The organism is Rhizobium metallidurans (assembly GCF_014196505.1).
Lineage (GTDB): Bacteria > Pseudomonadota > Alphaproteobacteria > Rhizobiales > Rhizobiaceae > Rhizobium > Rhizobium metallidurans.
The window spans coordinates 56,213-111,696 of the sequence record NZ_JACIDW010000003.1 but is presented as its reverse complement, the minus strand read 5'-3'; the positions used below and the strand labels follow the sequence as shown (position 1 = coordinate 111,696).

The following is a 55,484-nucleotide window of genomic DNA, read 5'->3' as shown; positions in this document are numbered from 1 at the left end:
CCTCAACGACATCGACGACATGATCGTCCACGAAAAGATGCAGGCGGCGCTGGAGTACCATAACGAAGCCTGGGCCGACGGCATGGCCGACGGTATCGAACCCGAGATCATCGCCGACACGGCGATCATTCACGCGCTTCGCGAAACCATTCGGCTGCACGGCGAAAAGAACGCGGAAGCCTTGCTGGAATCGTTGCGAGAACGCATGTTGGCCGGAGAGTTTTCTCCGACCCGCATCCTGCAATAACACAGAGAGTTTCATGCGCACCGATATGAAGAATGCTTCGCGGCCTGCCATCGCGCCGTTTTTGCTTGCAATCAGCCTCGGTGCCAGCAGCCTTATGGGCGCCCCATCCGCCTTCGCGCTTTCGGAGCTGCAGAAGACGCCGGGCGTTTCCGACGGCACCTCCACCGACAAGCCGCCAAGCGCGCCGGACGCGTCATCAGGCGTCCCCTCGCCCGGACCCGTCATCAGCAAGCCCGCGGGCCAGAGCCCCGACACCACGCCGGGCGCGCAGGACGGCTCGAAGCCGGTCGACGTTCTCTACGATATCAGCAAGGTGCCCGAGCCGGTCCGCCGTATGCGCGAGCAGATCGTCGAAGCCGCGGCATCAGGTGACCTCGAGCGGTTGCGCCCGCTGTTCGGTACCGGCGCGACACAGACACAAGTCAGCGTCGGCGAAGCGACCGACGATCCGATCCGGACACTGAAGGACATCTCCGGCGACCCTGACGGCAATGAGATCCTGGCGATCATTCTCGACATCATCTCGACGGGATTCGTGCATTCTGGCCAGGGCACGGCCGACGAGATGTATGTCTGGCCGTATTTCGCCGACAAGGACCTGAAGAAGCTGACACCACCCGAGCGGGTCGAACTGTTGCGAATCGTCACCGCGGGTGATCTCGCCGACATGCAGGAATTCGGCGGCTATAATTTCTACCGTCTCGGCATCACTCCTGACGGAAAATGGAAGTTCTTCACCGCCGGCGACTGATGCTTGCGATCCCCGCTCCGACGACATACTTCTGAGCGATAACAACGCGACAGGTGCGCCCATGCCAGCCGTATTTCTGAACGATCGCGCGCTCATCAGGGTGAGCGGCGCCGAGGCTCAGTCCTTTCTGCATAACCTGATCACCACCGATATCGTCTCGCTCGACGCGACCGAAGCGCGCCCCGGCGCATTGCTGACGCCGCAGGGCAAGATCCTGTTCGACTTCATGATCTGGCGCGATGGCGACGACTTCATCATCGAGACCGACGAAGGGCAGCGCGAGGCGCTGACGAAGCGGCTGACGATGTACAAGCTTCGCGCCGCGGTGGCGCTTACCGCCGAAGGCAGCGGCGTCACCGTTTCCTGGGACGCGGCGCCCGCCGAAGGCTTCCGGGACAGCCGCTTCGCCAAGGCAGGCATCGACGTGTTTCGTCGCCCAGGCCAGCACGGCGGCGACGACATCACCCTCTACGACGCCTTGCGCGCCGCCCATGGCATCGCCGTTTCCGGCTCCGACTACGCCTTGCAGGATGCCTTTCCACATGACGTGCTGATGGACCTGAACGGCGGACTCTCCTTCAAGAAGGGCTGCTATGTCGGCCAGGAGGTCGTTTCGCGCATGCAGCACCGCGGCACGGCACGCCGGCGCGTCGTGACCGTCAGCAGCACAGAACCGCTCCCTGCTTCGGGCACGGAGATCACCGCCAATGGCAAGCCGATCGGCACGCTCGGCTCCGTTACGGGGCATAGCGGGCTCGCCATCGTCAGGATCGATCGCGCCGGTGACGCCATGTCATCGGACACGCCGCTCCTCGCCGGCGACGTCACCGTCACCGTGGCGCTGCCGGTGTGGTCGGCGCTCGTCTTTCCGGCCGGCTCCGACGAGGCCAGCGCTTGACGACGAAGGCTCCCCGCGCCTGGCAACGCATGCTTTCCGGACGAAGGCTCGATCTGCTCGACCCCTCGCCTCTCGATGTCGAGGTGAGCGATATCGCCCACGGCCTGGCGCGCGTCGCGCGCTGGAATGGGCAGACCTCGGGCGATCACGCCTTTTCGGTCGCGCAACACAGCCTGGTGGTCGAGGACATCTTTCGGCGGCTGAACGAGGCCACGCCGGAGCAATGCCTGATGGCGCTTTTGCACGATGCGCCCGAATATGTGATCGGCGACATGATCTCGCCGTTCAAGTCCGTGGTCGGCGGCGGCTACAAGACGGTGGAGAAGCGGCTGGAGGCGGCGATCAACCTGCGGTTCGGACTGCCGCCCCACCCGTCGCGCGAACTCAAGGACAACATCAAGAAGGCCGATACGATCGCGGCTTATTTCGAGGCCTCGCAGCTCGCGGGCTTCAGCGCCAGCGAGGCGCAGAAGCTCTTCGGCCAGCCGCGCGGCATCACCAGGGAGATGCTTCTCCTGACGCCCCTGCCGGCTACGGAAGCGCAGCGGCTGTTCTGCGAGCGCTTCGCCGCTATCGACGGCATGCGGGGGAAGCCATGACATCGATCGTCGTCGCCCCGCTCACCCGCATCGCCGAAATGGCCGTGCGGCACCGCGCTCGCGAAATGATCAGCCTGATGGCGAAGGAGCAAAGCTTCCATCGCCCGGCGGTCATCCAGGCGCACCGGCATCTGCTGCTCCACATGAACGACATCGCCTTCAAGGGTACGGGCGATCTCGTGGCCCCGGATGAAACGCATGTCCGGGATATCATCGACTTCGCGGCGCATTGGGATCAGAGGGCGCCGCTCATCGTTCATTGCTGGATGGGGGTATCGCGTTCGCCCGCCGCCGCCGTGGTCGTGGCCTTGTCACTGAAGCCGGATCAGAGCGAAGAGGCGCTGGCGCGGCGTCTGCGCGCGGCCTCGCCATACGCCACGCCGAACATGCGAATCATCGAGATCGGCGACGCGATGCTTGGCCGCGATGGGCGGCTGGTAAAGGCGATCAAGGGGATCGGCCGTGGTGCCGACGCGGATGGAAACGCACCCTTCGTGCTTGCGCTGGAAGAAGCTTGACGGTTTTAAACGGTTGACGCGCCTGCCTTCTGTCCCATCTACGCAGGTCAACCGATAATCATTTCAAATATTTGGCGAGATCATGGAACAACAAGCAACAGACGCAATCCTGGCAACCCGGACGGCCTTGAGCCAGGCAAGCGCTCTTGCGGTGCAATATTCTTTCTCCATACTTGGCGCGCTCATCCTGTTGATATTGGGTTGGGTGATGGCGAGCTTCGTCAGCCGCTGGGCATTCGAAGGCATTTCGCGGGTACGCGGCATCGACGAGACGCTGGCGCGGTTTTTCACCAATGTCCTGCACTATGCGTTGCTGATCCTTGTCTTCATCACCGTGCTCGGCCAGTTCGGCGTACAGACGGCCTCGATCATCGCAGCGCTCGGCGCGGCGGGTCTCGCCATCGGTCTTGCGTTGCAGGGCACGCTGCAGAATATCGCGGCGGGCATCATGCTTCTGGTGCTGCGGCCGTTCCGCGTCGGCGAGTATATCGCGACAGCCACTGTCGCCGGCACGGTGCGTGAAATCGGCCTCTTCGCCACTGAGCTTCGCACCGCCGACGGGCTCTATCTGCTGGCGCCGAATTCGACCCTCTGGAACACGCCGATCACCAATTACAGCCGCGAGAAGACGCGCAAGAACGACCTGATGATCAATGTTCGTGCCGGCGACGATGTGGATCTGGCGATCAAGATGCTGACGGATATCGCCCAGGCCGATTCGCGGGTGGAGAAGTCGCCGCAGCCGAAAACCTATATCGACGCCGTGACGTCGGACAAGATCACGCTGATGCTGCGCTATTGGGTAAAGACCGGCGAATGGGAAGACGTGCGCCGCGACATCATCAGCCGGATGAAGGCCAGCTTCGACGAGAAGGGGCTTCCCATTCTGTAAAGGCGGCCGCCAGACCGGCGACCGCCAGATATCAAAGCGACAGGGTAAAAGCTATTTGATGACGGCGCAGGCTAGCCGCGCGCCGGCATCGCCGGCCGGCTGACTGCGATAGTCGTCCGAGTTTTCGTGGATCATCAGGGCGCGGCCGCGGATGCCGTTGTCCTTGCCATCGAGCGTCACCATCCCGTCGAAGACCTGCGCCCTCAGCACTCCGTCCTGCCCGACATATTGGTTGGGCATATCGCCCGCATGCGGACCCTTGGCGGCGAGCAGACCATGCTCCGCCTTGGTGGGATTGAAGTGCTTGCCCGCGGATTCGTGATGGGTCGCGGCATCGCACTTGCCGGTTTCATGGACGTGGAAGCCCACCCACTTGTTTGCCGGCAGGCCAGACACTTCCAACTCTATCAGAACGCCGCCCGTGGCCGAGGCCGTCAGTGCGGCGCGACCATTGTCCTTGCCATCGGCGCCGGCGAAATTGGCCGAGGCCGTCTGCTTGTCTTGCGCGACGGCTGATGTCGTCAGCGCCGCGACGGTCGTCAGTGTTAAGAATAGAAGCCGTTTCATCCCGCTGCCCTCCTTTTAGCACTCTCTCACAAACGCATGCGCCGTGTCGGTGTTCCCGGCAGACCGTGTTTTGCGGGAAGGAGGACAAAGAAAAAGCCGACCAAACGGCCGGCTTCCTGTTTGATCGATCCAAGAGCAAGCGATCAGGACGCGATGTCGAGATCGTACTGGCCATAGGTGTTCTTGTAGAGAACATTGGCCATGTTGGCCTGGCCTTCATTGCCGGAATTGAGAGTGCCGGACTGGCGTGCTCCCATCATGAATGCAAGGACGCCATTCGACAGCTTTGGTGCTTCCTGGGTGCCCTGAGACTGGCTTACAACGGACAGGATCCCCGGCTTCTCATCAGCCGCACGCTCACTCCGGCTCAACACGCCGTCACTGTTGGAATCCAATCTCGAAAGAGTACCGAGATACGCGTAGGACGTATCAAGTGCAGACGAAATACGGCTCATACAAACCTCCGTTCACCGCATTACCGATGATGTTTGTACGCAATACGAATAGGGAAAAATCAGAACTAAGGCGGTGGATAAACTGATTTGGCGGGTCGGTCAATAACTTGTTAATGCCCCATTAACCATGATTGACAAAGTCTGACTTTTTTCGGCACTCGCGATTTTTGTGCGAAGCGGCACCGGCGCGCTTGTCGTTTAAAGCGCGAAAGGCATTGATTAATATAGCGCTATTTCTATATTTGTTTCGACGAGAACCAAATATTAATGCGACCAAAGGATTATGTTCGTTAGGTTTACGATACGATATCAACCTTAGATTGCATATTTTTCTTGTTTTAAAACGCTTCAGGAATGTCTTTGTATGTCGCGTGTATCGCACGGGATCCCAGCATCCAGAAAGTCAGTTTGTCCGGCATGCTCGTGCCCTCATCGGCGGCGGAGATGATTGGCCATGGAAGCTGAAGCGCTCTTCAGGCGCCAATGCGCGGCATCGCTCAACGACGACGGCACCGCCGACGGGCAGCGGCTGATCAAGCTTGTCCTCGACACGTACCGCGAGCAGGCTCGCAGTATCGGCGGCCTGGAACGCCACGCCAACCGGGCTATCGAGGAGAACGAAGCGCTTCAAGTCGTCCTCAGTCAGGCGAATCGAAACCTTGCCGAGCAGAGCCGCCTGCTCGAAATCGTCCTCAATCACCTGCCGCTCGGCCTGTGCATCTTCGATTCGGATCAGACGCTCGTCGTCTCCAATATTCGCTTTCAGGAGTTGTTTGGGCTGGACGCCGACGATACGCGGGCGGGGACGTCGATCGGCTCGCTGATCGCGAAGATCGACGGCCTGGAGACGCCGGGGTCGAGAGCAGCCACGCGCGAAAGCCGCTCCGATGGCGGACATATCCGTCGCCGTGAGTGGGTGATGAATGACGGACGCATCGTTCAGAGCGTCGTCACGGTCCTTCCTGACGGTAGCAACATCTCCATTCATGCCGACATCACCGACGACCGGAAGGCTGCCGAACGCATCGCGTTTCTGGCGCATCACGACCCCCTCACCGGCCTTCCCAATCGCCTCCGGTTCCGGGATCAGCTGGACGCCGCGCTTGCCGCGCGCAAGCCCACCGATCACATCGCGCTCGTTCACCTCAATCTCGATCGCTTCAAGTCGGTCAACAACACGCTCGGCGTTTCGGCCGGCGACGAGATCTTGCGGCAGGTGGCCGATCGGCTGCGGGCGCTTGCGGGCAAGAGCAATATTCTGGCACGCCTTGGCTCCGATGAATTCGCCATTCTCCAAAACGGACGCGAGCAGCCGTGGAACGTGATGGCACTCGCCGAACAAATCCGGCGGGAGCTCTCGGCACCCTTCTTTCGTGGCGAAAAGGCCGTCGAACTCAGCGTCTCCATGGGGATCGCCATCTGTCCCAAGGATGGCATCGAGACGGAGCTGCTTCTGAAACACGCCGGCGTGGCGCTGTCTCACGCCAAGAGCGGCGGCAGACGCGGCGAGCGCTTCTTCACCTCGGAGATGGAAGCACAGCTCGAATCGCGACGGGCGCTTGAGGCGGACCTGCGCAAGGCGATCCACAGCGAGGAATTCGAGCTCCACTATCAACCACTTTACGACATGGCCGAACGGCGCATCTGCGGTTTCGAAGCCCTGCTGCGCTGGAACCACCCGACCCGCGGGCGGATCGCGCCGATGGAGTTCATTCCGCTGGCCGAGGAGGTCGGCCTTATCGTCGAGATCGGCCGGTGGGTCCTGAGGCGCGCGTGCCTGGACGCAGCGACATGGCCTGACGGCATCAAGGTCGCCGTCAATGTTTCCGCCATCCAGTTCACGTCGGGCGACCTCATGGACGACGTGTCCAAGGCCCTTGCGCTTTCGCAGCTCTCTCCCGGCCGGCTGGAGATCGAGATCACCGAGAGCGTTCTGATGGAGAACCGCGACGAGGTGTTGCCGATCCTGCATGCGCTTCGCCAGCGTGGCATCCGCATCTCCATGGACGATTTCGGCACCGGCTATTCGTCGCTCAGCTATCTCAGCAGCTTTCCGTTCGACAAGATCAAGATCGACAAATCCTTCGTCAACGACATCGTCGACAACAAGGAAGCCTTCGCGATCATGCGCGCCATCATTCTGCTCGGCGACGCGCTCGGCATGCGCGTCACCGTTGAGGGGGTGGAATCGGAGCAACAGCACGATCTGCTGGCGCAGGAGGCCTGCGACGAAATCCAGGGCTATCATATCAGCTCGCCTCGCCCGGCATTCGATGTGCCGCAGTTGCTTGCGCGGTCGCGGCCGACCGGCAAGGTGCGGGCAATGTGACATCGCATTGCGACTCGTCGCCGCTCGATCTAAGAGAGGCGGTCTCTGTCTATTCCTGGTGCGCACATGAAAGAGGCTCAGGCCTTCCGCCCCTTTGAAACGCTTGCCGAAGCGCTGATACCGCACTCGCACGAGGGCGATGACGGTTCGCATGATCTCGCGCACATCCTCAGGGTCTTCAAGAACGCGATGCGCATCCAGGCAAGCGAAGGCGGAAACGGGCGGACGCTTGCCGCCGCCGTGTTGCTGCATGATTGCGTGGCCGTCGAAAAGAGCTCACCGCTGAGAGCCCGGGCATCCGCGCTTGCCGCCGAGAAGGCTTCCGGCGTGCTTGCGGACCTTGGATGGTCGAAGGAGGATATCGCCGCCGTCGCCCACGCGATCCTCACCCACAGCTTCTCGGTGAATATCGAGCCCGAAACGCTGGAAGCGAAGATCCTGCAGGATGCCGACCGGCTGGATGCAATCGGCATGGTCGGCGCGGGCCGCTGCTTTTATATCGGCGGGCGCATGGCGTCCTCGCTCTACGACCCGCTCGATCCTGCTGGAAACGACCGCCCGCTTGACGACCGGCGTTATGTGATCGACCATTTCCAGACGAAACTGTTCAAACTGGCCGACGGGTTCAAGACGGCCGCCGGGCGCGCGCTCGCGGCCGAGCGCGACAAGAGGCTGCGGGACTTTCTCGACGCCTTCATGGACGAAATCTAGGAGTATCACATATGCGCGTCCGCGATCTCTTCATCTATCCGCTCAAGAGCGCCCGTGGCATCGCGCTTCAAAGCACGGAGATCGATGCCTTCGGCCTTCCCGGCGACCGGCGCGCGATGCTGGTCAATCCGGATGGGAGCTTCATCACCCAGCGCGAACTGACGGATCTGGCGCGGCTCGACGTTCAGCGCGAGGCATCCGGCTTCCGGCTCGGCATGAGCGGGGAGAGCCTGTTCGTTCCCCTGCCCGATGGCAGCCGGCGCATCGATGTCTCGATCTGGCGGTCGATCGTCAATGCCGCGGTCGCCGACGACCAATCGAACGCGGTGTTGTCGCGCTGGCTCGGCCGGGAGCTCAAGTTCGTATTTTTCGACGAGGACGCCGACCGGACGGCGAACGCCGAATGGGCGGGCGACGGCACGCCGGTGACATTCGCGGACGGCTACCAGATCCTGGTGACCACGACCGGATCACTGAAGGCGCTCAATGCCGATATCGAGGCGCATGGCGAAGGCAGCGTCGGGATGGAGCGGTTCCGGCCGAATATCGTCATCGACACGGACGAAGCCTGGCCGGAGGACCGCTGGGCGGCAATCGAGATCGGCGGCATCCGCTTCGACCTGGTGAAGCCGTGCGCGCGTTGCATCATGACGACGCAGGACCAGCAGACAGGCTCTCGCGAGGTCGCGAACCCGATGCCGGCCATGGGTCGCATCCGCATGTCGGCCGACAGGCGCGTCCCCGGCCCCTTGTTCGGCTGGAACGTCACGCCGCGCGCGGACGGTGCTATCGCGATCGGCGATACGGTGAAGGTTCTCGACGAGCGGCCTGATGGATGGGCGTTCAAGGTGCGCAAGCGGGCGTGACGTTGGCTTATTAGAACCCTTGTCTTGCCGCATGCCGGTGCTGCAAAACCGCTGCACGATTTTGCGCGACGAGCTTTAGGCCTATACGTCACCCGATATGGCGGCGGCTGGTTTCAGCGCCTTCAACGCCGCATGCACGAAGCCTTCGCGCGCCGTCGACGGTTCCAGGCCGCGCGGCTCGTAGACATGGCGATGCAGGAAGAAGGCCGTCAGGCGAAATGCTTCGGACAGGCTGTCGAAATCGGCGGCCTGGCGCTTTTCCACGGAGAGAAACGACGGCAGGGCGAACATCCTGTCGGCCCAGGGCGCCCCTGCAGCGCGGCTCACCGCGCGACCCGACTTCGGCGAGACGTAGGCAAGATCGGCGCGGCTGCCCGTTGCGGCACATTCACCGAGATCGAGCCCGAAGCCTAGATCGTTGAGCACGGCGAGCTCGAAGCGAACGAACAATTCGCCTGCATCGGCCGGGTTGTCGAGATTGTCGAGAATGACTTCCAGCGCCTCGAAGAGATGCGGATGCGGATCGCGCTCCGGCAGAAGCCTGAGCAAGGCGCCCATCGCCTGAACGCCGTAGACCGCGGTCGCCGTTTCCATCAGGCGGGCGGCGCGCAAGGTGACGGGTTCGACCCGGAACTCGCCCATATGCTCGTCCAGACGGGCGCGCCAGGTGACCTCGACCTCATTGCCGGGCTGCAGCACTGGCTGCATGGCGCGCGAACGTCCGGATCGCACCATGCCCAGGTGTCGGCCACGATCCGGCGTCATCACCTCGGTGATGACGCTTGTCTCGCCATGGCGCCGAACGCCAAGAATGATTGCACGACCTTGCCACTGCATTACAAATCGACCTTCCGACCACGCGTTATCCTAGCGCATGGTGGGAGCCCTGTCATGAAAGCCTATCAGGTCTCGGAGGGGAAAAGCCGGCGCAGGAAGTCGCGCATCGCGTCCTCGTCGAACGGCTTGACGAGAAGCGGCCTGTCTTGAAGGTCTTCGGGAAAATCCAGCGTATCCGAGTAGCCACTGACGAAGCCGAAAGGAATTCCGGCGACGGCGACACGACGGGCGAAATCGAAGCTCATGACCTCGCCGAGATTGACGTCAAGCAAAGCGAAATCATAGCTGTCGACCAGGATCGCCTCATTTGCCTGCTCGACGCTGTTGCAAATGTCGATGGTCTCGACACCGACGGCGCGCAGAATGTCTTCCGCCTCCATCGCGATGATCAAGCTATCCTCGAGAACCAGAACACGTCTCGCGACCATGATCACAAAGCCCTTTTCCGTGCGCCGCCATAGACGCACCCTGTATCCCAAAACCGCATTTCCACCCCTGACAACCCACGGCCTTCAGCCGAAAAGTTCACGCCGCCTATGCTTGCATAGCCGCTTTTTCAGTCCCGGTCGATATTTGAGAATCTCGACACAAGAATGACTCGTGCTGGACATTATGAGCCGACCTGAAAATTTGCATTTAAAAAAGACATAGATAGAACCGCTAAAGAAATGGGCGAACCTTGTCGTCCAGTCCGTCCCAGCCGGCGATCTTCGCGAGCGTCTCGCCGTCCAGCACCTCGCAGGCGCGCTCCTGCCAGCGGATGAGTTTGCGTGCGGCGAGCTTTTTCAAGGTCTTGTTCGTGTGCACGATCGAAAGGCCGAGCGTATCGGCGATATGCTGCTGGGTGATCGGGATGGCGCTATGGCCATTGAAGAGATTGAGCTGCTTGCCGCGCTGATACAGGAAGGCGATCAGATAGGCGGCGCGCTCGAGCGCCGTCCGGCGGCCAATGCTCAAGAGGTGCTCATCGAGCATCCGCTCCTCCTGCGCCGCCATCCAGGTAATGTCGAAGGCGAGCGACGGGTGCTTGTTGTAGAGCGTCATCAGCTTGTCGCGCTCGAAGACGCAGAGCGAAACCGGCGACAAGGCCTCGATCGAGTGCTGCATCTCGCCCATGATGGTGCCCTGCAGGCCGATCAGATCACCGGGCATGATGTAGTTCAGGATCTGGCGCCGACCGTCCTCAAGCGCCTTGTAGCGGAACCCCCAGCCGGTCAGAACCGTGAACAGGTGGGCGCTGTGCGCCCCTTCCACAAGGATCGTCGCGCCGGCATCAGCCGCCAGTTCGCCCTTCTTGAACTTTGAAATGAAGCCCAGTTCGTCGCCGGTGAACTCACGAAAATGCGGCAGCGGCCGCAAGGGACACTGTTCGCAGGGTGTCTTGAACGAATGCGTCGGCCGTGATGTCGCCATGCGTGTCCCATAATCCAGAAAAAGCGGCGCCCCGAAATCGGGACGCCGCTTTTAAAGAACTCGTCACTTCGTATTTTGTTCCCTCGATCTCCAGATTTTTGCAAGGAAACGAGTAACTTGCGCGGTGGCTGGCCCACTTACTGGCGCGGGAATTCCAGGCCCATTTCGCGGAAGCGCTCGGGATCGTCGCCCCAGTTCTCGCGCACCTTCACGAAGAGGAAGAGATGCACGGTCTGCTCGAGGATTTCGGACAATTCCTTGCGCGATGCGGTGGAGATCGCCTTGATCGCCTCGCCGTTCTTGCCGAGCGCTATCTTCTTCTGGCTATCGCGCTCGACGTAGATCACCTGTTCGATGCGAACCGATCCATCCTTGCGCTCTTCCCATTTCTCCGTCTCGACATGCGAGGCATAGGGAAGCTCCTGATGCAGGCGCAGAAAAAGCTTCTCGCGGGTGATTTCCGCAGCCAGCTGGCGCATCGGCAGATCGGAAATCTGGTCTTCCGGATAATACCACGGCCCCTCGGGAAGCGTCTTGGCGAGATAGTCCATGACGTCGTCACAGCCCGAACCGTTTTCGGCCGAGATCATGAAGGTCTGGTCGAAAGCGACGTATTCGTTGGCGGCCGAGGCCAGCGCCAGCAGATCCTCGCGCTTGACGCGGTCGATCTTGTTGAGAGCGAGGATCTTGCGCTGCGGCACGTCCTTCAGGCTCTCGAGGATCTTCTCGGCATCGCCGCGCAACCCACGCTCGCTGTCGATCAGGAGCATGATGATATCCGCGTCCTTGGCGCCACCCCAGGCGGAGGTCACCATGGCGCGATCCAGCCGGCGGCGCGGCTTGAAGATACCAGGCGTGTCCATGAAGACGATCTGGGCGTTGTCATGGGTGGCGATGCCGCGGATGACGGCGCGGGTCGTCTGCACCTTGTGGCTGACGATCGATACCTTGGCGCCGACCAGGCGGTTCAGCAAGGTCGACTTGCCGGCATTGGTCGGCCCGATCAGGGCGACGAAGCCGGAATGCGTCGGGCCAGCGGGTTCGGCGGCGCTACCCGCGATGTCGTGTTCTTCGGTCATTGTTCCCGTCAATTTCCGGCAGACGATTTCTGCCAAATGCCTTCGCGTTCGAGCATCTTCGTCGCGGCCACCTGCTCGGCGGCACGCTTGGAGCGCTCGACGCCCGTTTCCGGCTTCACACCGGCGACTTCGACCGTCACCGTGAAGCGCGGATCATGATCCGGTCCGGTGCGTTCTTCAACCCGGTAGTTTGGCGTCACGCCGAATTTGGCATGCGACCATTCCTGCAATTCCGTCTTGGCGTCGCGTCGGGCGCCATCGGCGCGCACCGCGCGCTTTTCCCAATACTTCACGATGAAGCGGCGCGCGACCTCGAGGCCGGCGTCGAGATAGATCGCGGCGATCAGGCTTTCGACGACGTCGGCGCGGACGTTCATCATGCGCTTGCCGGTGAGCTTCTTCACGTCGGCGCCGGTGCGGATATAAAGATGCAGGCCGAGTTCGTCGGCCACTTCGGCGCAGGTGTCGGCGCTAACCAGCTGGTTCAGGCGTACGGAGAGTTCGCCTTCCGATGCCGCGCCGAAGGTCCTGAAAAGCATCTCGGCGACACACAGGCCGAGCACCCGGTCGCCAAGAAACTCAAGCCGCTCGTAGTTGCCGCCCTTCTGGGTACGGGCGCTGGCGTGGGTCAGCGCGCGATCCAGGCGCTCCTTCTCGGCGAAAACGTGACCGATCAGCGCCTCGAGCTTTGTTCGGTCGGCCGCCGAAAGCGTCGGCGACTTGCTCATTCAACGCCCTTGAACAACCGATCCCAACGCATGTTGGAAGGCCACTTCCAGATTTCGCGGAAAGAGGTGTCGTTACCGAGCGAGAAGAAGATGACGCTGGCGCGACCGACGAGATTCTCGGCCGGCACGAAGCCGACATCGAAGCGGCTGTCGAGCGAGTTGTCGCGATTGTCGCCCATCATGAAGTAGCTGCCTTCGGGGACGATGAACTCGCGCGTGTTGTCGCCGCGCGAAACCGGCGACTGGTCGAGCGTGTCGTAGGTCACGCCATTATCCAGGGTTTCGCGGAACACCGGAACGTCCTGGCCCGGATCCTGTGCGTAGTCTGAGTTGAACGTGCCGTCCTGCACCTTCGGAACAGCCTTGCCGTTCACGAAAAGCACGCCATCGGTCACCTGGATGCGGTCGCCGGGAAGGCCGACGAGACGCTTGATGTAATCGACTTCGGGGTTCGGCGGGAAGCGGAAGACGACGACGTCGCCGCGCTTGGGCTCGCTTGCGAAGATGCGGCCGCTGAACAGGTTCGGCGAGAACGGCAACGAGTATTTGGAATAGCCGTAAGCGAACTTGTTGACGAAGATATAGTCGCCAACCAGAAGCGTCGGCATCATCGAGCCGGAGGGAATGGTGAAGGGCTGGAACAGGACCGTGCGGATCACCATCGCCAAGACCAATGCCTGGACGATGACCTTGATGTTCTCCCAGAGGGCGTTAGGCTTGGCTTGAACTTTTTCGGACACGCAGTTCTATTCCTTCAGAGCGCCAAAACGGCGCAAGTCTTTAATCTGTTCTGTGTAGCGGCTTCGGCTGATTGCGGCAATGCCACGAACATTAAAAGCCCGAGATGTAACGATCAGTTGCTCAGCGGCAGTGCCTCGATGATCACGAAGGCCTGTGCCAAGGGATAATCATCGGTAATTGTCAAATGGATGGCGGCGCGGTGCCCCTCGGGCAACATCTTCTGCAAAATCTCGCCGGCGCCGCCGGTCAGCTTCATCGTCGGCTTGCCGCTCGGGAGATTGACGACGCCCATATCCTTCCAGAACACACCCTGGGCGATACCGGTACCCAATGCCTTCGAACAGGCTTCCTTGGCGGCGAAACGCTTGGCGTAGGAGGCGGCGCGGTTGGCGCGGCGGTCGGATTTCTGCTGTTCAATCTCGGTGAAGCAACGGTTGGTGAAGCGTTCACCGAAGCGCTCGAGGGATTTCTCGACGCGCCTGATGTCGATGAGATCGCTGCCGATGCCAATGATCATACTGTCTCCTCAAGCGAAACGGGATCGGCGACGCGCAGGCGCGCGCGCTCGATCAGGCGGGCACGGCGGCGTCCCTGGAAGCCCCGGACAGTGTAGAATGTCGCGAAATACATCGCCAAGGCGGTGACGATTGCCGGCGGCAGCGACCCGATCAGCATCGGCTCCAGCACCGGACGCCACAGCTCGCTGAAGTGGAGCTCGTGCAGGAGCGCGGGAAGATCGACCGTGTTGCCCTGCATCGTATTGTCGCCGCTCAAAAGCAGCCGCCCGATTTCCCAGGTCGTTCCCCAGATGAACGGGTAAGTCAGCGGGTTGCCAAAGGCCGCGCAGCCGAGAGCCGCGGCCACCATGTTGCCGGAGAAAAAATAGGTGAGAATGAAAGCCATGACGAAATGGACGCCGACGAACGGTGTCCAGGAGACGAATGCTCCCGCCGCAACGCCAATAGCCACCGCATATGGCGACGCCCTCAGGCGCAGCACGCGCATAACCAGATAGCGCGGCGGTCTCAGGAATCCCTTTCGTGGCCAAAGCAGCTCACGCAGCTTCTCACGAAATCCAGCGGGTTTCCGACGACGAAATAACATGGCGCGTATGTAGTGCATGCCGCACAGGCCTGACAAGAGTGCCAGACCACCTCGACCGCTATTTGATGTGCGCCGGCCGAGTATCCACCGGGGCGTAACTCAAACGCCCCTTCCCACTTGCAAATCCGATAGCCGATTAACGGGTACGGAACAGACCACGGTCAACCTGACGCTGACGGTATTCCAGATCGATGCGGTCGAACGAACCATTCAGGTACGCGGTTTCGCGTTCTTCAGCACTCGGAGCGCGCAGGGCACGAGCGAACTTCTTGATCGGTGTAAACATTTTGATGCCTCTTCTTTCAGTCACTTGTCGATGACCAGAAGATAGGCGGCGCGGAGCGCTTTTACCAACGCTCTAACTCTCAGTCAGCCATGCGTAAAATGCATACCTTGCCCTTTATCTGCGACAATCTGACCACAAAACGATCACATAATGTGCAACCAGAGTGCAAGTGCGCCCGTTTTACTCGTAAAGTCTGCGAACGGTCGCAATGCAATCGAGCTCCGTTAACTGCGCAAGCAATTGATTCAGCTGACGAAGATCCCAAACCTCGACGTCCAGCGCCATCTCGGTGAAGTCGGTGGCAACGCGAACCGTGTTCAAGACGCGGATGTTGACGTCGACATCGGCGACGGTGCGGGCAAGCTTGGCGAGCGTGCCGGGCTCGTTCAACGCGTTGACGAGGATGCGGGCCATGAAGCGCGACTTGTTGGCCTCGTCCAGATCCCAGCGCACATCGATCCAGCGATCGGGCTGTTCGTCGAAGCGCTGCAGCACGGGCGACTGGATCGGGTAGATCGTGATGCCCTTGGCGTTCTCGGTCGTGTTGGTGATACCGACGATGCGATCGCCGGGGACCGCACCAGTCGGCGCGAACTGCACGTCGATATTGCTCGATATGCCACGGATCGGCACGGACTCGGCGTCGCCGAGCGCGTCAAGGCCGCTCGCGGCGTGCTCGCCGGCCTTCCTCTTGTCCGGGATCTTGAAGATCATGCCGGTGGCGCTGCGGACGTTGAACCATCCATCGTCGCCCGAGGGCTTCGAGGTGATGCGTTCTTCCTGGTGATCGGGGTAGACGGCGCGCAGCACGTCGAGCGACGACATCTCGCCACGGCCGACGGAGGCAATCGCGTCCTCGACATCCTTCTGGCCGAGACGGTGCAGCGCGGGCTTCATCGCTTCGCGGGAGAAGACCTTGCCGGCGCGGTCGAAGGTGCGCTCGAGAATGCGGTGGCCGAGGCCGGCATATTGCTTGCGGATGGCCATGCGGGTGGCGCGGCGGATGGCGGCGCGCGCCTTACCCGTCACGACGATCTCTTCCCAGGCCGCCGGCGGCACCTGCACGCCGGAGCGGATGATCTCGACCTCGTCGCCATTCGCAAGGCGGGTGACGAGCGGCATGATGCGGCCGTTGATCTTGGCGCCAACCGTGGTGTCGCCGATGTTGGTGTGAACAGCGTAGGCGAAGTCGATCGGGGTCGCGCCGCGCGGCAGGGCGATCAGCTTGCCCTTTGGCGTGAAGCAGAAGACCTGGTCCTGGAACAGTTCAAGCTTGGTGTGCTCCAGAAACTCTTCCGGGCTGTCGCCCTCGGCCAGCGCCTCGATGGTGTGGCGAAGCCAGGAATAGGCGTTGGATTCGCGCGAGAGGATGTCGCCATCGCCATTCATCGCGCCGTCCTTGTAGAGCGTGTGGGCGGCGATACCGAACTCGGCGATCTCGTGCATGCGCTTGGTGCGGATCTGCAGCTCGATGCGCTGGCTCGACGGGCCGACGATGGTGGTGTGCAGCGAACGATAATCGTTCTGCTTCGGCGTCGAGATATAGTCCTTGAAGCGGCCGGGGACGACGCGCCAGCGGGTGTGGACGATGCCGAGGCCGCGATAACAGGAGGGAATGTCGTCGACGATGATGCGGAAGCCATAGACATCCGACAGCTGCTCGAAGGAGAGCGACTTCGACTGCATCTTGCGAAAGACGGAATAAGGCTTCTTCTGGCGACCCTTGACGTAGGCATTGGTCAGGCCGTTGGCGACGAGCAGGTCGCGCAGCTCGGTCTCGATCTTCTTGACCAGGCCTTCATTGCGTCGCGACAGCTCCTCGAGCCGCTTGGTGACGGTGTCGTAGGCCTCGGGGTTGATGTGGCGGAAGGACAGGTCCTCCAGCTCCTCACGCATATCCTGCATACCCATGCGGCCGGCGAGCGGCGCGTAGATATCCATCGTCTCCTCGGAAATGCGGGCGCGCTTTTCCGGCGACATGTGGTCGAGGGTGCGCATGTTGTGCAGGCGGTCGGCCAGCTTGACCAGGAGCACGCGCACGTCGTCGGAGATGGCGAGCAGCAGCTTGCGCAGGTTCTCGGCCTGCTTGGCCTTCTTGGTGACGAGATCGAGCTTCTTGATCTTGGTCAGGCCTTCGACCAGGCGGCCGATATCCTCGCCGAAGAGCTCATCGATCTCGGCGCGGGTCGCGGTGGTGTCCTCGATCGTGTCGTGGAGCAGGGCGACCGCGATGGTCGACTCGTCGAGATGCATGTCGGTCAGGATGGCGGCGACTTCGAGCGGGTGCGAGATATAAGGGTCGCCGCTTGCCCGCTTCTGTTGCCCATGCTTCTGCATGGCGTAGACATAGGCTTTGTTGAGCAGGGCTTCGTTGGCGTCGGGCTTGTATTTCTGAACCCGCTCCACGAGCTCGTACTGCCGCATCATGCCGAAACCACTCCATTACAAAAGAAAAGCGCGCCAATCACAGATTGGCGCACGTGATACTCAATCATATGCCGAAGCAATAATGGCGCAAGATTGACGATTAGTAATCGTCGCTCTTTTCCGGCGGCACGAGGCCTTCGATACCGGCCAGAAGCTCTTCTTCCGACATCTGGTCGAAGGTGATCGTCTCCGGAGCATCGTCCTGCTCTTCGCCATCGGCGGCAGCCGCGGTGGCGATGAGGCTTGCCGGATCGGGCTCGGGCTCGTCGACTTCGACATGCTTCTGCAGCGAATGGATCAGATCTTCCTTCAGGTCGTCGGGAGACAGCATCTCGTCGGCGATCTCGCGAAGGGCGACGACCGGGTTCTTGTCGTTGTCGCGATCGATGGTGATCGATGCGCCCTGGGAAATCAGCCGGGCACGGTGGCTGGCAAGCAGAACCAGCTCGAAGCGGTTCTCAACTTTGTCAATGCAATCTTCTACTGTGACACGGGCCATTGCCTGTCCTTTACGGTCGGGATCTCGGGATTAGCACGGCGATACAATTAAAAGCAGGCGAATTCAAGTTTTTAGTGAAGGGCCCGTTCGAGCCTGTGGGAACTTTCTAATTTTAGAGGTTTCCACTAAAAGTTGCTTGGAATATGTCGAATCCTGCCCTAAATCTGACTTATATGAATAGTTCATAAAGTAAGAATTGTTCTGATTTTTCGGGTAACCCATTGTTTTTCTGGGGTATCCGCAGCCGAATTTTAGATTACTCAAAGTGGATTGGTACGCGATGTTCGACCCGCGAGAAAAAATTGCACTCTTCATCGATGGCGCCAATCTCTATGCGGCGTCCAAGAGCCTGGGCTTTGACATCGACTACAGAAAACTCCTGAAAGCCTTCCAAAAGCGCGGCTATCTGCTGCGCGCCTACTATTACACCGCGCTGATCGAGGATCAGGAATATTCCTCGATCCGCCCGCTGATCGACTGGCTCGATTACAACGGCTACAAGGTGGTGACCAAGCCGGCCAAGGAGTTCACCGACTCCATGGGCCGCCGCAAGATCAAGGGCAACATGGATATCGAACTCGCGATCGATGCCATGGAGCAGTCGGAAACGGTCGATCACCTGGTGATCTTCTCCGGCGACGGCGACTTCACTACGCTGGTCGAGGCGCTGCAGCGCAGGGGCCGGAAGGTCTCGATCATCTCGACCATGGCGACACAGCCGCCGATGATCGCCGACGATCTGCGCCGCCAGGCCGATCACTTCATCGACCTCTTGTCCCTGAAGAGCGAAATCGGCCGCGACCCCTCGGAGCGCCCTGCCCGCCCGGTGGAGCCCGCGGCATCCAGCGACTTCGAGAGCTAGAGTTTTCGAAAGCTAGGAGTTACAACGCTCGAAAAGAAAACCGCGGCAGTTGCCGCGGTTTTGATTCAGGCTCCAATCAGCCGTTATCCTTGAGAAGCCGGCTCTTCTGCCGGTTCCAATCGCGCTCTTTTTCAGACTCGCGCTTGTCGTGCAGCTTCTTGCCCTTGGCGAGCGCCAGTTCCATCTTCGCGCGACCGCGATCGTTGAAATAGATCTTCAACGGGATGAGCGTCATGCCTTCGCGGTTGATGCCGGCACGCAGACGGTTGATCTCGCGGCCGGACAGCAAGAGCTTGCGGCGGCGGCGAGGCTCGTGGTTGAAGCGGTTGGCCTGCAGATATTCCGGAAGATAGGAATTGATCAGCCAGATCTCGCCGCCCTCGTCCGATGCGTAGGATTCGGCGATATTGGCCTTGCCTTCGCGCAACGACTTGACCTCGGTGCCCATCAGCACCAAGCCCGCCTCATAGGTATCGACGATCTCGTAGTTGTAGCGCGCCTTGCGGTTTTCGGCGACGATCTTCTTGACGACGCGCTGGCTGCCTTTGGGGGCCATGACAAATTCCAATTTCTCGGGGGCGCGATATCCGCGCCCGCACTTACGGCTTTATGTAGAGGCGCGGCCCATCTTTGTGAAGGCCGCGCGTTTCGTCAGTTCAGCAGGCTATCAGTTCAGAAGGCCGGCGTGGCGCAGCGCGGCGTCGAGCGCGGCTTCCGTGCCTGCCTCCAGCGAGGAGACGAGCGGCGAGCGGACCGTGCGGTTCATGCCACGGATCTTCGACAGGCCGTATTTGGCGCCGCAGAGGCCCGGCTCCAGGAAGATCGCCTTGTGCAACGGCATGAGGCGGTCCTGATATTCAAGCGCCTTGGCGAAATCGCCAGCCAGCGTCGCGGCCTGAAACTCCGCACAAAGGCGCGGGGCGACATTGGCCGTGACAGAAATGCAACCGACGCCGCCGTGGGCGTTGAAGCCGAGCGCGGTCGCGTCTTCGCCGGAGAGCTGGCGGAAATCCTTGCCGCAGGTGATGCGCTGCTCGGACACGCGCTCGATCTTGCCGGTGGCATCCTTGACGCCGACGATATTGCCATAGGCCTTGGCAAGCGCGCCCATGGTTTCCGGCGTCATGTCGATGACGGAGCGGCCCGGAATATTATAGATGTAGATCGGCAGCTTGATGGCTTCGGCGACCGCCGCGAAATGGGCATAGAGACCCTTCTGCGTCGGCTTGTTATAGTAGGGTGTGACGACCAGAACGGCATCGGCGCCGGCCTTTTCGGCATGCTGGGCAAGCTCGACGGCTTCGCGGGTGTTGTTGGAGCCGGCGCCAGCCATGACGGGAACCCGCTTGGCGGCAGCCTCGATACAGAGCTCGACGACGCGTTTGTGCTCGGCATGCGACAGGGTCGGGGATTCGCCGGTCGTTCCGACGGGAACGAGACCGCTGCTGCCTTCCTTGATCTGCCAGTCGGCATGGGCGGCGAAGGCCGCTTCATCGACAAGGCCGGAATCGGTGAAAGGCGTGACGAGTGCGGGAATAGACCCCTGGAACATTCAGAACTCCTTACGGCCGCAATCCATGCTTCGGCCGCATTCCTTTAATATGAGGAGGGCACCATAGTTCGGCAAAATGGGTCCGACAAGCGCGCAGAGCTTTGTTGCAACAAATTCCAATCGCAAATGTGAATGAATTTGAACGGCTTCGGTAAGGTTTCGTTAACCCACGTCCCAGCAAATGGATGGACGCGTTTCCATTGCGAGTGTCCCTGATGAAGAGAGCTGTTCTGATCCTATCCGTGCTCGGCCTGACGGCCGGCCCATGGAGCACGTTTGCCGCGCAGCTTCCCGGCGAAGACGTCCCCGTTCCAAACGTGAAGCCGTTGGGATATCTGCCGCAAACGTCTTCGCCAGCCTCGATCATCACGGGCTCCATTCCGCGCGCCCAGGCGGTTGCGCCCGTCAACAGCGACCTGAAGGCCGGGCTCGACGCGCTCTCCAACAGGAACCCGATGCAGGCGATTTCGATCCGCGATAGCATGCGCCAGGGTACGCTCGACCGCCACATTCTGACCTGGGCGATCGTGGTTTCCGGCCAGAAAGGCGTGCCATCGGTCGAGATCGCGACCGCCGCCAGAGAGCTGAGCGGCTGGCCGGGGCTTGCCAAGCTGCGCCCCTATTCGGAGCGCGCGCTCTACGATGAAAATCCGTCTCCCTCCGCCGTTCTCGCCGCCTTCGGCGAAACGGCTCCGGAAACGACATCCGGCGCGATGATCTTGTCGCGCGCGCTCGTGGCGACCGGCAAGCAGGCGCAGGCCGCGAAATACATGCGCAAGGTCTGGCGCGGCGAGACACTGGACAAGCCGATGGAGGACAAGATCCTCGCCGAATTCGCCGGCCTTCTCACCGTTGCCGATCACAAGGCGCGCATGGAATATCTGATGTACCGCAACCGTACCGCCCAGGCGAAGCGGTTCGGCGATCTCGGGCAGGCGCAGTCGCTCTTCAAGGCCTGGGAAGCCGTCACCAACAAGGCGCCGAACGCGGGCGCGCTTCTGGCTGGCGTCGACGGCAAGTGGAGCGGCGATCCCGGCTATCTCTTCGCGCGTATCGAATATCTGCGCAAGCAGGACAAGTATGTGGAGGCCGCCAAGCTTCTGCAGCAGATGCCGCGCGAGCGCGGCGAACTCGTCAATGCCGGCGAATGGTGGAACGAGCAGCGGATCATCAGCCGCGGGCTGGTGGACCAGGGCCAGTTCAAGCTCGCCTACAGCATCGTTTCGAAGTACGCGGCGGCGACGCCGACCGATATCGTCGAGGCCGAATTCCATTCGGGTTGGTACGCGTTGCGCGGCTTGAAGGATCCAGCGACGGCGCAAGCGCATTTCCGCAGGATTCTCGACGTGTCCAGCGGTCCGATTTCGGTCTCACGCGCCTGGTACTGGATGGGACGCTCGGCCGAAGCGGGTGGCGGCGGCAAGGCCGCCGAGTTCTACGCCAAGGCCGCGAACTATTCGACGACCTTCTACGGCCAGCTTGCCGGCGAGAAGCTGGGCCGCAAGGCCATCAATGTCAGCTACCCCTCGCCGAGTTCGGCCGACCGCGAGCGATACCAGCAGCGCGAGGCGGTGCAAGCCATCGCGCGGCTCGATGCGGCCGGCCACGGATGGCGCGCCAATGCGCTCTATCTTGCGCTTGGCGAACAGATGCAGAGCCCGGGCGAACTGGCGATCCTCGCCGCGCAGGCCGAGCGCACCGGCAACCATCAGCTCTCGCTGCAGATCGGCAAGAGCGCCTATGCGCGCGGCATCGACGTCGCGGCGCTTGCCTTTCCGATCGGCGTCATTCCGGGCACCGCCAACATCTCGGGCTCCGGCAAGGCGCTCGCCTATGCGATCGCCCGGCAGGAAAGCGCCTTCAACCCGGCCGCGATTTCGGCGGCCGACGCGCGCGGCCTGCTGCAGATCCTGCCGGGAACCGCCAAAGCCGTCGCGAAGCGCTTCAACATCGCCTACTCCCAGGACAAGCTCACCACGGACGCCGGATACAATGCAACGCTCGGCGCGCATTATCTCGGCGAGCAGATCGACGCGTTCGGCGGCTCCTACATCATGACCTTCATCGCCTACAATGCCGGACCGCGGCGTGTTCCCGAATGGATCGAGCGCTATGGCGATCCGCGCGGCAAGTCGATCGATGCCGTCGTCGACTGGATCGAGCGCATCCCCTTCCCCGAGACGCGCAACTATGTGCAGCGGGTGATGGAAAACTACCAGGTCTACAAGGCACGGCTTGGCCAACCCGCCAGCATCGAGCGCGACCTGATCGGCGGCCGCACCGCATCCTAGTCAATGTTTGCCGACCGGCCCGCCGGAGGCTAGTCTCTGCTCGTCAAGGCGAGGAGAGACGATGCACGATACGAACAACAAAGCCTTTCAGGACCGGACCTACATTTCTGGAGATGGCCTGACGCTGTATCTGCGTGACTATGATCCCGGTCCTGCTGTAACCGACGGCCGGTTGCCGGTGATCTGCCTCCCCGGCCTTACACGGAATTCACGCGATTTTCATGCGCTGGCACTGGTTCTCTCGTGCGATCCGCTTTCCGCGAGGCGGGTGATCGCGCTCGATTACCGTGGGCGCGGGCTTTCAGACCGGGACGGGAACAAGGCCAATTATAATCTCGCCGTGGAAGCCCAGGACGTTATCGACGCCTGCGCATTCTTGAACATCGACCGCGCCGCCTTCATCGGCACGTCGCGCGGCGGCCTCATCCTTCATCTGCTCGCCGTAATGAAGCCGGGCCTGATGGCAGCGGCCGTTCTCAACGATATCGGCCCGGTCATCGAGGCCGACGGCTTGATGAAGATTCGCGACGATCTCAACGGGGCACGGCTGCCGCGCGACATGCAAGAGGCGGTGACGTTGCTGAAACTGCGGCATGGCGCCGACTTCCCTGCCCTCTCAAATGACGACTGGGCGGAGATGGCGGCGGCGATCTATCGCGAGATCGATGGCCACCTCGTGCCCGATGCCGATCCCGCCATCGCCAGACAGTTGCTGTCGATCGATTTCACGAAACCGCTTAAGGACCTCTGGGCGCATTATGAGGATTTCGCGCCGCTGCCCTTGATGGTCGTTCGCGGCGAGAATTCGGCGCTGCTTTCAGAGAACACGCTGACAGCCATGGCCGACAGACATCCCGATCTCAAGATCGTCAGAGTTCCCGGCCAAGGCCACCCGCCCCTGCTGCATCTGGAGCCGGCCCTCTCGAACGTCAGAGAGTTTCTTTCGGCCGTCTGACGAGTACCGAGCCCGCTCTCAGGCGGCCTGCTCTCCTAGAGATTCTGCGTAGCGCCATGAATGCAAAAAGCCCGGTTCTTGCGAACCGGGCTTTCCTGATTAGACCGAAGTCAGATCAGATTAGAATGCACGCTGCAGGCGGAAGTAGCCGGTCGTGACGTCGTCGCCATTGTCTTCGTCCAGGTACTGAACCGAAGCCTTAGCGTAGAAGTTTTCTACGATCTGGTAGTCAACCGTCAGGCCAACTTTCCAAGCGTCGTTGTCAGAGAAATCGTCGCCAGCAAGGCCGTAGCTGCCGAAGTACTGAACACCGGGGGTGATCTTCAACTTGTCGGTTGCCTGGATGGCGTATTCAGCAGCAACGGTCCACTCGGATTCATCGTAGTAAGCGTTGGCACCGGAGGCCCAAGCAGCTGCCAGACCGAGCGTGCCCGGACCGATGGCAACAGTGCCCATGCCGCGGATCGCGCCTTCTTCGGTGTCGGTGTCGTAGCCGCCGATCAGCTGGTAGCTGAACGCGCCGGCCTTGCCGCCGAGGCCGAGAGCAACGCCAACGTTGTTGGCGGTTTCCGGAGCGTGGATCGAGTCTTCGAGTTCATCAACCGAAATGCCGGCGTAGAAGTCGCCGCTTTCGTACTGATAACGGATCGAGTTATGCAGCGTCTCATGGCTTGCGAGAACGTCGGTTTCGCCAGAGAGGCCATCGTCCCACCAGCTGTAGAACAGACCAGCGCGGAAGCCAGCGATGTCGATGTAAGCCGAGTCAAGGATCGTTGCCTGCTCGCTGGCGTTGTCAGCGTTAGCCTGAAGAACGATTACGCCGGTGAGCGGGCCGTACTCGGTGTCGCTCTTAGCCGTGAACTGAACCTGACCACGCGTGAAAGCGTCCCAATCAGACGAGCCGCTTTCGTTCGGACCAGCGTTAACCTGGAAACGAACGTAGCCTTCGATCTTCAGGCAGGTTTCCGTGCCCGGGATGTAGAAATAGCCGGTGCCGTATGCGTCGCAAACGCGAACGTATTCTACTGCTTCCGGTTCAGCTGCAACAATCGCGTCAGCAGCCTGAGCACCGGATACAACTGCGAGAGCAGCTGCGGAGCCGAGAAGTAGGCTCTTGATGTTCATATTGACCTCCAATTCAAAGTTTCGATCGGATCCGGGTTTTCGCCGTTTTGGCAGCGTTCCCTGCCCCGTCACCGTGTTTCAAGAAGTCGGACGATCAACCGCCCTCGCTTCCGAAGTTGAAAATACAAGACCCGGCCTGTCACGCAATCACCAACTTGTCCGATTGGGGCATTTGCAACAGCCTTCCGTATGCGCTGTTGCTGAAAGGTCACAAATACGACATGCGGCCATTCCGTTTCTTTATACTTCGTTAAGAAAGCCCTGGTTTTGCGGGGGTTTAGTGCTGCTCGGCCGCAGGGCGGAACACGGTTATGTGCCACATTGGAACCGTTTTCCGGCCAGATTCGGTGGGATAAGCCATAACTTTAGCAGGTGAATAAATAAGCCAGATGACAGATCGGCGAATGCAGCCGTGTGGAATCGCTTGGCGTGCGTCGAATGATTCTCAAAGCGATTCTGGCTCGCGCCGTCATCGTCGCGTCATGTCCACGACGACAAGGTCGAGCGCATGAAGACGCAATCGCGGCGTGCGCGTGGATAGAGATCACGAGAATATTTGATTGAGGGATTATTTGGTGTCCGGGTCGGACAACGGGATTGATGGCGGAGAAGATGGGATTCGAACCCACGATACCCTTCCGGGTATACTCCCTTAGCAGGGGAGCGCCTTCGACCACTCGGCCACCTCTCCGGTCGAGAGCCTGATAGAGTCATTCGCTGGGGGACGCAAGCGCTTTTCGGCTTTGTCCCTGAAGAAAAGCTGGCTTATTTCTAAGCCAGCAACTGCTTCAGATCGGAAGACGCATCGGCCAGGATCGACTTGTCGGGGTTTATGCCGAGTTCCAGCATCTTCTTGCCGCTGACATAGGCCTTGGCGTCGTTGATCGCATCGACGGCGATGAACCTGCCTGATTTGAAATACCAGACCGAATGCGCGCCTTCGCGCGCGCCGGGGCGCAGGAGCGTCTCGTCGTAGCCGAGATTGAAGCCGGCGATCTGCAGCTTCACGTCATATTGATCGGACCAGAACCAGGGCTTCGGCTCATAGGGCGTATTGCCGCCGGCGATGACGGCTGCGGCCGCGTCGGCCTGGTCGACCGCGTTCTGCACCGATTCGAGGCGGATGCGCCCTCCCTGCCAGGGAAGGGCCGCGCAGTCGCCGGCCGCGAAGATCGAGGGATCGGAGGTGCGCGCGAATTCATCGACGACGATGCCGTTCGCGACCTCGAGGCCCGATTCCTTGGCCAGCTGGTCGTTCGGCGTGACGCCGATGCCGACGATGGCGAAATCGATATCGATGATCGAGCCATCGGAAAGTTCGGCGCCGACGAGCTTGCCGTCGCGTCCGATCAGATGCTTGAGGCCGGTCTTTTCGCGAATCCGTACGTCATGCTCTTCGTGGATGACGCGCATGATATCAGCGGTCTCCTTGGCGGCGACGCGTTGCAGAATGCGGTCGGCCATCTCGATGACGGTGACTTCGAGGCCCAAATGGCGCGCGACGGCGGCGGCCTCGAGGCCGATATAGCCCCCACCTATAATAAGGACGCGGCGGCCGGGGCGCATCTCGGCGGCCAGCAGATCGGCATCGCGCTTGTCGCGGGCGACATAGACGCCCTCGAGATCGCCGCCGATCGCGGCCGGCAGGCCGCGCGGCGTAGACCCCGTCGTCAGCGCCAGCGTGCCGTAATCGATCATGGAGCCATCCTGGAGCACGACCTGCTTCTTGTCGCGCTTGATCTGCTCGACCCACGTGGACAGTCGAATCTCGACGTCGTTGTCGGTGAACCACTGTTCAGGACGAAACAGCAGGCGATCGAAGCTCATTTCGCCGAGCAGGTACTTCTTGGTGAGCGGCGGGCGCTGGTAGGGCAGCACGTCCTCGGCGCCCAGAATGGTGATGGGCCTCGTATCCTTGAGCGCGCGCAGCTTGGCCGCCATTGCAAAGCCTGCCTGACCCGCGCCGATAATCACCAATCTGTCCGTCACGATCTCACTCCCGCATTCACTATACCGAGCAAAGGCCTATCCCCTGCCCCTTACGTCGTCAACCGGAGTGGAGCGCCGTCAGGCGATCTCGATCCAGCGGCGCTGGTGAAACGACTCTGCCATGGCGTGAACAGACTTTTCTATCCTAAGACCGTCTTCGAATGTAACGATCACCGACGGCTCACCGGAAATCGCGCGAATGAGCTCGCGGCATTCGATGATCTTCAGATCGTTGAAGCCCAGGCCGTGGCCGGGGGCGGGAATGAAGCGGTCATAGGGATGATGGGCGGGTGCGGCGAGGATCTTGCGGAACCCCTGCTCGCTGCCGCGGCCATCGGCCTGATAGAGCTCGAATTCGTTCATCCGCTCCTGGTCGAAGGTGATCGCGCCTTTCGATCCGAATATCTGCAACGCAATTCGTCCCTTGCGACCCCAGGCGGCGCGGTTGGCCATCAACACGGCGGAGATGCCGCCGTCGAGCCGCATCAGCACGTGGGCCGCGTCGTGATTCTCGACCTTGCGTCTTCCACCCTCCTTCACGGGGCGATCGGCATAGGGCCGGGACATGTCGGTCACCACGGCATCGACGTGCCCGAAGAGGTACCAGAGCAATGACAGCGGGTGCACGGCGAAATCGTCGAGCGCGCCGTAGCCGGCCGACAATTCGCTCTTCCAGTAGAAGAGCGTATCCGGATCGGCCATGAAGTCCTCGTCCATCTCGACGCGGATGTGATTGACCTGGCCGATGGCGCCTTCGCCGATCAGCCTCTTGATGTGGCGAATGATCGGGTTCTGGATATAGTTGTAGCCGAGAACAGCCACCTTGCCGGCGCGCCTGGCGGCATCCAGCATGCGCTCGGCGTCCGCAAAGGCCGGCGCCATCGGCTTTTCACACCAGACATGCTTGCCCGCTTCAAGCGCCGCGATCGCCATCTCGGGATGAAACTGGTTCGGCGTGGTGACCGAGACGACATCGACATCGGGATCGGCGATCAGCCGGCGCCAATCGGCCGTCGCCTTTTCAAAGCCGAATTCCGAGGCCCGCGCATCGGCGAGATCCTTGTTCGCCTCGGCCAGATGCACGAGGCGCGGACGCTCGACATCGCCGAAGACGGTTTTGACCGCATTCCATGCAAGCGCATGGCACTTGCCCATATAGCCCGTGCCGATCAGGCCGACGCCCAGTGACTTCATGATCTCCCCTCCATTTCCCGGCATGATTTTGGAATGGTTGGACCATTTTGGCAAGACTAGCCGGCGAGCCAGAACGCACGCGAAATTCTCCAAATTACTGGAATAACTGCAAATTATGCGAATAAAAAACAAATATGCCGGGGGACGGAAATCATCTATGGTCGAAAAACTGGAATATACGTTTCATTTTCGGATCAGCTCATGGACAACGACCCCAAGGCCCCCTCTCGCGTTCCCAGGGATTTCGAGAGCCTGCGCAGCACGATCATCGAGCGCAAGGCGACCATGCCGAAGCGCCTGGCGCAGGTGGCGGCCTTCGCGCTCGCCAATCCCGACGAGATCGCCTTCGGCACGACGGCAAGCATCGCCTCTGCCTCCGAGGTTCAGCCATCGACGCTGGTAAGGCTTGCGCATCACCTGGGATATGAGGGATTTTCCGACCTGCAGAGCATTTTTCGCGAGCGGCTGCGCGACCGGACGTTGACCTACGAGGAGCGGCTGGTGACGCTGGAGCAATCCAGCGGCGAGGACGAGGACGCCAATCTGCTTTCGGGCTTCATTTCCGCCGCCGGTCAATCGATCAACCGGCTGGCGGCGACCGTTCAGTCGGACACCTTCAGCAAGGCGGTGGATATCCTGGCGGCGGCCGACACCATTTATCTTATCGCCAAGCGCCGCTCCTATCCGCTGACCGCGCATATGAGCTACGCCTTCTCGAAGCTCAATATCCGACACCAGATCGTCGCCTCCCCGAACGGGGTCGATCCCGAAACCGTCCAGTTCGCCACGCCGAAGGACGCGGCGATCGCCGCGAGTTTTTCGCCCTACGCCGCCGAGAGCCTCGGCCAGGCGGAGATGCTGAAGGAGCGCGGCGTGCCCGTCGTCGTCATCACCGATTCGGCTTTTTCGCCGCTCGCCACGAGTGCCGCCTGCTGGTTCGAAGTGGCGGAGGCCGACTTCGCCGGTTTCCGCTCGCTTTCCGCCTCGATGGCGCTGACCATGGCGCTGCCGGTCGCGATCGCCGAGCGGCGGCGAAAGCTGGGACAGCCAAAATCCAGAAAAGCAAAAATGGAATAAACATTCTGAATTGACATTCAAACGGAACCGATGTTTCATTGACCGATATCACCGGCGGACATTCACGCCGGATCGAAAATGATCGGGAGGACATGATGGCAGTAACTCAACCGGGCACGAATCCGGGGCCGTCGCTTGATGTGATCGCCATCGGCCGCTCGTCGGTCGATCTCTATGGCCAGCAGATCGGTTCCAAGCTCGAGAACATCGCCTCCTTCGCCAAGTCGGTCGGCGGATGCCCGGCCAATATCGCGATCGGCACCGCGCGCCTCGGCCTGAAATCAGGCCTGATCACCCGCGTCGGTGACGAGCAGATGGGACGGTTCATTCGCGAGCAATCGGCGCGCGAGGGGGTTGCGACCGACGGCATCGTCACCGACAAGGAGCGCCTGACGGCGCTGGTGCTTCTGGCGGTCGAGGCCGAAGGCGTGTCGCCGATGATCTTTTATCGCTCCGACTGCGCCGACATGGCGCTCGAAGAGGGTGATATCGACGAGGCCTATATAAAGTCCTCGCGCGCGGTGCTGGTTTCGGGCACGCATTTCTCGCGGACGAACACGGAAGCGGCGCAACGCAAGGCGATCCGTATCGCCAAGGCCAACGGCCGCAAGGTGATCTTCGACATCGATTATCGTCCGAACCTCTGGGGCCTTGCCGGCCATGCGGAAGGGTTCGAGCGCTATGTGAAGTCGGACCGCGTATCTTCGAAGATGAAGGAGACGCTGCCGGATTGCGACCTGATCATCGGCACGGAGGAGGAAATCCTGATCGCGTCTGGCGCCGACGACGTGCTCGGCGCGCTGAAGGAGATTCGCCGCCTGTCGCCCGCGACAATCGTCTTGAAGCGCGGTGCCATGGGCTGCATCGTCTATGACGGCCCGATCTCGGACGATCTCGAAGCCGGGATCGTCGGCGAAGGCTTCCCGATCGAGGTGTTCAACGTGCTTGGGGCCGGCGACGCCTTCATGTCCGGCTTCCTGCGCGGCTGGCTGAAGGGCGAGCCGCTGAAGACGTGCGCGACCTGGGCGAATGCCTGCGGCGCATTCGCGGTCTCCCGCCTGCTATGCTCGCCGGAATATCCGACCTGGACGGAACTCGATTTCTTCCTGAAGAACGGCAGCAAGCATCGGGCGCTGCGCAAGGACGAGGCGATCAACCACATCCACTGGGCCTCGAACCGCAAGGGCGACATCCCGCTCCTGATGGCGCTCGCCATCGATCATCGTTCGCAGCTGACGAGCGTGTGCGACGAGCTCGGCGTCGATTACAGGCAGATCGTCGCCTTCAAGCGGCTCGCGGTGGAGGCCGCCGCGCGCGTCGCCGATGGCCGCGGCGGCTATGGGATGCTGATCGACGAGCGCTTCGGGCGCGATGCCTTCTTCGACGCGGCGACCAAGAATTTTTCGTGGATCGGACGTCCCGTCGAGCTGCCGGGCTCGAAGCCGCTGCGCTTCGAATTCAGCCAGGATATCGGTTCGCAGTTGGTGGAATGGCCGCTCGATCACTGCATCAAGTGCCTCTGCTTCTACCATCCCGACGACCCGGCGGAGCTGAAGAGCGAACAGCAGGAAAAGCTGCGCGCGCTGTTCGAGGCCGCGCGCAAGGTCGGCCGCGAACTGCTGGTCGAGATCATCGCCAGCAAGAACGGGCCGCTCACCGACGACACCATCTCGACGGCGATGGAAGAACTTTATGCGCTCGGCATCAAGCCGGACTGGTGGAAGCTGGAACCGCAGGCATCGAGCGCGGCGTGGAAGAAGATCGACGCCATCATCGCCAGGAACGACCCATGGTGCCGCGGCATCGTGCTGCTCGGGCTGGAGGCGCCGGCCGACGAGCTGGTGAAGGGCTTCGAGGCGACGCTGGCAGCACCTTCGGTCAAGGGCTTTGCCGTCGGGCGGACGATCTTTTCGGATGCGGCGCGCTCCTGGCTGTCGGGCAAGATCGATGACGAGCAGGCGATATCGGACATGGCCGGACGCTTCCGCGAATTGACCGAAGCCTGGTTGAAAACGCGCGGGCTCGGTTCTTAATTACGAATAGACCCCTCCCCAACCCCTCCCCACAAGGGGGCGGGGCTTTAACTTGAGGCGCCGCTCTGCCACGAACGAACGTCCCAGCGGACGCAAGGTTGAGGCGAAGCGAAGCGGTTGCAACGGGTTAGCCCCTCCCCCTTGTGGGGAGGGGTTGGGGAGGGGAAAAGCGACAGAGTGAAGGTTCGGGAGGAGCCCGATGGGCAAGACTGTACGATTGACGATGGCGCAGGCCGTCACCCACTTTCTGAAGAATCAGATGACGGTCGTCGACGGAAAGACGGTGCCGATTTTCGGCGGCGTCTGGGCGATCTTCGGCCATGGCAACGTCGCGGGTATCGGCGAAGCGCTCTATCAGGTGCGCGACGAGCTGACGACCTATCGAGCGCACAATGAACAGGGCATGGCGCATGCGGCGATCGCATACGCCAAGGGGAGCTTCCGCCAGCGCTTCATGGCTTGCACGACATCGATCGGCCCCGGCGCGCTCAATATGGTGACCGCTGCCGGCGTCGCGCATGTCAACCGCATCCCCGTGCTCTTCCTGCCGGGCGACGTCTTCGCCAACCGCGCGCCGGACCCGGTGCTGCAGCAGATCGAGGACTTCGGCGACGGCACGGTGTCGGCCAACGACGCCTTCCGCCCGGTGTCGCGCTATTTCGACCGCATCACACGGCCGGAACAGATCATCTCGGCGCTGAAGCGCGCCATGCAGGTGCTGACCGATCCTTATGATTGTGGTCCGGTGACGCTGTCGCTTTGCCAGGATGTTCAGGCCGAAGCCTTCGATTATCCGGAAAGCTTCTTCGAGGAGCGCGTCTGGACCACGCGACGCCCTCGCCCTGACGTGGACGAACTGGCGAGCGCCATCGCGCTCATCAAGAAATCCGAAAAGCCTGTCATCATCGCCGGCGGCGGCGTTCTCTACTCGCAGGCCACGAAGGAGCTCACTGACTTCGCGGATGCGCATGGCATTCCCGTTGTCGTTACACAGGCCGGCAAGTCGGCGATCGACGAGCGGCACCCGCTGGCGCTCGGTTCGGTCGGGGTCACCGGCACGTCGGCGGCCAATGCGATCGCCGAGGAAGCCGATCTGTTGATTGCCGTCGGTACGCGCTGCCAGGACTTCACCACCGGTTCGTGGGCGCTTTTCAAGAATGAAAAGCTCTCCATCCTTGGCCTCAACATCGCCGCCTACGACGCCGCCAAGCATGACGGGCGTGCCTTGGTGGCGGATGCGCGCGAGGGGCTGAAGGCGATTTCCGAGGGTCTTTCCGGCTGGAAGGCTCCGGCGGCACTGGCCGCGAAGGCCGAGAAAGAGAAGAAGATCTGGATGGATGCCGCCGCCAAGGCGATGGCGGCGACCAATGCGGCGCTCCCATCCGACGCCCAGGTGATCGGCGCGGTCACACGCACGATCGGCGGCGAGAACGCCATCGCGCTTTGCGCGGCGGGCGGTCTGCCCGGCGAGTTGCACAAACTGTGGCCGGCCACGGCACCGGGCAGCTACCACATGGAATACGGCTTTTCGTGCATGGGCTACGAGATCGCCGGCGGCCTCGGCGCTAAGATGGCGCACCCCGAAAAGGACGTCATCGTCATGGTCGGCGACGGCTCCTACATGATGCTGAATTCCGAGCTCGCGACCTCGGTGATGCTGGGCCTGAAGCTCAACATCGTGCTCTTGGATAACCGCGGCTATGGCTGCATCAACCGGCTGCAGATGGGCACCGGCGGCGCCAACTTCAACAATCTCTTGAAGGACGCCTATCACGAGGTCATGCCCGAGATCGACTTCCGCGCGCATGCGGAAAGCATGGGGGCGATCGCCGTCAAGGTCTCTTCGATCGCCGAGCTGGAGCAGGCGATTATCGATTCGAGGAAGAACGACCGGACCTCGGTGTTCGTGATCGATACCGATCCGCTGATCACGACCGAGGCCGGCGGGCACTGGTGGGATGTCGCGGTGCCGGAGGTGAGTTCGCGCGAGGAGGTCAACAAGGCGCGCGCCAATTACGTGAGGGCGCGAGAAGCGCAGCGGATTGGGTGACGCTTAACAGACGTTAGAGTGCGGAGCCCCCTCATCCGGCTGCCGCCACCTTCTCCCCGTTGGGGAGAAGAGACTCGTGGTGGGGCGCTCGCTTCATCTTCCCTTCTCCCCAGCAGGGAGAAGGTGCCCGTAGGGTTCAGGTGCAACAAGTTGCACCTGGGATGAGGGGGCCGCGCTCGCTGATTTTAGAGAATGACGAGGAGAAACAACGATGAAAGCCAAACTTGGCATGTCGCCCATCGCATGGTGGAACGACGATCTTCCCGAACTCAGCGACGACGTATCGCTGGAGGAATGCCTGCGCCAGTCGCGCGGCGCGGGCTTTACCGGCATGGAACAGGGGCGCCGGTTCCCCAACAATCCGCGGGAGATGCTGCCGATCCTGAAGGCCGCCGACGTGACGCTCTGCGGCGGCTGGTTCTCGGGCACCCTCATCGACGAGGAGCTTGCTGCCAACAAGGATCGCATCCATCCGATGATCGAGCTCTTCAAGGCCGTCGATGCGCCGTGCATCGTCTATGGCGAGGTCGGCCGCTCGATCCAGGGCGACCGCTCCAAGCCGCTCGCCACCAAGCCGAAACTCTCCGACGACGAGATGAAGGCCTATGCCCGCCGCGTCACGCAGTTCGGCGAATGGTGCGCCGAACAGGGCATGCCGCTCTCCTACCACCATCATATGGCGGCCGTGGTCGAGACCGAGCCGGAACTCGACGCCTTCATGCGCAACTCGGGTGAAGGCATTCCGCTGCTGCTCGACGCCGGCCACCTCGCCTTTGCCGGCGGCGACGTGCTGCGCGCCATCGACAACCACCACGCCCGCATCAACCATGTCCACGTCAAGGACATCCGCAAGTCGGTGGTCGACGGCCTCGACCGCGGCAGGCAGTCCTTCCTCGACGCCGTGGCGCTCGGCGCCTTCACGGTGCCGGGCGACGGATCGCTCGATTTCGGGGCGATAGTTCAGCGGTTCGCCGATTACGGCTATGAGGGCTGGTTCGTCGTCGAGGCCGAACAGGACCCACGCAAGGCGCCGCCGCAGAAAATGGCGGAGATCGGTCACGCCGAACTGATGCGGGTGATGACGGCTGCCGGATATACGGTGGAGACGGAAGGGTTTCCTAGGGGGGCTTGAGGCTCAACATCGCAACGCTGGAGCGAGTGGTCCCCTCATCCGGCTGCCGCCACCTTCTCCCCGCTGGGGAGAAGAGACCCGGAGCGGGCCGCTCGCGCCAACCTCCCCTTCTCCCCACGGGGAGAAGGGGGTCCGAAGGGTCGGATGAGGGGGCCGCACCCACAAAGATATCGAGGAGAAACAAATGCCAAACCTCAAAGTCAAACCATCACGCACGCATGGCCGCGTCACCCATGTCACGCCGGAGAGCGCCGGCTGGACCTATGTCGGCTTCGACATGCACAGGCTGAAACCCGGCGAGACGGTGTCGGGAGAGACGGGCGAGCGCGAGGTGTGCTTGGTCTGGGTGAGCGGCAAGGGCAAGGCCAGCGCCGGCACCAGGGATTTCGGCACGCTCGGCGAGCGGATGAGCCCGTTCGATGGGCCGCCGCATGCGCTTTACATCCCGATGGAATCGGCCTGGTCGGTGACGGCCGAGACCGATCTGGAGCTGGCGGTCTGCTCGGCGCCGGGTGGCGGTGCCTATGACGCGAAGGCGATCCCGCCGGGCACGCATCCGCCGCTGACGCGCGGCAAGGGCACCAATGTACGACATGTCAACAACATCATGCCTGAGGATGACGCGTCGGCCTATTCTCTGCTCGTCGTCGAGGTGATCACGCCGGGCGGGCATACCTCCTCCTATCCGCCGCACAAGCACGATCAGGACAACCTGCCGAACGAGAGCTTCCTCGAGGAGACCTACTATCACCGCCTGAACCCGCCGCAGGGCTTCGGCTTCCAGCGCGTCTATACCGACGACCGGTCGCTCGACGAGGCGATGGTGCTTGAGGATGGCGACGTGACGCTGGTGCCGAAGGGGTATCACCCCTGCGCTGCCACGCACGGTTACGATCTCTACTATCTCAACGTGATGGCCGGTCCCAAGCGCGTGTGGAAATTCCACAATGCGGCGGAGCATGAATGGCTGCTCAAGGCGTGAGACCGGAAGACATGACGATTGAAAGCCGCGCCACGACAGCGCGGCTTTTGCTTCAATTGCCCGACATCAAATGTCGAGCACGAGCTGCGGCAGGCCGTTCGAGGTCTTGCGTGGCGAAACGCCGTTTTCGTCGACCTGCGCGTTGACCCTCTGGCGAAAGGCCGAGAAGCTCTCGAAGGTAACGACATCGACGGGCTCGTCGAAATGCAGCGTCAGCTTGTGCAGCCCGCCGGATTGTTCTCCCATCGCCAGGATCTTGCCGGTGAACGGCTGGTTGAGATAGCGACCGCTGACCCGCGCGCCGACGGTGAGTGCCGCAAGCGGCGCGGCATTGGGTCTGCTTGCCAGCGCCGACAGCGTATTCCAGTCGCGGACGCCGTGCTGGCTGGCGATCAGTTCGAGAGCGGCGCTGTGCGAGATCTGCTTGCCGGTTGATTCCATGGCGCCACGTAATCGCTTGGCCTGGGCTTTCAGATCGTCGATCGAAGGATAGTTCATGGTTCAGCCTTTCAAAAAGGCATGCTGTTCGAAGCAGTTGGGAGCTCGCATTGCCACCAGTCAGCATGCGCAAAGGGCTGTGACCGTTCATTGCAGGAGATCTTCACCATGGATTTTCATCCGCGAGCGGCGGGCGTCTCGTACCGGTTTTTGGTATGCGGCAGGCAAGTTCGTCTGTCAACATGAGTAATTTTCCAGCAAAACGACCGGACATTGCCTAAAAATGGGACTTATCCGCTCCGTAACCCGCATAAGCTTCTAGTTTTAAAGATCTTTTTCAGAACTATTGAGCACACTTGCCCTAGATTGAAACCAGACAACCAGCGGAGGCGACAGTGGCCTTTCAGATGCACCTCGATACGACACATCCCGAGCCCGACCAGGCTTACCGCGAATTCGCGCTTGACCGTCCTGGCAAGGTCATTTTCGTCGGCCATCACCTCAGCACCGCGACGCAACTGCGCTGCCTGATCCGCAGCATCACGCTCGCCGGCGCGACGATCGAGGTGAATTCGTCGATCGAAATGCCGAACAATTTCTTCCTGGAGATCCTCGGCATCCAGGATGAAATCGGTTCGACCCTGGTGAAGCGCGAGGGGGATCTCGCCACGATCAGCTTCAACATGCTGATCAATCCGGAGTTCCTGCATCACGTCTTGCGCCTGAGCTTCGAAAACTAGGGCCGACACAGACGCGGAGAAAGAGCGGGCTCGCGCCCGCTCCGGCTTTCGACGCGGTCGTCAAGCCGCCAGTCGCCGCTCGATCTGGTCGATCGGCATATTCGTGTAATCCTTCGGAATTTCTGCCGATATGATGGCCTGAGCCTCGACACTCAGGTTGGCGCGAAGCGTTCCGAGCGCCCTTGGCGGCGCAACCAGCACGATGTTGGTCGCATCGTTTTCAATGATCAGATCATCCAGCTTGAAGGCAATCCGCTTCAAGAATTCCGCCTCGGCCTGATCGTGCCAGCTGAGTTCCTCGACAGCGCTGCCACTCGTGCCATCGGCGCCATGTGCCCGACCGGGCTTGTCGGTGCCGATTTCGCGATCGGGCTCGTTCGGTTGCGCCAGTGTTTCCCTGACCTTGAGGTCGACGCCGGTGACGTCGCCGTCATTCTGCATGATCAGAGCCTTGCCTCCGTCGCATACCACAACCCAGGAATTTCGCGGCACTCTGATGTCAGCCATATCAGTCTCCTTGATGTTTTCTACTGAGCGCGGAGCCCCGCGCCCGAGAGCACAGATCTGTACTTGTGAACACAAGGCAAACGTACGGGGTCGTAAAGAGTTCAACGATTTGTGGAATTCACGCGAGGGGCAATCCAATCCGTGTAGACGACGTACAGAGAGGCAAACATCAGGGACATGATCATGAAAACAGCTCTCGTCGCCTATGCCGGTTCACTGGGTACCCTGCTCGTGCTCGATGCCATATGGCTTGGCATCGTCGCCCGGACATTCTATCGCGACCAGCTGGGCGATCTCATGTTGCCGTCGCCGAACCTCGGAATCGCCGCGATCTTCTATCTGTTCTTCGCCGTCGCCGTGGTGGTGCTGGCGGTCTATCCCGCGATCACGTCTGGCTCCGCATGGACCGCCGTCATCTACGGCCTGATTCTGGGACTGGCGGCGTACGGAACCTACGACGTGACAAACCTCGCCACATTGAAGAACTGGCCGCCGCTGATGAGCATCGTCGATCTCGTCTGGGGCGGCTTCATCACCGCGATGACGGCTGCCGGCGGATTTTTTGCCGTCCGCGCCCTCAGTTAAATTCTCATTCATTAGAATTGTAGTGGCTTCGTTGATGATTGCGCAAAGCATTCATGTGACGCTCCGTTGGAAAGACTAGGATTTTTCTGATTTTTGGGAGTGTGCCTGCGATGTCGATGCTCAACTACACACACCTCACGACGGTGAAATCGGAAATCTACGAGACCCGGTGGGAGCAGTTCAATGTGCGCCGTCCGGCCCGTATCGTGGCCGTGCGCCCCTGCCTGACGGGTATTTCCGTGCGCAGCGGCGAGATCATCGACATCTCGCGCGGCGGCGCCACGCTTCTCGTCTCGTCGGCGACCGGCCTTCCCAAGCACTACTATCTCAACATTCTCGGGCTTGCCTACCGCATCGGTTGCGCCGAGGTTTCCCGGCGCAACGAGCGCCTGCATGTGCGCTTCATCAATACGATCGAACCCGACGTGCTGCGCCGCGTCGTCCGCGCCGACTTCATGATCGGCAACATGGAAGCGATCAGCGCGAGCCGAACGATCAGCATGTAATCGGGCTTTTCGCGGAATAATCGTCCTTGCCTTGGCTTCGTCAGCGCCTATTGTTGGCGCGATTTTCATAGCCTTGGGAAATGCCCTCGAATGTCTGCCTTCTCGCGCTTCACACCGCTTGTCAGCGCCCTGCCCTCCACCGTTCCCTTTGTCGGCCCTGAGGCCATCGAGCGCCAGCGCGGCCTGACCGTCAAGGCAAGGATCGGCGCCAACGAAAACGGCTTTGGCCCCGCTCCATCGGTGCTGACGGCGATGCGCGACGCGGGCGGCGACATCTGGAAATACAGCGACCCCGAAAATCATGACCTGAAACAAGCGCTTGCCGCTCATCTCGGCACCAGCGCCGCCAACATCGCGATCGGCGGCGGCATCGACGAGCTTCTCGGGCAGATCGTTCGCATGGTGATCGAACCCGGCGCGCCCGTCGTCACGTCGCTCGGCGGCTATCCGACCTTCAACTTCCATGTGGCGGGCTTCGGCGGCCGGCTGGTCACCGTTCCCTATGTGAATGATCACGAAGACCTGGACGGATTGCGGGATGCGGTGAAGCGCGAAAATCCGCCGTTGGTCTACTTCGCCAACCCCGACAATCCGATGGGCAGTTGGTGGGATGCCGACCGCGTGGTGGCCTTTGCCCGCGCCATTCCCGAGACAACGCTGCTTGTCCTCGACGAGGCCTATAGCGAAACTGGCCCGGCGAGCGCGCTGCCGTCGATCGCCTCCCTGATCGATCTGCCCAACGTGATCAGGACACGCACCTTCTCGAAGGCTTACGGCCTTGCCGGCGCCCGCGTCGGCTACGCGATCTCGACACCCGGGACGGCGCTCGCCTTCGACAAGATCCGCAACCATTTCGGCATGAACCGGATGGCCGTTGCCGGTGCGATCGCCGCGCTGAAGGATCAGGACTATCTATTGGAGGTCGTCGCGAAGATCCACGCCGCGCGGGAGCGGATTGCCGGCATCGCCGATGCCAATGGTCTGCGGGCGCTGCCGTCGGCCACCAATTTCGTCGCCATCGACGCCGGTCGTGACGGCACCCATGCGCGGGCGATCGTCGATGGGCTGATGCAGCAGGGCATATTCATCCGCATGCCGGGGGTGGCTCCGCTCAACCGCTGCATTCGCGTCAGCGTCGGTCCGGCCGCAGATATGGACCTGTTCGAGGCGGCGTTTCCTGAAGTCCTGAAATCGATCGGCTGAAACAACGACAAGAACCGCGCCGGCCTTGTTCCCTGCCGGTCGCGGTTCGATATCATGGCATGGCGCTAAATTGGTGCTTTGCCGTTCCCTCTTCGAGGTTATTGTTCTTGTTGAATTGTTCGCGATGACGATCGCTTGTCTGTCGCATGTCGGTGCCGCAAAACCGCTGCACCTTTTTGCGCGACATGCATCAATGCACCGTCATCCATTCGCGGGCGGCGCGCAGCGCCTCGACAAGCTGCATCTTGTCCATGGTGGCGGCGACATCGGCACGCAGTTCGGCGGCGCGATCGTGGCCCTTGATGGCGGCGATGTTCAGCCACTTGTGGGCCGCAACGAGGTCAACGGAGCATCCGCGACCTGTCGCGTACATCAGACCCATTTCGCAGAAGACATCGGCGTTGTTTTCGCCACCCATGGTGGCCATTTCAGCATTGTGCATTTCAAAGCGTGCCATCGGTTTTATCCCTGTTTAGCCTGTTATCGACTTACCCTGTTTTTACCTCGGAGCCTTGCCGTCTAACGCGGCGTTCGGTCTCTTCGGTTCGGCGGGTTTGCCCCGCTCGTTTGATGGCTCCACTATGCCAAACGGGCTTCAAAAAACGCCTAAAATGCATGATTAATTTGAGACAAACAAAGTGCAAACGCTTGGTAAAATTGGGTTTTTGTTAAACATCGGATCGCCTGCTCATTAAGGATTCCGGCGCTTGTTTAAGGAAAAATTCAGATTTGAAAATCAACCCTTCATTCACCACGAAATCAGCGCCCGAATGAAAACACGCGCCAATTCACAGCCGCAAACGGTGGGTTTTCCAAAGTGGGAACGCGAATATTTACCTTTACGTTCGCGTAAGATATCGTCCACGGCCTCAGGACATCAGGGAGGAACAAGATGATCCGCAGTCTCATTCTGGCGAGCGCGCTGGCGCTTTCCGCCACACTTGCCTATGCCGAGGAGCCCATAGCAGGCAACTGGAAGACGGTGGCGGGCGACACGGCGGTGATCGCGTCATGCGGCGGCAGCTACTGCATCACGCTGAAGACGGGCAAGTATGCCGGGCGCAAGATCGGCACGCTGTCGGGCAAGGACGGCACCTACAATGGCGAGATCACCGACCCGAGCAACGACAAGACCTATAGCGGTTCGGGCACGGTTTCCGGCAACTCGCTGAAGATGAAGGGCTGCGTGCTGGCCGTGCTCTGCAAGTCGCAGACCTGGACACGCCTGTAAAACGGTACCCGATGTGCCCGCGCCACCGGGCGCATTTCCCGCGTCCTTTCCGCTCCGGCACGTTTCAAGGGCCGGCTTCATGAACGGCGGATGAACCTCGATCTCAGCATCGGTTCAGCCTGACCATGGCAAAACGGTGTCATTCAAAAGCGCACTGCGTCGCAATCGGCACGAAGCGCACATATGACATTCGGGACATGGCCCATGGGCAAGGATACGGACGTGCTTATCATGGCAAGACGCTTCACCATCATCACGCTGTTCGCAGCGATCTTCGCCTTCTCGTTCTCCGCCGCCGTCACCCACAACGCCGGTAGCGGCGCGCAGTCGCATTTCGGTGCGAACTACACCTGCGTCGACAGAACCAACCCGATCTGCACCAGCGTCAACTGACGCCATCGCGGCCGGCAGCCACCGATTCCGGCTGCCGGTGATGCAAGTCACCGAGGTCATGCACGCGTCGTTTGCTTGTTAAGATCGACGTACTATAATGCCTCATGAGCAACCGAATCTCTCCTTCTGCCCCCCTCGACGTCTCGTCTCCGAGCCCCTTCAAGCCGCAAAGTTTCGACGATCCCATCAAGGCCGTCGAAGCGCTGACCGAGCTTTACGAGCGCAACACCACCTTCCTGATCGAGCACTTCAAGGAGCTGGCGCAGGGCGCGCCGATCACCTCGCGCTACCGGGCGTTTTATCCGCAGGTGAGCATCGAGACGACCAGCTTCGGACATATCGACACGCGCCTCTCCTATGGTCACGTCACGGCCCCCGGCATCTACACGACGACGATCACCCGGCCATCGCTCTTCCGGCACTACCTGAAGGAACAGCTCGGGCACCTGATGCGCAATCACAATGTGCCCGTCGTCGTTTCCGAATCGACCACGCCGATCCCGCTGCATTTCGCCTTTGGCGAAGGCGCCCATGTCGAGGCTTCGGCGTCGGCCTTCGTCGACGTGCCGATGCGCGACCTGTTCGATACGCCCGACCTCAACACCACCGACGACGAGATCGCCAACGGCGAGTATATCCCGCCGCCGGGCGAGCCCTCGCCGCTTGCGCCTTTCACCGCCCAGCGCATCGACTATTCGCTGGCGCGGCTGTCGCACTACACGGCCACCGGCGCGCAGCACTTCCAGAACTTCGTGCTGTTCACGAACTACCAGTTCTACATAGACGAATTCTGCGCCTGGGCGCGCAAGCTGATGGCCGATGGCGGCGATGGCTATACCTGCTTCGTCGAGCCCGGCAACATCGTCACCCATGCCGGCTCCAGCACGCCGGAGACGGACGCGACGCTGTCGCGGCTGCCGCAGATGCCGGCCTATCATTTGAAGAAGAAGGGTCACGCCGGGATCACCATGATCAATATCGGCGTCGGCCCGTCCAACGCCAAGACGATCACCGACCACGTGGCGGTACTGCGTCCGCATGCGTGGCTGATGCTCGGCCATTGCGCCGGCCTGCGCAACAGCCAGCGATTGGGCGACTACGTGCTGGCGCATGCCTACATGCGCGAGGACCACGTTCTCGACGACGACCTGCCTGTGTGGGTGCCGATCCCGGCGCTGGCCGAGGTGCAGGTGGCGCTGGAGGCAGCCGTCGCCGAGATCACCGGCTACGAAGGCTTCGAGCTAAAGCGCATCATGCGCACCGGCACCGTCGGCACGATCGACAACCGCAACTGGGAACTGCGCGACCAGCGCGGGCCGGTGAAGCGGCTGTCACAGGCCCGCGCCATCGCGCTCGACATGGAATCGGCGACGATCGCCGCCAACGGCTTCCGCTTCAGGGTACCTTACGGCACGCTGCTGTGCGTCTCCGACAAGCCGCTGCATGGCGAATTGAAGCTGCCGGGGATGGCGACGGCGTTTTATCGCACGCAGGTCAACCAGCATCTGCAGATCGGTATCCGCGCCGTGCAGAAGCTTGCTGCCATGCCGCCGGAAACGCTGCATTCGCGCAAGCTCAGAAGCTTCTTCGAGACGGCCTTCCAATAGGCCGCCTCGCTTGCCTCACGAAGCGCGGCGACGACCGAACGGCAGGGAGATCGCCGTTCCCGTGAGGGCGGACACGATGATCAGCAGATGGGCATTGATGCTCGCACGGGCGAGCGCCGCGATATCCGCGCCGTCGCTCGCTGCCCCGAAGGCAACGGCGCCCGCCGTGATGCCCGCCGGATAGGTGCCGACACCGCCTGGCGCATGCATAGGCAGCACCGACGACAGCTCACCGCCAAGCGCGCCGCCAAAGCTCGCGGCGGCGGGCACGACGCCCATCAGCCGTAGCGCCCAGGCAAGCACCAGCACCTTCACCAGCCAGTTGACGACGGTCATGCCCCAGGCGCGCGCGAAGGCAGGCGCGTTCGCGGGCAACCCGTTTTCGATCTCGGCGACGAAGTGTTGCAGTTTCGACGGCAGGAGTTTCGCCGCAAGCCGAACGAGCGGCTTGCGCGCCGCAAACGCTACCACCGGCAGCAGCAGAAAAGCAGCCCAGAGAAGCCATGCCAATACTTTGTCCGACGAAGCGATGGCGAAGCCGATGCCCGCGGCGGCGAAGAGCGCATGAAGATCGAGAAGACGCATGACAAGCAGCGCCGCCGTGCCGCGCGCCAGAGGGATGCCGAATTCGGTGCGCATGAGAAGCGGAAAGCTGGTCTCGCCGGTTCGAAACGGCAGCATGATGTTCAAGAGGTTATGCACTTGCGTGACGCGAAAGAGCGCCGGGAACCGGCCCCGCGTCTCACGCGGGAAGTAATCGTAGATGCGCCAGGTGCGCAGGAAGTAAGTGCTGGTGAGCAGCGCCAGCGCCACCACGATCGTCGGCGCCCCGACCTCCGCCCACTGCCGCAGGATGGTCGACCAGCCCCAGAACCATTCGATGAAGATCGCATAGGCCGCGATGATCAAAACTGTCAGCAGCAGCATTCGATTGCGTACGAACCAGGATTGTCGGCTGGCAACCACCGGAGACTTCATGTACTAGCTTCCTGCCTTCGGCCGACAGAAGAGCGGCACCACTGGGCGGCATTTTAGGAGAAATACGTGTTGCAGACAACGGCAGAAACACTTTCGGGCGCGATCGACGCCGCTGCTCCGGTCGAACTATCGCTGGTCGTCCCCGTCTTCAACGAAGAAGAAAGCGTCGGCCCGCTGGTCGACCGCATCTGCTCGGCAATGACGCGGTATCCCGACCGCTGGGAGCTCATCCTGGTGGACGACGGCAGCACCGACGCCACGCTCGTCAACGCCCGCAAGCATATCGGCCGCGACGGCCTGGAGCTTCGCGTCGTGGCGCTGCAACGCAATTTCGGCCAGACCGCAGCCATGCAGGCCGGCATCGACACGGCCACGGGCCGCCTCATCGCCACCATGGACGGCGACCTTCAGAACGATCCCAACGACATTCCGCACATGGTCTCCGAACTCGAGCGTCGTGAGCTCGACCTGCTCGTCGGCTGGCGCAAGAACCGCCAGGACGGGCTGCTTTTGCGCAAGATCCCCTCCTGGTGCGCGAATTATCTCATCGGCCGCATCACCGGCGTCAAGCTGCACGACTACGGCTGCAGCCTCAAGATCTACCGCACTTCGGTCATCAAGCAGGTAAAGCTGATGGGCGAGATGCACCGCTTCATTCCGGCATGGGTCGCCGGCGTCGTGCCGAGCTCGCGCATCGGCGAGATGGCGGTCACGCACCATGCGCGCGCGCACGGCCAATCGAAATACGGCATCTCGCGCACATTCCGCGTGATCCTCGACCTGCTGTCGGTGATGTTCTTCATGCGCTACAAGGCGCGGCCGGGGCATTTCTTCGGCTCGCTCGGTCTCGGCCTCGGCGCCCTGTCGGCGCTGATCCTGATCTATCTCTTCTTCGACAAGTTCATCCTGGGCAACGATATCGGCGCCCGACCGATGCTCATGGTCGGCGTCGTTCTTCTTCTGTCGTCGGTGCAGATGATCACGACGGGGATTCTGGCCGAAATGATCGCGCGGACCTACTATCGCGACGATGTTTCGCCGAACTACATCGTCCAGCGCATCTTCGACGGGAACGAGAATGCGTAACCTCCTGGCGCGGAAGCCGGATGCTGTCATCTGGCTTATCGCCGGGTATTTTTGCCTGCAATTCGCCGTTCGCCTGATACTGCCGCACGGCCTCAGATTCGATGAGGCGCAGCAGGCATTCGTTTCGCAATGGCTGACGCTCGGCTACGATTCACAGCCGCCGCTCTATAACTGGCTGCAGTCGGTCGTCGTCTGGTTCTTCGGCCTGTCGCTGGCGACCATCTCCGCGACCAAGAACCTGGTGCTTTTCCTCGTCTACCTGACCTACTACAAGCTCGCCCGCGAGTTGCTCGAAGACAAGCTCTACGCGGTGATCGCGACACTCTCGCTGCTGACGATCCCGCAACTGTCCTGGGAGGCGCAACGCGACCTCACCCACACCGTCATACAGCTTCTGACGATCAACCTTTTCCTCTACGGCGTGATCAAGACATTGAAATCGCCGTCGCTCGGCTCCTATGCATTCATGGGGCTCGCACTCGGGCTGGGAATGCTGTCGAAGTATAATTTCACGCTCCTCGCCGTGGCCGCCATGCCCGCCGTATGGCTGCATCCGCAAGGACGCGCGCGGATCATGGATCGGCGCTTCCTGCTGTCGATCGCGCTTGCCGTGCTGATCTTTCTTCCACACGCTCTTTGGCTGCTCAACAATCTGGACATCGCGTCCGGCCGTACGCTCGGGATCATGAAGCAGGAGGCTCCGGATGGCACGTTCGCCAAGCTGGTGCACGGACCGTTCAAGTTCCTCCGCCTGATCGTCATCATCATGGCGCCGACCGTTATCATCTATGCGATCGTTTTCGGCCGCTCATTCTGGCAAAGCGGTCGCGCAGTGACCGTATGGACCCGGTTCTTCGGCGTGCTGTTCATCACGATCGCGCTGCTGGTAATGGTCCTGATCCTCACGATCGGCATGACCTCGCTGCGGGATCGGTGGCTACTGCCGTTCCTGTTCCTCATGCCAATTTATTTCTGCTTGAAAATGCAGGCCGCCGGGCAGCGGTCGGACAGTCATTTGCGACGTTTCCTCGTCGTGCCGCTGGTGCTGATGATCGCCATTCCGGCGGCGCTGCTCGTCAGGCCGAACCTGCCCACCTTGTTCAAGGGGTACGAGGCCTACAACGTCCCCTATAGCAGCTTTGCCGCAAAGGTGTCGGCCGAAGAGAACAAGACACCCGGCCTAGTCGTCACCGACGGCTGGCTGCAGGCTGGAAATCTCCATCTGCAATGGCCGCAGGTGCCGCTTATGTCGCGTTTCTTCGACAACATGAAGATCGACTATGAGTGGACAGCCGACAGGCCGATACTGCTGGCGTGGAGCACCGAGGACAGCGGAGCGGCACTGCCCCCCTTGCTGGCGGAGTGGATCGCCCAGAATCTCGGCGAGCAATACCGCTCGGTCGACGTCAAAAGCACTTCCATTCCCTATCTCCGGGGACGGCCGGAGGATCAGGTCGGCTTCAGCTATGTCTGGATCTACCCGAAGTAACCCGGCTCAGGCCTTCAGTTCCTTCCACGCCGCGTCCAGGGCGAGCTTGGCGATGCGCCCCATCTCGTCGACTTCCTCATGGCTGATGATGAGCGGCGGGGATGCGAGCATGCGATCGCCCGTGGCGCGCAGGATCAGCCCATTGGCGAGCGCATGATTGCGCACGAGGGTGCCAACGGCGTCGGGCTTTTCGTAACGGGTGCGGGTTTCCTTGTCGGCGGTGAGCTGCAACGCCGCCATCAGGCCGATGCTTTGGGCTTCACCGACGAGGTCGTGATCGCCGAGCGCGCTCCAGACCTTTGCGAAGTAAGGGCCGATATCGTCGCGAACGCGCTCGATCAGCCGCTCGTCCTCGATGATCCTCACGTTCTCCAGAGCGGCGGCGGCACAGACGGGGTGGCCGGAATAGGTGAAGCCGTGATTGAAATCGCCGACCTCGTTGATCAGCACATCGGCGACGCGGTCGCTGACGAGCACGCCGCCGATCGGCAGATAGCCTGACGACAGGCCCTTGGCGATCGGCGCCAGATCCGGCTCGACGCCGAAATACTGATGGCCGAACCATTCGCCGAGACGACCGAAACCGCAGATCACCTCATCGGCAACGAGCAGGATGTTGCGCGCCTTGCAGATGCGGGCGATCTCCGGCCAGTAGGTTTCCGGCGGGATGATCACGCCCCCCGCGCCCTGCACCGGCTCGGCCACGAAGGCGGCGACGTTGTCCTCGCCGAGTTCGTCGATCTTCGCTTCAAGCTCACGCGCCACCTTGAGGCCGAATTCGGCCGGAGAAAGATCGCCGCCTTCGCCATACCAGTAGGGCTGCCCGATATGGACGATGCCCGCGATCGGCAGGTCGCCCTGCTCGTGCATGTATTTCATGCCGCCGAGGCTGGCGCCGGCGACGGTCGAGCCGTGATAGCCGTTCTTGCGCGCTATGACGATTTTCTTCGACGGTTTGCCGATGGCGCTCCAGTAGACGCGCGCCATGCGAAACCATGTGTCGTTGGCCTCGGAGCCGGAACCGGTGAAGAAGACATGGTTGAAGCGTGGGCCGGCATGGGCCGTGATCTTTTCGGCAAGCAACGTCGTCGGCGTCGTCGTGGTGCCGAAGAAGGTGTTGTAATAGGGCAGTTCGTTCATCTGCCGCGCCACCGCGTCGGTGATTTCCTTGCGGCCATAGCCGACGTTGACGCACCAAAGCCCGGCAAACCCATCGAGATATTTGCGGCCGTGATTGTCCCAGACGTGCACGCCCTCGCCGCGCTGGATGATGCGGGTGCCATCCGCATTCAGCTTCTTCATGTCGGAGAACGGATGCAGATGATGGGCGGCATCGATGGCGGCGAGATTGGAGCGCGCGTAAGTATCAGACATGATTTGCTAAACACCCTCGGATATTGAAAGCCTCTTCCCAATGAGCTACGACCTTGGCCTTGTCCGAGGGGATTTTCAAGATCATGGCGAGCGACAACATGCACGGCAAAGCTGCGGGTGGCGATCCGCGCATCGAAATCCTGCTGGTCGGCATGAATGGCGACCTGCGCGGCAAGCAGATCCCGCTGGACGCGCAGAAGAAGGTGTGGGCCGGCGAGGTCCGCCTTCCCTCCTCCACGCAGTCGCTGGATATCTGGGGCGACGACAATGACGATATCACCGGACTTTCGCTCTCCGTCGGCGATCCCGACGGCCAGTGCATTCCCGACAGGCGCAGCCTGACGCCCATGCCTTGGGCGCCGGAGGGCTCCATCCAGGTGCTTGCCACCATGCATGAATTCGACGGCACGCCGAGCTTCATGGATCCCCGCGCCATCCTGCAATCGGTGCTCGACCGCTACGCCGCGCGCGGATTGACCCCGGTTGTCGCCACGGAGCTCGAGTTCTACGTGGTGGCGCCCGACTGGAGGGAGACCGGCCGGCCGACGCCGCCGGCAAGCCTCACCTATCAGGGCGACCCGAACGGCTTCCAACTCTACGACATGAGCGCCGTCGACGCGCTCGACGATTACCTGCAGACGGTGCGCGCCTATGCCAGAGCGCAGGGACTGCCGGCGGATGCGACGACGGCGGAGTTCGGGCCTGGCCAGTTCGAGATCAACCTGCTGCACCGCGCCGACGCGCTGGCGGCCGCCGACGACTGCATCTACCTGAAGCGGATCGTCGAACAGGCGGCGCGGAAGCACGGGTTGAAATCCACCTGCATGGCCAAGCCCTATTCGGATCACGCCGGCTCCGGCCTGCATGTGCATGCGAGCATCGTCGACCGTGAGGGCCGCAACATCCTCGACGCCAATGGTGGCGAGGCGACGAAGCTGAAATCGGTCTGCGCGGGAATGCTGCGGAGCATGCGCGATGCGCAGCTTGTGTTCGCGCCCTTCGCCAACTCCTATCGCCGCTTCCAGCCCGGCTCCTTCGCGCCGGTGGACCTCACCTGGGGTTATGGTCATCGCGGCACGGCGATCCGTATTCCCGACAGGAATGGGCCGGCGGCCCGCATCGAACACCGCGTCGCGGGCGCCGATGCCAATCCCTACCTGCTGCTGGCGGCCATTCTGGGCGGCATGCTGCTGGGGCTCGACAACGAGCTCGACCCCGGCGAAGAGACGACGCCGTCGCACGTGCCCGAAAACACCACCAAGCTGACGCATGACTTCCTGACAGCGGTCGAGACGTTTCGGGCGTCGCCGTTCATCGCGGATGTCTTCGGCGAGGCCTACCAGAAGCTCTACGGCGACACGAAGCGGAAAGAGGCGATCACGCACCTCCGCACCGTTTCCGACTTCGACTACCGCACCTATCTGCCGCGTATTTAAGACGTCGGTTCGCGGCGTTCGGCTTCGTCGATCTGGGCGGCAAGGCCCTGCCTGACGAGCACCTTGAGTTCGCCGGGATGCAGTTTAAGTGCGACGTCGCGGGCAAGCGGCAACAATTCGCCGTCCATGACGCAATTGGCCTTCGAATGCAGCTTCGGGAAGTGCAGATGCACTTCGGCCGGATGCATGATCATCACGTCGGCGTTCTCCCGCACCTTTCCGCGCAGGAGATCGACGGCGAGACGCGCCACGCCCCACGGCTTCAGCGGTTTTGCGGTGTAGAAGCCAAGTTCGCCCGATGTCAGCGTATCGGCGTAAAGCAACGCGTTCTCGCCGAAGGGATTGTTGGACACCGACACCGCTGACACCTTGCGTCGCTCCTTGATGCCGATCGCCTCGAACTCGACCTCGAACTCCGGCGGATTGAGCACCACGCCCAAGGCAGCGCGCGTGCTGGCACGCATTTTTCCGATCCTCGACCGGTAGGTGTAGGAATTGCGATAGCGGACCATTCGCGCATGCAGGCCCGTGGAAAACTGGTGAATGAAGGGGCGGTCGTTGGCGCTGGCGATATCGACGTGGTCGACCTCGCCCGATGCCAGAACGTCGAGCGCCTCCCAGATATCGAGCGGCACGCGCAACGATCGCGCGAAGAGATTCATGGTGCCGGCGGGGATGACGCCAAGCGCGACGCCGTTCTTCCACGCGATGGACGAGGCCGCCGATATGGTGCCGTCGCCGCCGCCGGCGACGATGCCGTCGATGTCGTCACGGCGAGCAGCGCGCTCCATTGCCGGGACGATCTCCTTGCCGGGAAACACCTCCGCCTCGAAATCATGGCCGGCTTCACGGAAAACCCGCTCCGCATGTTTCTCGTACGCCTCCATGTCGGTGGTGCGAAACGTGCCGCCATCGCGGTTGAAAAAACCTATAAGCTTCATCGGGCTCCCATTGTCCATCGGCTGACGCGCTGCTTAGACATGGTTGCCGTCCGTGCTATTTCAAGCAGATGGCGCGTCAAATGACGTCGCAATGCAACGCCCTGAACCAATATGCCGCACGTATGCGCGTGGCGGGATGCTGCGCTGCATAAAATGCACATGACGCTTATCAACAAATCGTAAATTAATGAGGTGTTGGAGCGAGCGCTCCATCTCCCTCATTTTCCGCTTGTTCGTCCGGCAGTGACACTGCGTCGCGCGACAGTTCCAAGCCATTGCATGTCCGAAGGAGCTCGCGCTTGAGCCAGGTCGCCGTAAACGATTCCGTCGCCGATATTCCCGTCTCCGAGGCACCCTCGCCCATGGCGGTCGCGCTGGTTCAGCTGGCGCTTGCCTGCGGCGGCTTCGGGATCGGCACCGGCGAATTCGCGATCATGGGCCTGCTCCCCAACGTCGCGGGCACGTTTTCCGTGACGATACCGCAGGCGGGCTATGTGATCAGCGCCTACGCTCTCGGCGTCGTGATCGGCGCTCCCGTGATCGCGGTGCTGGCCGCCAGGATGGCGCGCCGTTCCCTGCTCCTGCTGCTGATGGGGATTTTCGCCCTCGGCAATATCCTGAGCGCCATGGCCCCGACGTTCGAGAGCTTTACGGTCCTGCGCTTCATCACCGGCCTGCCGCACGGTGCCTATTTCGGCGTCGCGGCGATCGTCGCCGCATCGATGGTCCCGGTGCACAAGCGCGCCCGCGCCGTCGGCCGCGTCATGCTGGGCCTGACGATCGCCACCCTGCTCGGCACGCCGCTCGCCACCTTCTTCGGCCAGTCGCTCGACTGGCGTGTTGCCTTCACCGCCGTCGGGGTGATCGGCCTCGTGACCATGGCGCTGATCTGGTACTACGTGCCGCGCGACACAGTCTCCGAGGGCGCGAGCTTCATGCGCGAACTCGGCGCCTTCAAGCGCCCGCAGGTGCTGCTCACGCTCGCCATCGCGGCCGTCGGCTATGGCGGCATGTTCGCGATGTTCAGCTACATCGCCGACACGACGACCGGTGTCGCCATGCTGCAGCCCGGCATGGTGGCTGTCATGATGGTGCTGTTCGGCGTCGGCATGAACGCCGGCAACGTCGTCGGCTCCTGGCTTGCCGACAAGTCGATCATGGGAACGATCGGCGGCTCGCTGATCTTCAACATTCTCGTGCTGATGCTATTTTCGCTGACCGCCTCCAACCCGTTCATGCTTGGGCTGTGCGTCTTCCTGATCGGCTGCGGCTTCGCGGCCGGCCCGGCGCTGCAGACCCGCCTGATGGACGTCGCCGCCGACGCGCAGACGCTTGCGGCCGCTTCCAACCACTCCGCCTTCAACATCGCCAACGCGCTCGGCGCCTGGCTTGGCGGTCTCGTCATCGCCTGGGGCTACGGCTCGGCTTCGACCGGCTATGTCGGCGCGTTCCTTTCGGTGCTCGGTCTCATCGTCTTCGCCGCCTCGCTACGCCTCGATCGCCGCAGCCGCGGCTGACACTCGGCTTTTTCGCCGCAACCGCCTATGGCGCTTGACTTTTTCAGCGTTTGGGACCACCTACTGCCTCACGCACGGAACGCCCGTTCCGAGCGGATATCAACGGAGCCATCTCACGATGCCAAGCGACAGTAGTAGTCGATTGCCTTTGCCGTACGCGGCCTTCGTGCGCTGACCGATATCGATCGGGCTCGCCCGTCGGACGCTGCGGCGGATCGACGGAAAGGCGAGCTATATGAACATCAATCGCTTCCCCCTGCGGGCAGGCCATGCCGCCCGTTTCTTTGCCAGCGACAGCCTCGGTGCCATCACCACGGCTGAACGCGTCGAGCGTCTGAACGCGCTCGAAATTCCCGAAGCAGCGGCTATCCTCGCCACGCTGCCGCAGCAGAAGGCCGTCCGCATACTGGGACGTCCGGAGCTGCACCATGCCGCCGCGATGCTGACCGAAATGCCGGTCGAGCAGGCCGCGCGGCTGTTGAACGCCACCGCCAACGATCGGGTCGCCGACCTGTTCCAGGAAATGGACGACGATGCGCGGGCGCACCTGTTTTCCAAGCTCGACCGCGCGACCTGCCTCGCCGTTCAGCACCTGATGGGCTACCCGCCGCGCACGGCCGGCAGCATCATGACGACGGAATTCGTCAGCGTGCCGGCGACCTGGACAGTCGAAAAGACGCTGGAGCATGTCCGCAAGGTCGAGCGTTCACGCGAGACCGTCTATGCGATCTATGTTCTCGACGTGGAGACACAGGCGCTGACCAGCGTCGTGACGCTGCGCCGCCTCATCAACGGCGAGCCGCAGGCCTCGGTGCTGAGCGTCGCCCAACAGGGCGGCATCGTCATCGCCGATCCGCTGATGACGCAAGAGGACGTGGCGCGTCTGATCCGCAAGCACAACCTCCTGGCGCTGCCTGTCATCGGCGAAAGCGGCCACATGCTCGGCATCGTCACCGTCGACGACGTGATCGATACGATGATCGCTGACCAGACGGAAGACGCGCAGAAGTTCGGCGGCATGGAGGCGCTCGGAAAGCCCTATATGGCGATCAGCTTCGCCGGCATGCTGCGCAAGCGCGCGGGCTGGCTCTGCGCGCTCTTCCTCGGCGAAATGCTGACGGCGAGCGCCATGCAGTATTTCGAAGGTGAACTGGAAAAGGCGATCGTGCTGACGCTCTTCGTGCCGCTGATCATGAGCTCCGGCGGCAACTCCGGTTCACAGGCGACGTCCCTGATCATCCGGGCGCTGGCGCTCGGGGAGCTTAAGCTGTCGGACTGGTGGCGAGTGCTGCTGCGCGAACTGCCGACCGGCATGGTGCTCGGCTCGATCCTCGGCACGGTCGGTTTCTCCCGCATCGTGCTGTGGCAGACCATTGGGCTCTATGATTACGGCGAGCACTGGATCCTTGTCGGCTTCACCGTCTTCTCGGCGCTGATCGGCATCGTGACGTTCGGCTCGGTCGCCGGATCGATGCTGCCGTTCCTGATGCAAAGGCTGAGGCTCGACCCGGCCAGCGCCTCGGCACCCTTCGTCGCCACGCTGGTCGACGTGACGGGCCTGGTGATCTACTTCTCCGTGGCGCTGCTGATCCTCAGCGGCACATTGCTCTGAACGCGAAAACGGGGCCGATCGGCCCCGTTCTCATCTTGCTCAGGCGGTTTGCGCCTGGATGACGATGACCTGCGCGCCGGGCAGCACCCGGTCGTAGAGATCGATGACGTCGTGGTTCAGCATGCGAATGCAGCCGCTCGACATGGCAAGACCGATCGACTCCGGCTGGTTGGTGCCGTGGACGCGGAAACGCGTGTCGTTGCCGCCGCGATAGAGATAGATGGCGCGGGCGCCCAGCGGATTGTTCGGCCCGCCAGGCATGCCGCCGGCGAGCTTGCGGTAACGCTCCTCGCGGCGTTGCATGTTTTCGGTGGGTGTCCAGCTCGGCCATTCCGCCTTGCGTCCGACATAGGCGCCACCCGAGAATGCCAGCCCTTCCCGGCCGACGCCGATGCCGTAGCGCATCGCCTGGTTGTCGCCGAGAATGTAATAGAGGCGGCGGGCCGGCGTATCGATGACGATGGTGCCGGGGCTGTAGCTGGAGGCGTAGGTGACCTGCTGGCGGCGAAGCTCCGGATCGATCTTGTCGAGCGGCATGGCCGGCAGCGGAAACTTCTCGGTCGGAAGGGCCGCGTAGTTGGCGCGTTGATCAGGACCGCTCGAGGCGCAGCCGGCGAGAAGCGCGGAGACGCCCAGAACGAAACCACGGCGGGAAAGCGACATCGAAGCAGTTCCTTAACGTTCGGTTGATGCGACCGAGCTTAATAAGATTATGGTTAATGAACTGCTAAGCAGTGTGCCTTCGGTCACGCATTCGTTAAGAGGTTGTGAGGTGGCTATTCGCATCCGTTACACCAAGCTGCATCATCGTGCAGAGCGAACCGGAGCACGCGCGGCATACAAGCGCGCCTGCCTGATCGCAAGGGCAGCGCTCATGGTTCGGCCTCACATATTCGGATAGACCGGCCCCTCGCCGCCCTGCGGCGGTACCCAGTTGATGTTCTGGTTGGGGTCCTTGATGTCGCAGGTCTTGCAGTGGACGCAGTTCTGGGCGTTGATGACGTAGGTCTCCTCGCCATTCTTCTCCACCCACTCGTAGACACCGGCAGGACAGTAGCGCGTCGAGGGGCCGGCGAAGACGTCGTGCTCCGACGACTTCTGCAGCGCCATGTCCCTGACCTTCAGATGAACCGGCTCGTTCTCCTCGTGATTGGTGTTCGACAGGAACACCGAGGAGAGGCGGTCGAAAGTCAGCACGCCGTCGGGCTTGGGGTAGTCGATCTTCTTGTGCTTGGCAGCCGGTTCCAGCGATTGGGCGTCCGTCTTGCCGTGGCCGAGCGTGCCGAAGAAGGAGAAGCCGAACAGCTGGTTGGTCCACATGTCGAGACCGCCGAGCGCGACGCCAATGGCCGTGCCGAACTTCGACCACAGCGGCTTGACGTTGCGGACCTTCTTCAGGTCCTTGCCGATGTCGCTCGAGCGCCATTCGTTCTCGATCTCGATGACCTCGTCATTGGCGCGGCCTGCCGCGATGGCGTCTGCGATCCTGTCGGCCGCCAGCATGCCGGACAATACGGCGTTGTGGCTGCCCTTGATGCGGGGCACGTTGACGAAGCCGGCGGAGCAGCCGATCAGGGCGCCGCCTGGGAAGGTCAGTTTCGGCACCGACTGGTAGCCGCCTTCGGTGATGGCGCGGGCGCCGTAGGACAGGCGCTTGCCGCCCTCGAAGGTGCCCTTGATGGCCGGGTGCGTCTTGAAGCGCTGGAATTCCTCGAAAGGATAGAGATAGGGATTCTTGTAATTGAGATGGACGACGAAGCCGACGGCCACGAGGTTGTCTTCCAGATGATAGAGGAACGAGCCGCCGCCGGTCTTCATGCCGAGCGGCCAGCCGAAGGAGTGCTGCACGAGGCCCTGCCTGTGGTTCTCCGGCTTCACCTGCCAGAGTTCCTTGATGCCGATCCCGAATTTTTGCGGCTGGCGATCCTTCTGGAGATCGAACTTGGCGATGAGCTGCTTGGCAAGCGAGCCGCGAACGCCCTCGCCGATCAGCGTATATTTGCCCAGCAGTTCCATGCCGCGGGTGAAGTTCGGGCCGGGTTCGCCGTTCTTCTCGACGCCCATGTCGCCGGTGGCGACACCGATGACGGCGCCCTCACCGTTATAGAGCACTTCGGTTGCGGCGAAGCCCGGATAGATCTCGACGCCCAAGGCTTCCGCGTGGCCCGCCAGCCAGCGACAGACGTTTCCGAGCGAGACGATGTAGTTGCCGTGATTGTTCATCAGCGGCGGCATGGCGAAGTTCGGCAGGCGGATCGAACCGGCCGGGCCAAGCAAGAGGAAGTGATCGTCCTTGACCTCGGTCTTGAACGGATGATCGGTCTCTTCACGCCAATCCGGCAGCAGGCGATCGATACCGATGGGATCGACGACGGCGCCAGAGAGGATATGCGCGCCAACCTCCGCCCCCTTCTCCAGCACGACGACGGAAAGCTCGGGATTGACCTGCTTCAGCCGGATCGCCGCCGACAGGCCGGCGGGGCCACCGCCGACGATCACCACGTCGAATTCCATGCTTTCGCGTTCGGGCAGTTCAGTCGTTTCGGTCATCCGTCATTCTCCGCTCGGCCGGCTTTGCGGCCATATTCCCCGTGTATGAGGTATCTCTTTGCAAAACACGGCGGGATTGTCGAGCCGGGAAACGACAGCCAA

Annotated in this window: 55 protein-coding genes and 1 tRNA gene (1 of these 56 cut by a window edge); 29 read left to right on the top strand and 27 right to left on the bottom strand. The window is 61.8% G+C overall.

Translation table 11 applies throughout. The annotated features are described in order from the left end of the window. The 6 genes from GGQ67_RS07195 to GGQ67_RS07170 all read left to right on the top strand — a co-directional run. A protein-coding gene (locus tag GGQ67_RS07195) for a hypothetical protein (protein WP_183899511.1) crosses the window boundary here: on the top strand, positions 1-247 show its 3' portion. 11 nt of this gene lie to the left of the window's left edge; the window shows 247 of its 258 coding nt (coding positions 12-258); the start codon falls outside the window, past its left edge; the stop codon is at positions 245-247. A 13-nt stretch (positions 248-260) separates the two neighbouring features. Beyond that, the gene (locus tag GGQ67_RS07190) at positions 261-998 is read left to right on the top strand and encodes a hypothetical protein (protein ID WP_183899510.1); all 738 of its coding nucleotides are present in this window, start codon (positions 261-263) and stop codon (positions 996-998) included. A 61-nt stretch (positions 999-1,059) separates the two neighbouring features. Then, positions 1,060-1,896, top strand: a complete 837-nt coding sequence (ygfZ, locus tag GGQ67_RS07185; RefSeq protein WP_183899509.1) for a CAF17-like 4Fe-4S cluster assembly/insertion protein YgfZ — start codon at positions 1,060-1,062, stop codon at positions 1,894-1,896. A gap of 29 nt (positions 1,897-1,925) precedes the next feature. Continuing rightward, complete coding sequence (locus tag GGQ67_RS07180) at positions 1,926-2,495, top strand: YfbR-like 5'-deoxynucleotidase (protein ID WP_183899883.1); 570 nt, start codon at positions 1,926-1,928, stop codon at positions 2,493-2,495. Next, positions 2,492-3,013 carry a tyrosine phosphatase family protein gene (locus GGQ67_RS07175; protein ID WP_183899508.1) on the top strand — a complete coding sequence of 174 codons (522 nt, stop codon included), beginning with the start codon at positions 2,492-2,494 and terminating at the stop codon, positions 3,011-3,013. Before GGQ67_RS07180 ends, GGQ67_RS07175 begins: the two co-directional genes overlap by 4 nt. Before the next feature lie 82 nt (positions 3,014-3,095). Beyond that, complete coding sequence (locus tag GGQ67_RS07170) at positions 3,096-3,905, top strand: mechanosensitive ion channel family protein (protein ID WP_183899507.1); 810 nt, start codon at positions 3,096-3,098, stop codon at positions 3,903-3,905. Between the two features lie 51 nt (positions 3,906-3,956). Here the strand turns inward: GGQ67_RS07170 and GGQ67_RS07165 are convergent, their stop codons facing one another. Together GGQ67_RS07165 and GGQ67_RS07160 are read right to left on the bottom strand one after the other, a co-directional pair. Continuing rightward, entirely contained in the window at positions 3,957-4,472 is a 516-nt protein-coding gene (locus GGQ67_RS07165; protein WP_183899506.1) for a superoxide dismutase family protein, read from the bottom strand. A gap of 143 nt (positions 4,473-4,615) precedes the next feature. Further along, entirely contained in the window at positions 4,616-4,927 is a 312-nt protein-coding gene (locus tag GGQ67_RS07160) for a hypothetical protein (protein ID WP_183899505.1), read from the bottom strand. A 454-nt stretch (positions 4,928-5,381) separates the two neighbouring features. On the opposite strand from GGQ67_RS07160, the gene GGQ67_RS07155 reads away from it, so the two are divergent. The 3 genes from GGQ67_RS07155 (at position 5,382) to GGQ67_RS07145 (ending at position 8,833) form a co-directional block, all read left to right on the top strand. Further along, positions 5,382-7,256 carry a putative bifunctional diguanylate cyclase/phosphodiesterase gene (locus tag GGQ67_RS07155; RefSeq protein ID WP_183899504.1) on the top strand — a complete coding sequence of 625 codons (1,875 nt, stop codon included), beginning with the start codon at positions 5,382-5,384 and terminating at the stop codon, positions 7,254-7,256. Positions 7,257-7,322: 66 nt separating this feature from the next. Continuing rightward, the gene (locus tag GGQ67_RS07150; protein ID WP_183899503.1) at positions 7,323-7,967 is read left to right on the top strand and encodes an HD domain-containing protein; all 645 of its coding nucleotides are present in this window, start codon (positions 7,323-7,325) and stop codon (positions 7,965-7,967) included. Positions 7,968-7,978: 11 nt separating this feature from the next. After that, the gene (locus GGQ67_RS07145; RefSeq protein WP_183899502.1) at positions 7,979-8,833 is read left to right on the top strand and encodes an MOSC domain-containing protein; all 855 of its coding nucleotides are present in this window, start codon (positions 7,979-7,981) and stop codon (positions 8,831-8,833) included. A gap of 81 nt (positions 8,834-8,914) precedes the next feature. Here the strand turns inward: GGQ67_RS07145 and recO are convergent, their stop codons facing one another. The 11 genes from recO to rpoZ all read right to left on the bottom strand — a co-directional run bounded on the left by recO (position 8,915) and on the right by rpoZ (position 17,947). Beyond that, positions 8,915-9,670 carry a DNA repair protein RecO gene (recO, locus tag GGQ67_RS07140; protein WP_183899501.1) on the bottom strand — a complete coding sequence of 252 codons (756 nt, stop codon included), beginning with the start codon at positions 9,668-9,670 and terminating at the stop codon, positions 8,915-8,917. Between the two features lie 65 nt (positions 9,671-9,735). Then, the gene (locus GGQ67_RS07135) at positions 9,736-10,149 is read right to left on the bottom strand and encodes a response regulator (RefSeq protein WP_425503758.1); all 414 of its coding nucleotides are present in this window, start codon (positions 10,147-10,149) and stop codon (positions 9,736-9,738) included. Between the two features lie 181 nt (positions 10,150-10,330). Then, complete coding sequence (locus tag GGQ67_RS07130; protein ID WP_183899499.1) at positions 10,331-11,083, bottom strand: Crp/Fnr family transcriptional regulator; 753 nt, start codon at positions 11,081-11,083, stop codon at positions 10,331-10,333. 137 nt (positions 11,084-11,220) lie between these two features. Then, positions 11,221-12,162 (bottom strand): GTPase Era, encoded by a 942-nt coding sequence (gene era, locus GGQ67_RS07125; RefSeq protein ID WP_183899498.1) that lies wholly within the window; start codon positions 12,160-12,162, stop codon positions 11,221-11,223. 8 nt (positions 12,163-12,170) lie between these two features. Then, on the bottom strand, positions 12,171-12,890 hold the full coding sequence (gene rnc / locus GGQ67_RS07120) for a ribonuclease III (RefSeq protein WP_183899497.1): 720 nt from the start codon (positions 12,888-12,890) through the stop codon (positions 12,171-12,173). Beyond that, positions 12,887-13,630, bottom strand: a complete 744-nt coding sequence (gene lepB / locus GGQ67_RS07115; protein ID WP_183899496.1) for a signal peptidase I — start codon at positions 13,628-13,630, stop codon at positions 12,887-12,889. The genes rnc and lepB overlap by 4 nt, the downstream gene beginning before the upstream one ends. Positions 13,631-13,743: 113 nt before the next feature. Beyond that, complete coding sequence (acpS, locus tag GGQ67_RS07110) at positions 13,744-14,148, bottom strand: holo-ACP synthase (protein ID WP_183899495.1); 405 nt, start codon at positions 14,146-14,148, stop codon at positions 13,744-13,746. Then, complete coding sequence (locus GGQ67_RS07105) at positions 14,145-14,735, bottom strand: DUF2062 domain-containing protein (protein WP_183899882.1); 591 nt, start codon at positions 14,733-14,735, stop codon at positions 14,145-14,147. The genes acpS and GGQ67_RS07105 overlap by 4 nt, the downstream gene beginning before the upstream one ends. 136 nt (positions 14,736-14,871) lie before the next feature. Then, complete coding sequence (locus GGQ67_RS07100) at positions 14,872-15,021, bottom strand: DUF3563 family protein (protein ID WP_112941369.1); 150 nt, start codon at positions 15,019-15,021, stop codon at positions 14,872-14,874. Positions 15,022-15,201: 180 nt separating this feature from the next. Then, positions 15,202-17,448: a RelA/SpoT family protein gene (locus GGQ67_RS07095; RefSeq protein ID WP_183899494.1), complete on the bottom strand. Its 2,247-nt coding sequence runs from the start codon at positions 17,446-17,448 to the stop codon at positions 15,202-15,204. Between the two features lie 100 nt (positions 17,449-17,548). After that, a complete protein-coding gene (gene rpoZ, locus GGQ67_RS07090) occupies positions 17,549-17,947 on the bottom strand; it encodes a DNA-directed RNA polymerase subunit omega (protein WP_183899493.1) in 399 nt (132 codons plus the stop codon). Positions 17,948-18,227: 280 nt separating this feature from the next. Here rpoZ and GGQ67_RS07085 point away from each other — a divergent pair, with 280 nt between their 5' ends. Continuing rightward, on the top strand, positions 18,228-18,809 hold the full coding sequence (locus GGQ67_RS07085; RefSeq protein WP_112430657.1) for a LabA-like NYN domain-containing protein: 582 nt from the start codon (positions 18,228-18,230) through the stop codon (positions 18,807-18,809). Positions 18,810-18,885: 76 nt separating this feature from the next. On the opposite strand, the gene smpB is transcribed toward GGQ67_RS07085, so the two are convergent. Next, on the bottom strand, positions 18,886-19,365 hold the full coding sequence (gene smpB, locus GGQ67_RS07080; protein ID WP_018898818.1) for an SsrA-binding protein SmpB: 480 nt from the start codon (positions 19,363-19,365) through the stop codon (positions 18,886-18,888). Between the two features lie 111 nt (positions 19,366-19,476). Then, the gene (dapA, locus tag GGQ67_RS07075) at positions 19,477-20,361 is read right to left on the bottom strand and encodes a 4-hydroxy-tetrahydrodipicolinate synthase (protein ID WP_183899492.1); all 885 of its coding nucleotides are present in this window, start codon (positions 20,359-20,361) and stop codon (positions 19,477-19,479) included. Between the two features lie 215 nt (positions 20,362-20,576). On the opposite strand from dapA, the gene GGQ67_RS07070 reads away from it, so the two are divergent. Next, entirely contained in the window at positions 20,577-22,652 is a 2,076-nt protein-coding gene (locus GGQ67_RS07070) for a lytic transglycosylase domain-containing protein (RefSeq protein WP_183899491.1), read from the top strand. A 61-nt stretch (positions 22,653-22,713) separates the two neighbouring features. Continuing rightward, positions 22,714-23,607, top strand: coding sequence for an alpha/beta fold hydrolase (locus GGQ67_RS07065; RefSeq protein ID WP_183899490.1), 894 nt, complete (start codon positions 22,714-22,716; stop codon positions 23,605-23,607). A gap of 120 nt (positions 23,608-23,727) precedes the next feature. Here the strand turns inward: GGQ67_RS07065 and GGQ67_RS07060 are convergent, their stop codons facing one another. From GGQ67_RS07060 to GGQ67_RS07045, 4 genes are all read right to left on the bottom strand, one after another. After that, positions 23,728-24,732, bottom strand: a complete 1,005-nt coding sequence (locus GGQ67_RS07060) for a porin (protein ID WP_183899489.1) — start codon at positions 24,730-24,732, stop codon at positions 23,728-23,730. 601 nt (positions 24,733-25,333) lie between these two features. Then, positions 25,334-25,423: transfer RNA gene (locus tag GGQ67_RS07055), tRNA-Ser, on the bottom strand. Between the two features lie 80 nt (positions 25,424-25,503). Beyond that, positions 25,504-26,721, bottom strand: coding sequence for an FAD-dependent oxidoreductase (locus tag GGQ67_RS07050; protein WP_183899488.1), 1,218 nt, complete (start codon positions 26,719-26,721; stop codon positions 25,504-25,506). Between the two features lie 78 nt (positions 26,722-26,799). Then, complete coding sequence (locus GGQ67_RS07045) at positions 26,800-27,915, bottom strand: Gfo/Idh/MocA family protein (protein ID WP_183899487.1); 1,116 nt, start codon at positions 27,913-27,915, stop codon at positions 26,800-26,802. A 201-nt stretch (positions 27,916-28,116) separates the two neighbouring features. Here GGQ67_RS07045 and GGQ67_RS07040 point away from each other — a divergent pair, with 201 nt between their 5' ends. From GGQ67_RS07040 to iolB, 5 genes are all read left to right on the top strand, one after another. Beyond that, a complete protein-coding gene (locus tag GGQ67_RS07040; RefSeq protein WP_183899486.1) occupies positions 28,117-28,992 on the top strand; it encodes a MurR/RpiR family transcriptional regulator in 876 nt (291 codons plus the stop codon). 95 nt (positions 28,993-29,087) lie between these two features. Beyond that, positions 29,088-31,025 carry a bifunctional 5-dehydro-2-deoxygluconokinase/5-dehydro-2-deoxyphosphogluconate aldolase gene (locus tag GGQ67_RS07035; RefSeq protein ID WP_183899485.1) on the top strand — a complete coding sequence of 646 codons (1,938 nt, stop codon included), beginning with the start codon at positions 29,088-29,090 and terminating at the stop codon, positions 31,023-31,025. Positions 31,026-31,224: 199 nt separating this feature from the next. Continuing rightward, positions 31,225-33,075 (top strand): 3D-(3,5/4)-trihydroxycyclohexane-1,2-dione acylhydrolase (decyclizing), encoded by a 1,851-nt coding sequence (iolD, locus tag GGQ67_RS07030; RefSeq protein ID WP_183899484.1) that lies wholly within the window; start codon positions 31,225-31,227, stop codon positions 33,073-33,075. A 211-nt stretch (positions 33,076-33,286) separates the two neighbouring features. Then, the gene (iolE, locus tag GGQ67_RS07025; RefSeq protein WP_183899483.1) at positions 33,287-34,207 is read left to right on the top strand and encodes a myo-inosose-2 dehydratase; all 921 of its coding nucleotides are present in this window, start codon (positions 33,287-33,289) and stop codon (positions 34,205-34,207) included. 184 nt (positions 34,208-34,391) lie between these two features. Next, the gene (iolB, locus tag GGQ67_RS07020) at positions 34,392-35,189 is read left to right on the top strand and encodes a 5-deoxy-glucuronate isomerase (protein WP_183899482.1); all 798 of its coding nucleotides are present in this window, start codon (positions 34,392-34,394) and stop codon (positions 35,187-35,189) included. A gap of 66 nt (positions 35,190-35,255) precedes the next feature. Here the strand turns inward: iolB and GGQ67_RS07015 are convergent, their stop codons facing one another. Then, entirely contained in the window at positions 35,256-35,687 is a 432-nt protein-coding gene (locus tag GGQ67_RS07015; protein ID WP_183899481.1) for a glyoxalase superfamily protein, read from the bottom strand. Between the two features lie 347 nt (positions 35,688-36,034). Between GGQ67_RS07015 and GGQ67_RS07010 the strand changes: the two genes are divergently transcribed. Then, positions 36,035-36,367 carry a hypothetical protein gene (locus GGQ67_RS07010; protein ID WP_183899881.1) on the top strand — a complete coding sequence of 111 codons (333 nt, stop codon included), beginning with the start codon at positions 36,035-36,037 and terminating at the stop codon, positions 36,365-36,367. Positions 36,368-36,427: 60 nt separating this feature from the next. Here GGQ67_RS07010 and GGQ67_RS07005 read toward each other — a convergent pair whose 3' ends face one another. Then, positions 36,428-36,874 (bottom strand): baeRF12 domain-containing protein, encoded by a 447-nt coding sequence (locus GGQ67_RS07005; RefSeq protein WP_183899480.1) that lies wholly within the window; start codon positions 36,872-36,874, stop codon positions 36,428-36,430. A gap of 183 nt (positions 36,875-37,057) precedes the next feature. On the opposite strand from GGQ67_RS07005, the gene GGQ67_RS07000 reads away from it, so the two are divergent. From GGQ67_RS07000 to GGQ67_RS06990, 3 genes are all read left to right on the top strand, one after another. After that, the gene (locus GGQ67_RS07000) at positions 37,058-37,459 is read left to right on the top strand and encodes a DUF2177 family protein (protein ID WP_183899479.1); all 402 of its coding nucleotides are present in this window, start codon (positions 37,058-37,060) and stop codon (positions 37,457-37,459) included. Between the two features lie 110 nt (positions 37,460-37,569). After that, on the top strand, positions 37,570-37,965 hold the full coding sequence (locus tag GGQ67_RS06995) for a PilZ domain-containing protein (protein WP_183899478.1): 396 nt from the start codon (positions 37,570-37,572) through the stop codon (positions 37,963-37,965). Positions 37,966-38,055: 90 nt separating this feature from the next. Then, the gene (locus GGQ67_RS06990) at positions 38,056-39,168 is read left to right on the top strand and encodes a pyridoxal phosphate-dependent aminotransferase (protein WP_183899477.1); all 1,113 of its coding nucleotides are present in this window, start codon (positions 38,056-38,058) and stop codon (positions 39,166-39,168) included. 190 nt (positions 39,169-39,358) lie between these two features. On the opposite strand, the gene GGQ67_RS06985 is transcribed toward GGQ67_RS06990, so the two are convergent. Then, positions 39,359-39,625 carry an SEL1-like repeat protein gene (locus tag GGQ67_RS06985; protein WP_183899476.1) on the bottom strand — a complete coding sequence of 89 codons (267 nt, stop codon included), beginning with the start codon at positions 39,623-39,625 and terminating at the stop codon, positions 39,359-39,361. A 435-nt stretch (positions 39,626-40,060) separates the two neighbouring features. Between GGQ67_RS06985 and GGQ67_RS06980 the strand changes: the two genes are divergently transcribed. The 3 genes from GGQ67_RS06980 to amn all read left to right on the top strand — a co-directional run bounded on the left by GGQ67_RS06980 (position 40,061) and on the right by amn (position 42,399). Continuing rightward, positions 40,061-40,399: a DUF2147 domain-containing protein gene (locus GGQ67_RS06980; RefSeq protein ID WP_183899475.1), complete on the top strand. Its 339-nt coding sequence runs from the start codon at positions 40,061-40,063 to the stop codon at positions 40,397-40,399. 204 nt (positions 40,400-40,603) lie between these two features. Beyond that, the gene (locus GGQ67_RS06975) at positions 40,604-40,792 is read left to right on the top strand and encodes a hypothetical protein (RefSeq protein ID WP_183899474.1); all 189 of its coding nucleotides are present in this window, start codon (positions 40,604-40,606) and stop codon (positions 40,790-40,792) included. A 104-nt stretch (positions 40,793-40,896) separates the two neighbouring features. Continuing rightward, complete coding sequence (gene amn / locus GGQ67_RS06970; RefSeq protein ID WP_018898839.1) at positions 40,897-42,399, top strand: AMP nucleosidase; 1,503 nt, start codon at positions 40,897-40,899, stop codon at positions 42,397-42,399. A gap of 15 nt (positions 42,400-42,414) precedes the next feature. Here amn and GGQ67_RS06965 read toward each other — a convergent pair whose 3' ends face one another. Next, entirely contained in the window at positions 42,415-43,377 is a 963-nt protein-coding gene (locus GGQ67_RS06965) for a lysylphosphatidylglycerol synthase transmembrane domain-containing protein (protein WP_183899473.1), read from the bottom strand. Between the two features lie 69 nt (positions 43,378-43,446). Here GGQ67_RS06965 and GGQ67_RS06960 point away from each other — a divergent pair, with 69 nt between their 5' ends. Then, the gene (locus GGQ67_RS06960; RefSeq protein WP_183899880.1) at positions 43,447-44,463 is read left to right on the top strand and encodes a glycosyltransferase family 2 protein; all 1,017 of its coding nucleotides are present in this window, start codon (positions 43,447-43,449) and stop codon (positions 44,461-44,463) included. Beyond that, complete coding sequence (locus GGQ67_RS06955; protein WP_183899472.1) at positions 44,456-45,952, top strand: glycosyltransferase family 39 protein; 1,497 nt, start codon at positions 44,456-44,458, stop codon at positions 45,950-45,952. The genes GGQ67_RS06960 and GGQ67_RS06955 overlap by 8 nt, the downstream gene beginning before the upstream one ends. A 6-nt stretch (positions 45,953-45,958) precedes the next feature. On the opposite strand, the gene GGQ67_RS06950 is transcribed toward GGQ67_RS06955, so the two are convergent. Beyond that, a complete protein-coding gene (locus GGQ67_RS06950; RefSeq protein WP_183899471.1) occupies positions 45,959-47,326 on the bottom strand; it encodes an aspartate aminotransferase family protein in 1,368 nt (455 codons plus the stop codon). Positions 47,327-47,409: 83 nt separating this feature from the next. On the opposite strand from GGQ67_RS06950, the gene GGQ67_RS06945 reads away from it, so the two are divergent. Next, a complete protein-coding gene (locus tag GGQ67_RS06945) occupies positions 47,410-48,762 on the top strand; it encodes a glutamine synthetase family protein (protein WP_183899470.1) in 1,353 nt (450 codons plus the stop codon). Here GGQ67_RS06945 and GGQ67_RS06940 read toward each other — a convergent pair. Continuing rightward, a complete protein-coding gene (locus GGQ67_RS06940) occupies positions 48,759-49,703 on the bottom strand; it encodes a diacylglycerol/lipid kinase family protein (protein ID WP_183899469.1) in 945 nt (314 codons plus the stop codon). The two genes, GGQ67_RS06945 and GGQ67_RS06940, sit on opposite strands and share 4 nt — an antisense overlap. A gap of 299 nt (positions 49,704-50,002) precedes the next feature. Here GGQ67_RS06940 and GGQ67_RS06935 point away from each other — a divergent pair, with 299 nt between their 5' ends. Together GGQ67_RS06935 and mgtE are read left to right on the top strand one after the other, a co-directional pair. After that, the gene (locus GGQ67_RS06935) at positions 50,003-51,220 is read left to right on the top strand and encodes an MFS transporter (RefSeq protein WP_183899468.1); all 1,218 of its coding nucleotides are present in this window, start codon (positions 50,003-50,005) and stop codon (positions 51,218-51,220) included. Positions 51,221-51,455: 235 nt separating this feature from the next. Then, positions 51,456-52,832, top strand: coding sequence for a magnesium transporter (gene mgtE / locus GGQ67_RS06930; protein WP_183899467.1), 1,377 nt, complete (start codon positions 51,456-51,458; stop codon positions 52,830-52,832). A 39-nt stretch (positions 52,833-52,871) separates the two neighbouring features. Here the strand turns inward: mgtE and GGQ67_RS06925 are convergent, their stop codons facing one another. Together GGQ67_RS06925 and GGQ67_RS06920 are read right to left on the bottom strand one after the other, a co-directional pair. After that, complete coding sequence (locus tag GGQ67_RS06925) at positions 52,872-53,495, bottom strand: L,D-transpeptidase (protein WP_183899466.1); 624 nt, start codon at positions 53,493-53,495, stop codon at positions 52,872-52,874. A gap of 222 nt (positions 53,496-53,717) precedes the next feature. Then, positions 53,718-55,382, bottom strand: coding sequence for an electron transfer flavoprotein-ubiquinone oxidoreductase (locus GGQ67_RS06920; RefSeq protein WP_183899465.1), 1,665 nt, complete (start codon positions 55,380-55,382; stop codon positions 53,718-53,720). Between the last annotated feature and the right edge of the window lie 102 nt (positions 55,383-55,484).

What these genes read in the sequence shown, in the direction of transcription:
- GGQ67_RS06955 (WP_183899472.1), top strand. Translation starts at nt 44,456, where the DNA reads ATGCGTAACCTCCTGGCGCGGAAGCCGGATGCTGTCATCTGGCTTATC.
- GGQ67_RS07085 (WP_112430657.1), top strand. Translation starts at nt 18,228, where the DNA reads ATGTTCGACCCGCGAGAAAAAATTGCACTCTTCATCGATGGCGCCAAT.
- GGQ67_RS07180 (WP_183899883.1), top strand. Translation starts at nt 1,926, where the DNA reads ATGCTTTCCGGACGAAGGCTCGATCTGCTCGACCCCTCGCCTCTCGAT.
- GGQ67_RS07045 (WP_183899487.1), bottom strand. Translation starts at nt 27,915, where the DNA reads ATGAAGTCACTGGGCGTCGGCCTGATCGGCACGGGCTATATGGGCAAG.
- GGQ67_RS06925 (WP_183899466.1), bottom strand. Translation starts at nt 53,495, where the DNA reads ATGTCGCTTTCCCGCCGTGGTTTCGTTCTGGGCGTCTCCGCGCTTCTC.
- smpB (WP_018898818.1), bottom strand. Translation starts at nt 19,365, where the DNA reads ATGGCCCCCAAAGGCAGCCAGCGCGTCGTCAAGAAGATCGTCGCCGAA.
- era (WP_183899498.1), bottom strand. Translation starts at nt 12,162, where the DNA reads ATGACCGAAGAACACGACATCGCGGGTAGCGCCGCCGAACCCGCTGGC.
- GGQ67_RS07095 (WP_183899494.1), bottom strand. Translation starts at nt 17,448, where the DNA reads ATGATGCGGCAGTACGAGCTCGTGGAGCGGGTTCAGAAATACAAGCCC.
- GGQ67_RS07130 (WP_183899499.1), bottom strand. Translation starts at nt 11,083, where the DNA reads ATGGCGACATCACGGCCGACGCATTCGTTCAAGACACCCTGCGAACAG.
- GGQ67_RS07155 (WP_183899504.1), top strand. Translation starts at nt 5,382, where the DNA reads ATGGAAGCTGAAGCGCTCTTCAGGCGCCAATGCGCGGCATCGCTCAAC.
- GGQ67_RS07105 (WP_183899882.1), bottom strand. Translation starts at nt 14,735, where the DNA reads ATGTTATTTCGTCGTCGGAAACCCGCTGGATTTCGTGAGAAGCTGCGT.
- rnc (WP_183899497.1), bottom strand. Translation starts at nt 12,890, where the DNA reads ATGAGCAAGTCGCCGACGCTTTCGGCGGCCGACCGAACAAAGCTCGAG.
- GGQ67_RS06940 (WP_183899469.1), bottom strand. Translation starts at nt 49,703, where the DNA reads ATGAAGCTTATAGGTTTTTTCAACCGCGATGGCGGCACGTTTCGCACC.
- GGQ67_RS07165 (WP_183899506.1), bottom strand. Translation starts at nt 4,472, where the DNA reads ATGAAACGGCTTCTATTCTTAACACTGACGACCGTCGCGGCGCTGACG.
- GGQ67_RS07000 (WP_183899479.1), top strand. Translation starts at nt 37,058, where the DNA reads ATGAAAACAGCTCTCGTCGCCTATGCCGGTTCACTGGGTACCCTGCTC.
- GGQ67_RS07175 (WP_183899508.1), top strand. Translation starts at nt 2,492, where the DNA reads ATGACATCGATCGTCGTCGCCCCGCTCACCCGCATCGCCGAAATGGCC.
- GGQ67_RS07005 (WP_183899480.1), bottom strand. Translation starts at nt 36,874, where the DNA reads ATGGCTGACATCAGAGTGCCGCGAAATTCCTGGGTTGTGGTATGCGAC.
- GGQ67_RS07150 (WP_183899503.1), top strand. Translation starts at nt 7,323, where the DNA reads ATGAAAGAGGCTCAGGCCTTCCGCCCCTTTGAAACGCTTGCCGAAGCG.
- GGQ67_RS07070 (WP_183899491.1), top strand. Translation starts at nt 20,577, where the DNA reads ATGAAGAGAGCTGTTCTGATCCTATCCGTGCTCGGCCTGACGGCCGGC.
- GGQ67_RS06985 (WP_183899476.1), bottom strand. Translation starts at nt 39,625, where the DNA reads ATGGCACGCTTTGAAATGCACAATGCTGAAATGGCCACCATGGGTGGC.
- GGQ67_RS07015 (WP_183899481.1), bottom strand. Translation starts at nt 35,687, where the DNA reads ATGAACTATCCTTCGATCGACGATCTGAAAGCCCAGGCCAAGCGATTA.
- acpS (WP_183899495.1), bottom strand. Translation starts at nt 14,148, where the DNA reads ATGATCATTGGCATCGGCAGCGATCTCATCGACATCAGGCGCGTCGAG.
- GGQ67_RS06975 (WP_183899474.1), top strand. Translation starts at nt 40,604, where the DNA reads ATGGGCAAGGATACGGACGTGCTTATCATGGCAAGACGCTTCACCATC.
- GGQ67_RS06980 (WP_183899475.1), top strand. Translation starts at nt 40,061, where the DNA reads ATGATCCGCAGTCTCATTCTGGCGAGCGCGCTGGCGCTTTCCGCCACA.
- ygfZ (WP_183899509.1), top strand. Translation starts at nt 1,060, where the DNA reads ATGCCAGCCGTATTTCTGAACGATCGCGCGCTCATCAGGGTGAGCGGC.
- GGQ67_RS07100 (WP_112941369.1), bottom strand. Translation starts at nt 15,021, where the DNA reads ATGTTTACACCGATCAAGAAGTTCGCTCGTGCCCTGCGCGCTCCGAGT.
- amn (WP_018898839.1), top strand. Translation starts at nt 40,897, where the DNA reads ATGAGCAACCGAATCTCTCCTTCTGCCCCCCTCGACGTCTCGTCTCCG.
- GGQ67_RS07190 (WP_183899510.1), top strand. Translation starts at nt 261, where the DNA reads ATGCGCACCGATATGAAGAATGCTTCGCGGCCTGCCATCGCGCCGTTT.
- GGQ67_RS06990 (WP_183899477.1), top strand. Translation starts at nt 38,056, where the DNA reads ATGTCTGCCTTCTCGCGCTTCACACCGCTTGTCAGCGCCCTGCCCTCC.
- rpoZ (WP_183899493.1), bottom strand. Translation starts at nt 17,947, where the DNA reads ATGGCCCGTGTCACAGTAGAAGATTGCATTGACAAAGTTGAGAACCGC.
- iolB (WP_183899482.1), top strand. Translation starts at nt 34,392, where the DNA reads ATGCCAAACCTCAAAGTCAAACCATCACGCACGCATGGCCGCGTCACC.
- iolD (WP_183899484.1), top strand. Translation starts at nt 31,225, where the DNA reads ATGGGCAAGACTGTACGATTGACGATGGCGCAGGCCGTCACCCACTTT.
- GGQ67_RS07065 (WP_183899490.1), top strand. Translation starts at nt 22,714, where the DNA reads ATGCACGATACGAACAACAAAGCCTTTCAGGACCGGACCTACATTTCT.
- GGQ67_RS06950 (WP_183899471.1), bottom strand. Translation starts at nt 47,326, where the DNA reads ATGTCTGATACTTACGCGCGCTCCAATCTCGCCGCCATCGATGCCGCC.
- GGQ67_RS07035 (WP_183899485.1), top strand. Translation starts at nt 29,088, where the DNA reads ATGGCAGTAACTCAACCGGGCACGAATCCGGGGCCGTCGCTTGATGTG.
- GGQ67_RS06965 (WP_183899473.1), bottom strand. Translation starts at nt 43,377, where the DNA reads ATGAAGTCTCCGGTGGTTGCCAGCCGACAATCCTGGTTCGTACGCAAT.
- GGQ67_RS06945 (WP_183899470.1), top strand. Translation starts at nt 47,410, where the DNA reads ATGGCGAGCGACAACATGCACGGCAAAGCTGCGGGTGGCGATCCGCGC.
- dapA (WP_183899492.1), bottom strand. Translation starts at nt 20,361, where the DNA reads ATGTTCCAGGGGTCTATTCCCGCACTCGTCACGCCTTTCACCGATTCC.
- GGQ67_RS07040 (WP_183899486.1), top strand. Translation starts at nt 28,117, where the DNA reads ATGGACAACGACCCCAAGGCCCCCTCTCGCGTTCCCAGGGATTTCGAG.
- GGQ67_RS06995 (WP_183899478.1), top strand. Translation starts at nt 37,570, where the DNA reads ATGTCGATGCTCAACTACACACACCTCACGACGGTGAAATCGGAAATC.
- GGQ67_RS07145 (WP_183899502.1), top strand. Translation starts at nt 7,979, where the DNA reads ATGCGCGTCCGCGATCTCTTCATCTATCCGCTCAAGAGCGCCCGTGGC.
- mgtE (WP_183899467.1), top strand. Translation starts at nt 51,456, where the DNA reads ATGAACATCAATCGCTTCCCCCTGCGGGCAGGCCATGCCGCCCGTTTC.
- iolE (WP_183899483.1), top strand. Translation starts at nt 33,287, where the DNA reads ATGAAAGCCAAACTTGGCATGTCGCCCATCGCATGGTGGAACGACGAT.
- GGQ67_RS07010 (WP_183899881.1), top strand. Translation starts at nt 36,035, where the DNA reads ATGCACCTCGATACGACACATCCCGAGCCCGACCAGGCTTACCGCGAA.
- GGQ67_RS07170 (WP_183899507.1), top strand. Translation starts at nt 3,096, where the DNA reads ATGGAACAACAAGCAACAGACGCAATCCTGGCAACCCGGACGGCCTTG.
- GGQ67_RS07160 (WP_183899505.1), bottom strand. Translation starts at nt 4,927, where the DNA reads ATGAGCCGTATTTCGTCTGCACTTGATACGTCCTACGCGTATCTCGGT.
- GGQ67_RS07060 (WP_183899489.1), bottom strand. Translation starts at nt 24,732, where the DNA reads ATGAACATCAAGAGCCTACTTCTCGGCTCCGCAGCTGCTCTCGCAGTT.
- recO (WP_183899501.1), bottom strand. Translation starts at nt 9,670, where the DNA reads ATGCAGTGGCAAGGTCGTGCAATCATTCTTGGCGTTCGGCGCCATGGC.
- GGQ67_RS06920 (WP_183899465.1), bottom strand. Translation starts at nt 55,382, where the DNA reads ATGACCGAAACGACTGAACTGCCCGAACGCGAAAGCATGGAATTCGAC.